Annotated in this window: 58 protein-coding genes and 1 pseudogene (1 of these 59 only partly in view); 45 read left to right on the top strand and 14 right to left on the bottom strand. The window is 60.7% G+C overall.

Annotated elements, in window-relative coordinates:
* A pseudogene (locus M5G17_RS27810) lies at positions 1 to 121 on the bottom strand (IS110 family transposase); the annotation flags it as partial.
* Positions 122 to 379: 258 nt separating this feature from the next.
* Here M5G17_RS27810 and tilS point away from each other — a divergent pair.
* From tilS to ispD, 6 genes are all read left to right on the top strand, one after another.
* Positions 380 to 1,675, top strand: coding sequence for a tRNA lysidine(34) synthetase TilS (tilS, locus tag M5G17_RS13405; RefSeq protein WP_273893391.1), 1,296 nt, complete (start codon positions 380 to 382; stop codon positions 1,673 to 1,675).
* Between the two features lie 271 nt (positions 1,676 to 1,946).
* Positions 1,947 to 3,575, top strand: a complete 1,629-nt coding sequence (locus M5G17_RS13410; RefSeq protein WP_273893392.1) for a CTP synthase — start codon at positions 1,947 to 1,949, stop codon at positions 3,573 to 3,575.
* Positions 3,576 to 3,578: 3 nt separating this feature from the next.
* On the top strand, positions 3,579 to 4,424 hold the full coding sequence (gene kdsA / locus M5G17_RS13415; protein ID WP_273893393.1) for a 3-deoxy-8-phosphooctulonate synthase: 846 nt from the start codon (positions 3,579 to 3,581) through the stop codon (positions 4,422 to 4,424).
* A gap of 153 nt (positions 4,425 to 4,577) precedes the next feature.
* Positions 4,578 to 5,867 (top strand): phosphopyruvate hydratase, encoded by a 1,290-nt coding sequence (eno, locus tag M5G17_RS13420; protein WP_273893394.1) that lies wholly within the window; start codon positions 4,578 to 4,580, stop codon positions 5,865 to 5,867.
* 161 nt (positions 5,868 to 6,028) lie between these two features.
* Positions 6,029 to 6,307, top strand: coding sequence for a cell division protein FtsB (gene ftsB, locus M5G17_RS13425; protein ID WP_038996723.1), 279 nt, complete (start codon positions 6,029 to 6,031; stop codon positions 6,305 to 6,307).
* Positions 6,304 to 7,011 (top strand): 2-C-methyl-D-erythritol 4-phosphate cytidylyltransferase, encoded by a 708-nt coding sequence (gene ispD / locus M5G17_RS13430; protein WP_273893395.1) that lies wholly within the window; start codon positions 6,304 to 6,306, stop codon positions 7,009 to 7,011. Before ftsB ends, ispD begins: the two co-directional genes overlap by 4 nt.
* A 77-nt stretch (positions 7,012 to 7,088) precedes the next feature.
* On the opposite strand, the gene M5G17_RS13435 is transcribed toward ispD, so the two are convergent.
* On the bottom strand, positions 7,089 to 7,985 hold the full coding sequence (locus tag M5G17_RS13435) for a LysR substrate-binding domain-containing protein (protein WP_273893396.1): 897 nt from the start codon (positions 7,983 to 7,985) through the stop codon (positions 7,089 to 7,091).
* Between the two features lie 106 nt (positions 7,986 to 8,091).
* Between M5G17_RS13435 and M5G17_RS13440 the strand changes: the two genes are divergently transcribed.
* The 8 genes from M5G17_RS13440 to rpoS all read left to right on the top strand — a co-directional run bounded on the left by M5G17_RS13440 (position 8,092) and on the right by rpoS (position 15,270).
* Positions 8,092 to 9,204 carry an S-(hydroxymethyl)glutathione dehydrogenase/class III alcohol dehydrogenase gene (locus M5G17_RS13440; RefSeq protein WP_273893397.1) on the top strand — a complete coding sequence of 371 codons (1,113 nt, stop codon included), beginning with the start codon at positions 8,092 to 8,094 and terminating at the stop codon, positions 9,202 to 9,204.
* An 8-nt stretch (positions 9,205 to 9,212) separates the two neighbouring features.
* The gene (gene fghA / locus M5G17_RS13445) at positions 9,213 to 10,067 is read left to right on the top strand and encodes an S-formylglutathione hydrolase (RefSeq protein WP_273893398.1); all 855 of its coding nucleotides are present in this window, start codon (positions 9,213 to 9,215) and stop codon (positions 10,065 to 10,067) included.
* Positions 10,068 to 10,138: 71 nt separating this feature from the next.
* Positions 10,139 to 10,612, top strand: coding sequence for a 2-C-methyl-D-erythritol 2,4-cyclodiphosphate synthase (gene ispF / locus M5G17_RS13450; RefSeq protein ID WP_273893399.1), 474 nt, complete (start codon positions 10,139 to 10,141; stop codon positions 10,610 to 10,612).
* On the top strand, positions 10,609 to 11,667 hold the full coding sequence (truD, locus tag M5G17_RS13455; RefSeq protein WP_273893400.1) for a tRNA pseudouridine(13) synthase TruD: 1,059 nt from the start codon (positions 10,609 to 10,611) through the stop codon (positions 11,665 to 11,667). The genes ispF and truD overlap by 4 nt, the downstream gene beginning before the upstream one ends.
* On the top strand, positions 11,655 to 12,404 hold the full coding sequence (surE, locus tag M5G17_RS13460; RefSeq protein ID WP_273893402.1) for a 5'/3'-nucleotidase SurE: 750 nt from the start codon (positions 11,655 to 11,657) through the stop codon (positions 12,402 to 12,404). The genes truD and surE overlap by 13 nt, the downstream gene beginning before the upstream one ends.
* Entirely contained in the window at positions 12,404 to 13,081 is a 678-nt protein-coding gene (locus M5G17_RS13465) for a protein-L-isoaspartate(D-aspartate) O-methyltransferase (protein ID WP_273893403.1), read from the top strand. Before surE ends, M5G17_RS13465 begins: the two co-directional genes overlap by 1 nt.
* Before the next feature lie 178 nt (positions 13,082 to 13,259).
* A complete protein-coding gene (locus M5G17_RS13470; RefSeq protein WP_273893404.1) occupies positions 13,260 to 14,156 on the top strand; it encodes a peptidoglycan DD-metalloendopeptidase family protein in 897 nt (298 codons plus the stop codon).
* A gap of 106 nt (positions 14,157 to 14,262) precedes the next feature.
* Positions 14,263 to 15,270, top strand: coding sequence for an RNA polymerase sigma factor RpoS (gene rpoS / locus M5G17_RS13475; protein WP_130263482.1), 1,008 nt, complete (start codon positions 14,263 to 14,265; stop codon positions 15,268 to 15,270).
* Between the two features lie 534 nt (positions 15,271 to 15,804).
* On the opposite strand, the gene fdxA is transcribed toward rpoS, so the two are convergent.
* Positions 15,805 to 16,128: a ferredoxin FdxA gene (gene fdxA, locus M5G17_RS13480; RefSeq protein WP_038996711.1), complete on the bottom strand. Its 324-nt coding sequence runs from the start codon at positions 16,126 to 16,128 to the stop codon at positions 15,805 to 15,807.
* A gap of 139 nt (positions 16,129 to 16,267) precedes the next feature.
* The gene (gene mutS, locus M5G17_RS13485; protein ID WP_273893406.1) at positions 16,268 to 18,838 is read right to left on the bottom strand and encodes a DNA mismatch repair protein MutS; all 2,571 of its coding nucleotides are present in this window, start codon (positions 18,836 to 18,838) and stop codon (positions 16,268 to 16,270) included.
* A gap of 160 nt (positions 18,839 to 18,998) precedes the next feature.
* Between mutS and M5G17_RS13490 the strand changes: the two genes are divergently transcribed.
* Both M5G17_RS13490 and M5G17_RS13495 read left to right on the top strand, forming a co-directional pair.
* Positions 18,999 to 19,742, top strand: coding sequence for a LexA family transcriptional regulator (locus M5G17_RS13490; protein ID WP_123565785.1), 744 nt, complete (start codon positions 18,999 to 19,001; stop codon positions 19,740 to 19,742).
* A gap of 472 nt (positions 19,743 to 20,214) precedes the next feature.
* On the top strand, positions 20,215 to 21,234 hold the full coding sequence (locus M5G17_RS13495; protein ID WP_273893409.1) for a colicin-like pore-forming protein: 1,020 nt from the start codon (positions 20,215 to 20,217) through the stop codon (positions 21,232 to 21,234).
* A gap of 7 nt (positions 21,235 to 21,241) precedes the next feature.
* Here M5G17_RS13495 and M5G17_RS13500 read toward each other — a convergent pair whose 3' ends face one another.
* Positions 21,242 to 21,574 carry a colicin E1 family microcin immunity protein gene (locus M5G17_RS13500; RefSeq protein WP_273893410.1) on the bottom strand — a complete coding sequence of 111 codons (333 nt, stop codon included), beginning with the start codon at positions 21,572 to 21,574 and terminating at the stop codon, positions 21,242 to 21,244.
* A gap of 197 nt (positions 21,575 to 21,771) precedes the next feature.
* Here M5G17_RS13500 and M5G17_RS13505 point away from each other — a divergent pair, with 197 nt between their 5' ends.
* From M5G17_RS13505 to recX, 23 genes are all read left to right on the top strand, one after another.
* Positions 21,772 to 22,119, top strand: coding sequence for a phage holin family protein (locus M5G17_RS13505; RefSeq protein WP_273893411.1), 348 nt, complete (start codon positions 21,772 to 21,774; stop codon positions 22,117 to 22,119).
* Between the two features lie 178 nt (positions 22,120 to 22,297).
* Complete coding sequence (locus M5G17_RS13510; protein WP_273893412.1) at positions 22,298 to 22,846, top strand: hypothetical protein; 549 nt, start codon at positions 22,298 to 22,300, stop codon at positions 22,844 to 22,846.
* A 121-nt stretch (positions 22,847 to 22,967) separates the two neighbouring features.
* Positions 22,968 to 23,486 (top strand): hypothetical protein, encoded by a 519-nt coding sequence (locus tag M5G17_RS13515; protein ID WP_273893414.1) that lies wholly within the window; start codon positions 22,968 to 22,970, stop codon positions 23,484 to 23,486.
* Entirely contained in the window at positions 23,483 to 24,043 is a 561-nt protein-coding gene (locus tag M5G17_RS13520) for a phage baseplate assembly protein V (RefSeq protein ID WP_273893415.1), read from the top strand. The genes M5G17_RS13515 and M5G17_RS13520 overlap by 4 nt, the downstream gene beginning before the upstream one ends.
* A 45-nt stretch (positions 24,044 to 24,088) precedes the next feature.
* Positions 24,089 to 24,415, top strand: a complete 327-nt coding sequence (locus M5G17_RS13525) for a GPW/gp25 family protein (protein ID WP_273893416.1) — start codon at positions 24,089 to 24,091, stop codon at positions 24,413 to 24,415.
* The gene (locus M5G17_RS13530; RefSeq protein WP_273893417.1) at positions 24,412 to 25,293 is read left to right on the top strand and encodes a baseplate assembly protein; all 882 of its coding nucleotides are present in this window, start codon (positions 24,412 to 24,414) and stop codon (positions 25,291 to 25,293) included. Before M5G17_RS13525 ends, M5G17_RS13530 begins: the two co-directional genes overlap by 4 nt.
* 1 nt (position 25,294) lies before the next feature.
* A complete protein-coding gene (locus M5G17_RS13535) occupies positions 25,295 to 25,900 on the top strand; it encodes a phage tail protein I (protein WP_273893418.1) in 606 nt (201 codons plus the stop codon).
* Positions 25,897 to 28,185: a phage tail protein gene (locus tag M5G17_RS13540; protein ID WP_273893419.1), complete on the top strand. Its 2,289-nt coding sequence runs from the start codon at positions 25,897 to 25,899 to the stop codon at positions 28,183 to 28,185. The genes M5G17_RS13535 and M5G17_RS13540 overlap by 4 nt, the downstream gene beginning before the upstream one ends.
* Before the next feature lie 11 nt (positions 28,186 to 28,196).
* Positions 28,197 to 28,673, top strand: coding sequence for a tail fiber assembly protein (locus tag M5G17_RS13545; RefSeq protein ID WP_273893421.1), 477 nt, complete (start codon positions 28,197 to 28,199; stop codon positions 28,671 to 28,673).
* 90 nt (positions 28,674 to 28,763) lie between these two features.
* Entirely contained in the window at positions 28,764 to 29,930 is a 1,167-nt protein-coding gene (locus M5G17_RS13550) for a phage tail sheath family protein (RefSeq protein WP_273893422.1), read from the top strand.
* Positions 29,931 to 29,942: 12 nt separating this feature from the next.
* Positions 29,943 to 30,452, top strand: a complete 510-nt coding sequence (locus tag M5G17_RS13555; protein ID WP_038996697.1) for a phage major tail tube protein — start codon at positions 29,943 to 29,945, stop codon at positions 30,450 to 30,452.
* Between the two features lie 9 nt (positions 30,453 to 30,461).
* Positions 30,462 to 30,764, top strand: coding sequence for a phage tail assembly protein (locus M5G17_RS13560; protein ID WP_273893423.1), 303 nt, complete (start codon positions 30,462 to 30,464; stop codon positions 30,762 to 30,764).
* A gap of 140 nt (positions 30,765 to 30,904) precedes the next feature.
* Positions 30,905 to 33,328 carry a hypothetical protein gene (locus M5G17_RS13565; RefSeq protein WP_273893424.1) on the top strand — a complete coding sequence of 808 codons (2,424 nt, stop codon included), beginning with the start codon at positions 30,905 to 30,907 and terminating at the stop codon, positions 33,326 to 33,328.
* A 9-nt stretch (positions 33,329 to 33,337) separates the two neighbouring features.
* On the top strand, positions 33,338 to 34,183 hold the full coding sequence (locus M5G17_RS13570; RefSeq protein WP_273893425.1) for a phage tail protein: 846 nt from the start codon (positions 33,338 to 33,340) through the stop codon (positions 34,181 to 34,183).
* Complete coding sequence (locus M5G17_RS13575) at positions 34,158 to 34,364, top strand: tail protein X (RefSeq protein ID WP_273893426.1); 207 nt, start codon at positions 34,158 to 34,160, stop codon at positions 34,362 to 34,364. The genes M5G17_RS13570 and M5G17_RS13575 overlap by 26 nt, the downstream gene beginning before the upstream one ends.
* Positions 34,365 to 34,432: 68 nt before the next feature.
* The gene (locus M5G17_RS13580) at positions 34,433 to 35,485 is read left to right on the top strand and encodes a phage late control D family protein (RefSeq protein ID WP_273893427.1); all 1,053 of its coding nucleotides are present in this window, start codon (positions 34,433 to 34,435) and stop codon (positions 35,483 to 35,485) included.
* 23 nt (positions 35,486 to 35,508) lie between these two features.
* Positions 35,509 to 36,054, top strand: coding sequence for a glycoside hydrolase family 19 protein (locus tag M5G17_RS13585; RefSeq protein WP_273893428.1), 546 nt, complete (start codon positions 35,509 to 35,511; stop codon positions 36,052 to 36,054).
* Entirely contained in the window at positions 36,051 to 36,551 is a 501-nt protein-coding gene (locus tag M5G17_RS13590) for a lysis system spanin subunit (protein WP_273893429.1), read from the top strand. The genes M5G17_RS13585 and M5G17_RS13590 overlap by 4 nt, the downstream gene beginning before the upstream one ends.
* A 106-nt stretch (positions 36,552 to 36,657) precedes the next feature.
* Entirely contained in the window at positions 36,658 to 37,959 is a 1,302-nt protein-coding gene (locus M5G17_RS13595) for a colicin-like pore-forming protein (protein WP_273893430.1), read from the top strand.
* 4 nt (positions 37,960 to 37,963) lie between these two features.
* Positions 37,964 to 38,596 (top strand): hypothetical protein, encoded by a 633-nt coding sequence (locus M5G17_RS13600; protein WP_273893431.1) that lies wholly within the window; start codon positions 37,964 to 37,966, stop codon positions 38,594 to 38,596.
* 14 nt (positions 38,597 to 38,610) lie between these two features.
* Positions 38,611 to 39,093: a CinA family protein gene (locus M5G17_RS13605; protein WP_273893432.1), complete on the top strand. Its 483-nt coding sequence runs from the start codon at positions 38,611 to 38,613 to the stop codon at positions 39,091 to 39,093.
* A gap of 103 nt (positions 39,094 to 39,196) precedes the next feature.
* Positions 39,197 to 40,264, top strand: coding sequence for a recombinase RecA (recA, locus tag M5G17_RS13610; protein WP_273893433.1), 1,068 nt, complete (start codon positions 39,197 to 39,199; stop codon positions 40,262 to 40,264).
* A gap of 8 nt (positions 40,265 to 40,272) precedes the next feature.
* Positions 40,273 to 40,740: a recombination regulator RecX gene (recX, locus tag M5G17_RS13615; protein WP_130263504.1), complete on the top strand. Its 468-nt coding sequence runs from the start codon at positions 40,273 to 40,275 to the stop codon at positions 40,738 to 40,740.
* A 162-nt stretch (positions 40,741 to 40,902) separates the two neighbouring features.
* Here the strand turns inward: recX and M5G17_RS13620 are convergent, their stop codons facing one another.
* Positions 40,903 to 42,021: an LOG family protein gene (locus M5G17_RS13620; protein ID WP_273893434.1), complete on the bottom strand. Its 1,119-nt coding sequence runs from the start codon at positions 42,019 to 42,021 to the stop codon at positions 40,903 to 40,905.
* Positions 42,022 to 42,415: 394 nt separating this feature from the next.
* Here M5G17_RS13620 and M5G17_RS13625 point away from each other — a divergent pair, with 394 nt between their 5' ends.
* Positions 42,416 to 42,616 carry a hypothetical protein gene (locus M5G17_RS13625; RefSeq protein WP_273893435.1) on the top strand — a complete coding sequence of 67 codons (201 nt, stop codon included), beginning with the start codon at positions 42,416 to 42,418 and terminating at the stop codon, positions 42,614 to 42,616.
* Positions 42,617 to 42,621: 5 nt separating this feature from the next.
* On the opposite strand, the gene M5G17_RS13630 is transcribed toward M5G17_RS13625, so the two are convergent.
* Positions 42,622 to 43,038 carry a quorum-sensing-regulated virulence factor family protein gene (locus tag M5G17_RS13630; RefSeq protein ID WP_273893436.1) on the bottom strand — a complete coding sequence of 139 codons (417 nt, stop codon included), beginning with the start codon at positions 43,036 to 43,038 and terminating at the stop codon, positions 42,622 to 42,624.
* Positions 43,039 to 43,275: 237 nt separating this feature from the next.
* On the opposite strand from M5G17_RS13630, the gene M5G17_RS13635 reads away from it, so the two are divergent.
* From M5G17_RS13635 to M5G17_RS13645, 3 genes are all read left to right on the top strand, one after another.
* Positions 43,276 to 43,986 (top strand): tRNA-uridine aminocarboxypropyltransferase, encoded by a 711-nt coding sequence (locus tag M5G17_RS13635; RefSeq protein ID WP_273893437.1) that lies wholly within the window; start codon positions 43,276 to 43,278, stop codon positions 43,984 to 43,986.
* Positions 43,987 to 44,246: 260 nt separating this feature from the next.
* Positions 44,247 to 44,897 (top strand): response regulator transcription factor ErdR, encoded by a 651-nt coding sequence (gene erdR, locus M5G17_RS13640; protein WP_130263509.1) that lies wholly within the window; start codon positions 44,247 to 44,249, stop codon positions 44,895 to 44,897.
* Between the two features lie 75 nt (positions 44,898 to 44,972).
* Positions 44,973 to 45,338, top strand: a complete 366-nt coding sequence (locus tag M5G17_RS13645; protein ID WP_273893438.1) for a diacylglycerol kinase — start codon at positions 44,973 to 44,975, stop codon at positions 45,336 to 45,338.
* Here the strand turns inward: M5G17_RS13645 and M5G17_RS13650 are convergent.
* Positions 45,335 to 46,261, bottom strand: a complete 927-nt coding sequence (locus M5G17_RS13650) for a LysR family transcriptional regulator (RefSeq protein WP_273893439.1) — start codon at positions 46,259 to 46,261, stop codon at positions 45,335 to 45,337. The two genes, M5G17_RS13645 and M5G17_RS13650, sit on opposite strands and share 4 nt — an antisense overlap.
* Before the next feature lie 119 nt (positions 46,262 to 46,380).
* On the opposite strand from M5G17_RS13650, the gene fpr reads away from it, so the two are divergent.
* The gene (gene fpr / locus M5G17_RS13655) at positions 46,381 to 47,160 is read left to right on the top strand and encodes a ferredoxin-NADP reductase (RefSeq protein WP_007908723.1); all 780 of its coding nucleotides are present in this window, start codon (positions 46,381 to 46,383) and stop codon (positions 47,158 to 47,160) included.
* Between the two features lie 287 nt (positions 47,161 to 47,447).
* On the opposite strand, the gene tsaA is transcribed toward fpr, so the two are convergent.
* From tsaA to rimO, 5 genes are all read right to left on the bottom strand, one after another.
* Positions 47,448 to 48,143, bottom strand: coding sequence for a tRNA (N6-threonylcarbamoyladenosine(37)-N6)-methyltransferase TrmO (gene tsaA / locus M5G17_RS13660; RefSeq protein ID WP_273893440.1), 696 nt, complete (start codon positions 48,141 to 48,143; stop codon positions 47,448 to 47,450).
* 7 nt (positions 48,144 to 48,150) lie between these two features.
* Positions 48,151 to 48,612: a YehS family protein gene (locus M5G17_RS13665; protein WP_273893441.1), complete on the bottom strand. Its 462-nt coding sequence runs from the start codon at positions 48,610 to 48,612 to the stop codon at positions 48,151 to 48,153.
* A gap of 49 nt (positions 48,613 to 48,661) precedes the next feature.
* Positions 48,662 to 49,372 carry an rRNA pseudouridine synthase gene (locus M5G17_RS13670; RefSeq protein ID WP_130263514.1) on the bottom strand — a complete coding sequence of 237 codons (711 nt, stop codon included), beginning with the start codon at positions 49,370 to 49,372 and terminating at the stop codon, positions 48,662 to 48,664.
* Positions 49,373 to 49,502: 130 nt separating this feature from the next.
* Positions 49,503 to 49,973: a GNAT family N-acetyltransferase gene (locus M5G17_RS13675; protein ID WP_273893442.1), complete on the bottom strand. Its 471-nt coding sequence runs from the start codon at positions 49,971 to 49,973 to the stop codon at positions 49,503 to 49,505.
* An 89-nt stretch (positions 49,974 to 50,062) separates the two neighbouring features.
* Positions 50,063 to 51,400 carry a 30S ribosomal protein S12 methylthiotransferase RimO gene (gene rimO, locus M5G17_RS13680; RefSeq protein WP_273893443.1) on the bottom strand — a complete coding sequence of 446 codons (1,338 nt, stop codon included), beginning with the start codon at positions 51,398 to 51,400 and terminating at the stop codon, positions 50,063 to 50,065.
* A gap of 266 nt (positions 51,401 to 51,666) precedes the next feature.
* Here rimO and M5G17_RS13685 point away from each other — a divergent pair, with 266 nt between their 5' ends.
* On the top strand, positions 51,667 to 53,565 hold the full coding sequence (locus M5G17_RS13685; protein ID WP_273893444.1) for a potassium transporter Kup: 1,899 nt from the start codon (positions 51,667 to 51,669) through the stop codon (positions 53,563 to 53,565).
* 72 nt (positions 53,566 to 53,637) lie between these two features.
* Here the strand turns inward: M5G17_RS13685 and M5G17_RS13690 are convergent, their stop codons facing one another.
* Positions 53,638 to 54,267 carry the end of a virulence factor family protein gene (locus tag M5G17_RS13690; RefSeq protein WP_273893445.1) on the bottom strand. 666 nt of this gene lie beyond the right edge of the window, so 630 of the gene's 1,296 nt are visible here — the last part of the coding sequence; its start codon lies beyond the right edge, outside the window — the gene reads right to left on this strand; it ends in the stop codon at positions 53,638 to 53,640.

The raw sequence follows: 54,267 nt of genomic DNA on the forward strand, positions 1-54,267 counted from the left end.
GCTTGATTTCAAGTTTGGAATTTTTCAGTCTGATGAGCTCATCACGGTCATCGTGATGAACAACCAGCTCAGCTTTGGCAACATCCACGCCCACGATCAACTTATCTACCCGCATTGCCATGGACGGCTCCTGAGGTTATGGTTTTTTCGGCTTGAAGGGGTTTCACCAAGAGGCGCTGGCTTGCTTCTATCGTCGCTTGAAAACGATGCATTCTTTATCGGCGCTTTGGTGGAAGGGGTGGGGCGATGTCTCCCACGGTCTGTACTGCTGTGAACAGTCAGAATCGGGCATTTAGTCCCACCACCCCTTCAAGTCTTACCATACAAGCGGGCTTGCCCCGCGATCGAGCGCAAAGCGCTCGCCACCGGGTCGACGCTGATGATTGATCTTCACACCAAGCTTGCCCCCTACCTGAACGCCCCCTCCTGGACCATCGCCCTCTCCGGCGGCCTGGACTCCACCGTCCTCCTGCACTTGCTGGCAACCCTTTCACGTCAGCAAACCTTGCCCCCGATCCGCGCCATCCACATCCACCACGGCTTGCAAGCTGCGGCTGACGCCTGGCCATCGCATTGTCAGCGCCTGTGTGACGATCTGGGCGTCGAACTGCAGATCATCAGGGTCAGGGTCACCCCTGGTGCCAGCATCGAGCAGGGTGCTCGTGACGCGCGCTACGCAGCCTTTGCCGAGGCCATGGCCACTGGTGAAATCCTGCTGACCGGCCAGCACCGCGAAGACCAGGCCGAAACCTTGCTGTTTCGCCTGTTGCGCGGTGCCGGCCTGCGCGGCTTGAGCGCCATGCCTGCGCAGCGGCCGTTGGGCCAGGGCATGCTGGTGCGGCCTTTGCTGGGCGTTTCGCGCAATGAGCTGCAGCGCTACGCTCAAGCACAGCAGTTGTCCTGGATCGAGGATCCGTCCAACGACGACACGCAGTTCTCCCGCAATTACCTGCGCCACCAGGTGTTCCCCGCGTTACTGCAGCGTTGGCCGCAAACGGCGCAAAACCTGGCGCGCAGCGCTGAACACCTGAGCGGGGCTCAGGGCCTGCTTGATGAGCTGGCCCTGGAGGATCTGGCACGGGCCGCAACTGCGGCACCATTCGGCTGGCTTGGCCTGGACTCGCTCGACCTCGAGGTACTGCGCCAGCTATCCCCGGCCCGTCAGCACAACGCCCTGCAGTACTGGCTGGCCCAGCGCACACGCTTGCCCGATAGCCGTCACTGGGCCGGCTGGGACGCCCTGCGCGACGCGGCATCCGACGGACGGCCACTGTGGCGCCTGACCGACGGTGAACTGCATCGGGCCAACGCACGTATCTGGTGGCTGGCCGGTGGCTGGCTCAAGCCTGTGGGCGTTCCTCAAGGGTGGCCTGAACCGGGCAAGCCGCTGTCGTTGGGCGACAATGGCAGTGTCAGCCTCAGCGGCACGTTGCCGCAGGGGCCGTTGCGCATTGCCTACCGCCAGGGCGGCGAAACCCTGGCAATCAACGGCCGTGGCCAGCGCGACCTGAAGCGCCTGCTCAACGAGTCGCAGCTGCCGTTGTTTGCGCGCGGGCGCCTGCCGTTGCTGTACTGCGGCGAACAATTGCTGGCCGTGGCCAATCTGCCGGGGTTGAGCCAAGGCGACTGGCAATTGCACTGGCATGCACCGACGAGCGAGCAAGGTTTGAGATGAAAGGCACTTTCGGGTAGACTACGCTCCCTTCTTGATACAGCTTCTGTGGCTTCCCCGAAATCACAGCAGTTGCCGATTACCAAGCAGTTTTTTGCTGGGCGATTCTAAAAATGTTTAGCGAGCTCCTAACCGGGTATCCAAGCCCCGGTGTGACCAGACGCGGCAGTTTTTTAAGATGCACTGTGATTGACGCAGGTGATCGGGGGCTTCGGCCTTCCTTCGCTTTCCCCGGCGGCACTGACCGCTTTAACGCAGACTTCTAGGGTTTTTCATGACGCGCTACATATTCGTCACGGGCGGTGTTGTTTCTTCATTGGGGAAAGGCATTGCCTCGGCTTCATTGGCGGCCATCCTGGAGGCGCGGGGGCTCAAGGTCACCATGCTCAAGCTGGACCCGTACATCAACGTCGACCCGGGCACCATGAGTCCGTTCCAGCACGGTGAAGTGTTCGTCACCCACGACGGCGCCGAAACCGACCTGGACCTGGGCCACTACGAGCGGTTCATCCGCACGACCATGACCCAGAACAACAACTTCACCACCGGCCGTATCTACGAGCACGTGCTGCGCAAGGAGCGCCGTGGTGATTACCTGGGCGCGACCATCCAGGTCATTCCGCACATCACTGACGAGATCAAGCGCCGCATCATCAAGGGTGCTGGCGATGCCGACGTGGCCCTGGTGGAAATCGGCGGTACCGTGGGTGACATCGAGTCGCAACCGTTCCTCGAAGCTATCCGTCAGCTGCGCGTTGAAGTGGGCTCCAAGCGCGCCATGCTGATGCACCTGACCCTGGTCCCGTACATCGCTACCGCTGGCGAGACCAAGACCAAGCCGACCCAGCACTCGGTCAAGGAGCTGCGCTCCATCGGCCTGCAACCTGACGTGCTGATCTGCCGCTCCGACCATCCAGTAGATGTCTCTTCGCGTCGCAAGATTGCCCTGTTCACCAACGTCGAAGAGCGTGCGGTGATCTCCCTGGAAGACGTCGACACCATCTACAAGATCCCGGCCGTATTGCACGCCCAGGGCCTGGATGACTTCGTCGTCGAGCGTTTCGGCCTGCAATGCAACGGCGCTGACCTGTCCGAGTGGGAAAAGGTCGTCGACGCCAAGCTCAACCCTGAGCACGAAGTCACCATCGCCATGGTCGGCAAGTACATGGAGCTGCTGGACGCCTACAAGTCGCTGATCGAAGCGATGAGCCATGCCGGCATCCAGAACCGCACCAAGGTCAACCTGCGCTACATCGACTCCGAAGACATCGAGAACCAGGGCACCAGCCTGCTCGAAGGCGCCGATGCGATCCTGGTCCCGGGCGGTTTCGGCCTGCGTGGCGTCGAAGGCAAGATCACTGCCGTGCAGTACGCTCGCGAGAACAAGGTCCCGTACCTGGGTATCTGCCTGGGCATGCAGGTGGCGGTCATTGAATTCGCCCGTAACGTCATGGGTTGGAAAGACGCCAACTCCACCGAGTTCGATCGCAACAGCGGCCATCCGGTCGTCGGCCTGATCACCGAGTGGGAAGATGCCACCGGCGCGGTTGAAACCCGTACCGAAGCGTCCGACCTGGGTGGCACCATGCGTCTGGGCGCCCAGGAGTGCCAGCTGGCAAGCGGCTCCAAGGTCCACGATTGCTACGCCAAGGATGTGATCGTCGAGCGTCATCGTCACCGTTACGAAGTGAACAACAACCTGCTGCCTAAGCTGGTCGAAGCCGGCCTGAAGGTTTCCGGTCGTTCCGGCGACGGTGCACTGGTCGAAGTGGTCGAGTCCCAGGATCATCCATGGTTCGTCGCTTGCCAGTTCCACCCCGAGTTCACCTCGACCCCGCGTGACGGCCATCCGCTGTTCAGCGGTTTCGTCAAGGCGGCACTGGCTCAAAAGAACAAGGCCTGATTCATGACCCAGAAGATCATTCGCGTCGGTAACATCGAGATCGCCAACGACAAGCCGTTCGTCCTGTTCGGCGGCATGAACGTGCTGGAATCCCGTGACCTGGCCATGAAGGTCTGCGAAGAGTACGTGCGGGTTACCGAAAAGCTCGGTATCCCCTACGTGTTCAAGGCCAGCTTCGACAAGGCCAACCGTTCGTCGATCAACTCCTACCGTGGCCCAGGCCTGGAAGAGGGGATGAAGATCTTCGAAGAGATCAAGAAGACCTTCAACGTGCCGGTCATCACCGACGTGCATGAGCCCGAGCAAGCTGCCGCGGTGGCCGAGGTCTGCGACATCATCCAGTTGCCGGCCTTCCTCTCGCGCCAGACCGACCTGGTAGTGGCCATGGCCAAGACCGGTGCGGTGATCAACATCAAGAAGGCGCAGTTCCTCGCACCCCAGGAGATGAAACACATCCTGAGCAAGTGCGAAGAGGCCGGTAACGATCAGTTGATCCTCTGCGAGCGTGGTTCGAGCTTCGGTTACAACAACCTAGTCGTGGACATGCTCGGCTTCGGCATCATGAAGCAGTTCGAGTACCCGGTGTTCTTCGACGTGACCCACTCCCTGCAGATGCCGGGTGGTCGCGCCGATTCCGCCGGTGGTCGCCGCGCCCAGGTCACCGACCTGGCCAAGGCGGGCCTGAGCCAGGGCCTGGCTGGCCTGTTCCTCGAGGCGCATCCAGATCCGGACAACGCCAAGTGTGACGGTCCATGCGCCCTGCGCCTGGACAAACTGGAGCCTTTCCTGGCCCAGCTCAAGCAACTTGATGATCTGGTGAAGAGTTTTCCGACGGTAGAAACCGCGTAATCCTCGATTCTCCGGTAAAGTACCCCCCGTTCAACCTCTGACCCTCGGGTCAGGGGTTTGCTTTCGCTGGGCCTGCCTGTTTCAAATTGCCCGGCGAGCGGCAAGATTTTTCTCAGCTGCGTTGTTTTCGTCAATTCTGGAGTGCTTACAACAATGGCAAAAATCGTCGACATCAAAGGTCGTGAAGTTCTCGATTCGCGTGGTAACCCTACCGTAGAAGCGGACGTGCTGCTCGACAACGGCATCATCGGCAGCGCCTGCGCGCCGTCCGGTGCTTCCACTGGCTCGCGCGAAGCGCTGGAGCTGCGTGATGGCGACAAGAGCCGTTACATGGGCAAGGGCGTGCTGAAGGCAGTTGCCAACATCAACGGCCCGATCCGTGACCTGCTGCTGGGCAAGGACCCGGTTGACCAGAAAGCCCTCGATCACGCCATGATTAAGCTGGACGGTACCGAGAACAAGGCTACCCTGGGCGCCAACGCCATCCTCGCCGTATCCCTGGCTGCTGCCAAGGCTGCTGCCCAGGATCAGGACCTGCCGCTGTACGCGCACATTGCCAACCTCAATGGCACCCCAGGTGTTTACTCGATGCCGGTTCCGATGATGAACATCATCAACGGCGGCGAGCACGCCGATAACAACGTCGACATTCAGGAGTTCATGGTCCAGCCGGTTGGCGCCAAGACCTTCTCCGATGGCCTGCGCATGGGCACCGAAATTTTCCATCACCTCAAGGCTGTGCTGAAGGCCCGTGGCCTGAACACTGCTGTGGGTGACGAAGGTGGTTTCGCGCCAAACCTGGCTTCCAACGAAGACGCCCTGGGCGCCATCGCTGAAGCTGTGGCCAATGCTGGCTACAAACTGGGCACTGACGTGACCCTGGCTCTGGACTGCGCCGCGAGCGAGTTCTACGAAGACGGTAAATACAACCTGTCCGGCGAAGGTAAATCCTTCGACGCTGAAGGTTTCGCCGAGTACTTGAAAGGCCTGACCGAGCGTTTCCCGATCATCTCGATCGAAGACGGCCTGGATGAGTCCGACTGGGCGGGCTGGAAGATCCTCACCGACAAAATCGGCGAGAAGGTGCAACTGGTCGGTGACGACCTGTTCGTGACCAACACCAAGATCCTCAAAGAAGGCATCGACAAGAGCATCGGCAACTCGATCCTGATCAAGTTCAACCAGATCGGCTCGCTGACCGAAACCCTGGAAGCCATCCAGATGGCCAAGGCTGCCGGTTACACCGCGGTGATCTCGCACCGTTCGGGCGAAACCGAAGACTCGACCATTGCCGACCTTGCCGTGGGTACCGCTGCCGGCCAGATCAAGACTGGTTCGCTGTGCCGTTCCGACCGCGTCTCCAAGTACAACCAGTTGCTGCGTATCGAAGAACAACTGGGCAGCAAGGCTGTGTACCGTGGTCGTGCCGAGTTTCGCGGCTAAGCAAGAGATGGTAAAAAGACAGCAGCAAAGCGGCGCCGGGCGGTCATACTGATCGTTCAGAAGCCCTTGCTGCAGGTGTCTGAACACAAAGCCTGGCTTCGGCCAGGCTTCGTGCCATCAGCGACCTGCAGATGTGGCGGTCTTTTCCACTGGATACCCTGATGCGCAGTCCTTATTGGTTGTTCCTCGTCTTGCTCCTGCTGCTCGGTGGCCTGCAGTATCGTCTGTGGGTGGGCAACGGCAGCTTGGCCCAGGTCACCGAACTCAAGCAACAGATCGCTGACCAGCACGCTGAAAACGAGCGTCTGCTGGAGCGTAACCGCGTGCTTGACGCCGAAGTGCTGGAGTTGAAGAAAGGTATGGAAACCGTTGAAGAACGGGCTCGCCACGAACTGGGTATGGTCAAGGAGGGTGAAACCCTCTACCAGCTTGCCCAATGAACCAGACCTTGCCGGCCTTCTGGGCCGTGATTCCCGCCGCGGGTGTCGGTGCCCGCATGGCTGCCGACCGTCCCAAACAGTACCTGCAACTGGGTGGGCAGACCATTCTCGAGCATAGCCTCGACTGTTTTCTTGATCACCCCCGCGTCAAAGGGGTGGTGGTCAGCGTTGCCGCTGACGATCCTTACTGGCCCGGTTTGCGCTGCGCCAGCGATACACGCATTCAGCGCGCCGAAGGTGGCCGTGAGCGCGCAGGCTCCGTGCTCAATGCGCTGTTGCTGCTGCACGCCCAGGGCGCGGCAGACAACGACTGGGTGCTGGTGCACGACGCCGCCCGGCCGAACCTGGCACGCAGCGACCTCGATCGCCTGCTGGCCGAGCTTGCCGATGATCCGGTGGGCGGCCTGCTGGCGGTGCCGGCGCGCGATACCCTCAAGCGTGCGGATGCCAATGGCCGGGTAAGCGCCACCATCGACCGTAGCACAGTGTGGCAAGCCTATACCCCGCAGATGTTTCGCCTTGGCGCCCTGCACCGGGCCCTGGCCGACAGCCTGGTGGCTGACGTGGCGATCACCGACGAGTCTTCGGCCATCGAGTGGGCGGGGCAAGCGCCACGGTTGATCGAAGGCCGTAGCGACAACATCAAGGTCACCCGCCCGGAAGATCTGGAGTGGCTGCGCCAGCGCTGGGCCAAGCGCGGCTGAGAATCTATCGCGGGTCAAGCCCGCTCCCACAGGGATGATGGAGATCCTGTAGGAGCGGGCTTGACCCGCGATGCCTTTCAGGCACCTCGATACTCAGGCAGTCCCGCCAACCCCTCTCGCAAATAATCCACCAACTTGCGCACCTTCGGCGACAGATGCCGCTGCTGCGGATACAGCGCCCACACGGCTGTATTCGGGGGCTGATGAGCCTCAAGCAACGATACGAGAGCTCCACTTTTGAGGTGCTCAAGCACGTAGTAATCCGGCAACTGGCACAAGCCCATCCCCTGCAATGCGGCATCCAGCACTGCCTGGCCACTGTTGCAGCGCCAGTTACCCTGCACTCGCTGATTGATCTCGCGACCCTCCTGCTGCAACGCCCAGCTGTCAGAGCTACCGATCAGGCAATTGTGCCGCGCCAGCTCCGAAAGGCTATGGGGCCGTCCGTAGCGTGCCAGATACGCCGGTGACGCACACAGGTACATGCGCCGTGGCGCCAGGCGCGTGGCCACCAGCCGTGAGTCTTGCAGGCGGCCCAGGCGAATCGCCAGGTCCATGCCCTCATGCAGCAGGTCCAGGGTGCGGTTGCTCAGTTCGATATCCACCCGCAATTGTGGATACGCCGCCATGAAGCGCGTCACCAACGGCACGATGAAACGCTCGCCGTAGGCCACCGCGCAGGTCATGCGCAGCAGGCCCTTGGGTTCTCCGGTCAAGTCACCCATGGCGCGCAACGCTTCTTCGCGGCCATCCTGCAGGCGCTGGCAGTGTTGCAGGAAGGTCTGCCCGGCTTCGCTCAGGGTGACCCGCCGGGTGCTGCGGTACAGCAGACGGGTTTGCAGGCGCTCCTCCAGGCGGGCGATCTGCCGGCTGACATGGGACGACGAGACCCCTAACCGTTCGGCAGCAGCGGTGAACTGGCCGGCCTCGGCCACGGCGACGAATTCGTCGATGCCTTCCCAGCGATTGCTCATTGATTATCCCTGTACAGCAATAATGTTTTGTCTTTGTCTGGATTATTCATCAAATATTGATGAATTACACTGTCAGCCTGAACTGACCCCTTGCTGGAGAAGATTGATGATCAAGTCCCGTGCCGCCGTTGCCTTCGAGGCCAAAAAACCGCTGGAGATCGTCGAGGTCGACGTGGCCATGCCCAAGGCTGGCGAGGTGCTGCTACGCGTGGTCGCCAGCGGCGTCTGTCATACCGACGCTTACACCTTGTCCGGTGCCGACCCGGAAGGCATCTTCCCGTCGATCCTCGGCCACGAAGGCGGGGCCGTCGTTGAGGCCATTGGTGAAGGTGTGACCTCGGTTGCCGTGGGTGATCACGTGATCCCGCTGTACACCCCCGAATGCGGCCAGTGCAAATTCTGTCGCTCCGGCAAGACCAACCTGTGCCAGGCCATCCGCGCCACCCAGGGCAAGGGCCTGATGCCCGACGGCACCACGCGCTTTTCCTACAAGGGCCAGCAACTGTTCCACTACATGGGCACTTCGACCTTTTCCGAGTACACCGTGCTGCCGGAAATCTCCGTGGCCAAGATCCAGAAAGAAGCGCCGCTGGAGAAGGTCTGCCTGCTCGGTTGCGGCGTGACCACCGGTATCGGCGCGGTGCTCAACACCGCCAAGGTCAAGCCGGGCGATACCGTGGCCATCTTCGGCCTGGGCGGCATCGGCCTGTCGGCGATTATCGGTGCGGTCAAGGCCAAGGCTTCGCGGATCATTGCCGTGGACATCAACCCGAGCAAGTTCGAAATTGCCAAGCAGCTGGGCGCCACCGATTGCGTCAACCCGAAAGACTATGACCGCCCGATTCAGGAAGTCATCGTCGACCTCACTGACGGTGGCGTCGACTTCTCCTTCGAGTGCGTGGGCAACGTTCAACTGATGCGCGCGGCACTGGAATGCTGCCACAAGGGCTGGGGCGAGTCGGTGATCATCGGCGTTGCCGGTGCCGGCCAGGAAATTGCTACCCGTCCGTTCCAGTTGGTGACCGGGCGGGTCTGGCGTGGTTCGGCCTTCGGCGGCGTACGTGGCCGCAGCGAACTGCCAAGCTACGTGGAAATGTCGGAAAAGGGCGAAATCCCGCTGGATACGTTCATCACCCATACCATGGGCCTGGAAGACATCAACAAGGCGTTCGACCTGATGCACGAAGGCAAGAGCATTCGCAGCGTCATCCACTTCTGAGGTCTGCCATGAGCCTGGAAAACATCTCCTGTCAGAAAAGCTTCGGCGGCTGGCATAAACGCTACCGCCATCGCTCCCAGGTGCTCGGTTGCGACATGGTGTTTGCCGTGTACCTGCCTCCGCAGGCCGAGCAGGGCGGCACGTTGCCAGTGCTGTACTGGCTGAGTGGCTTGACCTGTACCGATGAGAACTTCATGCAAAAGGCCGGTGCCCACAAGCTTGCGGCCGAGCTTGGCATGATCATCGTCGCCCCCGACACCAGCCCGCGTGGCCCACAGGTGCCTGCTGACCCGGAGGGCGCCTGGGACTTCGGCCTGGGTGCCGGGTTCTACCTCAACGCCAGCGAGCAGCCGTGGGCCCAGCACTACCGCATGCACGACTACGTGGTGAAGGAATTGCCGGCCCTGGTCGAGGCGCATTTTCCGGCGTCCGGGCAACGGAGCATCAGCGGCCACTCCATGGGCGGCCATGGTGCGCTGGTCTGCGCCCTGCGCAATCCCGGGCGTTATCGTTCGGTGTCGGCGTTCGCGCCGATCAGCAACCCGATGGATTGTCCGTGGGGGCAGAAGGCATTCAGCCGTTACCTGGGCGAGGACCGGGCACGCTGGCGCGAGTGGGATGCCAGTGTGTTGCTGGCCGAGGCGAGTGAACGCTTGCCGTTGCTGGTTGACCAGGGTGATCGCGATGACTTTCTCGATAACCAGCTCAAGCCACAGGTGCTCGAACAGGCGGCGAAAGCGGCGGACTATCCGTTGACCTTGCGGTTGCAGCCGGGCTACGACCACAGCTACTACTTCATCGCCAGCTTCATCGACGACCACTTGCGTCATCATGCCGCAGCGCTGACAGGTGAGGGTAACTGATCCTACAAATCAAGCCCAAGCGCCGGCAAAGCAGGTAGAATCACGCCCTGACTCAATCAGGGCGTTTTTTTATGCGTATTGGCCACGGCTACGATGTGCACCGCTTCGCGGAAGGCGATTTCATCACCTTGGGTGGGGTGCGCATTGCGCACAAGTTCGGGCTGCTGGCTCATTCTGATGGCGACGTCGTGTTGCACGCCCTGAGCGATGCCCTGCTCGGCGCAGCCGCACTGGGCGATATCGGCAAGCATTTTCCCGACACCGATCCGCAGTTCAAGGGCGTCGACAGCCGCGTGCTTTTGCGCCATATCGTGAAGATCGTTCAGGCCAAGGGCTGGAAAGTCGGCAATGTCGACGCCACCATCGTTGCCCAGGCGCCGAAGATGGCCCCGCACATCGACACCATGCGCCAGTTGATCGCGCAAGACCTGCAGATCGAGCTGGACCAGGTCAACGTCAAGGCCACTACCACCGAAAAACTCGGTTTTACCGGGCGTGAGGAAGGCATTGCCGTTCACGCTGTTGCCCTGTTGCTGCCGGCATGACCGAACTCGAACTGCTGGGCCCTCGGGCAGCGGGCGAAGCGCTGGGCAGCGCAATTCTCAAGGCCACCGCTGAAGACTTCCAGGTCGATGAAGTACTCGATATTCCCCTGAGCGGGACAGGTGAGCACTTGTGGCTGTGGGTCGAAAAGCGTGACCTCAACACCGAAGAGGCAGCCCGCCGCCTGGCCCGTGCCGCCGGGGTACCCCTGCGCAGCATCAGCTACGCCGGTCTCAAGGACCGTCAGGCCCTGACCCGCCAGTGGTTCAGCCTGCACCTGCCGGGCAAGGCTGACCCGGACCTGAGCGCTGCGCAAAACGAAACCCTGAGCATCCTCAAACAAACCCGTCACTCGCGCAAATTGCAGCGTGGTGCGCATTCGGCCAATGGTTTCACCTTGCGCCTGACCGGCCTTACGGCCGAGCACGCGGCACTGGATACGCGGCTTGAGCAGATTCGCAGCCAGGGTGTGCCGAACTATTTTGGTACCCAGCGCTTCGGTCATGGCGGCGGCAATGTTCATGATGCCCGTGACTGGGCCGGCCGCCAGGCGCTGCCGGAGCAGCGCAACGTACGCTCACGGCTGCTTTCCAGTGCCCGCAGCTACCTGTTCAACCAGGTGTTGGCCCAACGTGTGGCCGACGGCAGTTGGCAGCAGGCACAGGTTGGCGATCTGCTGGCGTTCACCGACAGCCGCAGCTTTTTCCCAGCGGGCGAGGCCGAATGTTCCGATCCTCGCCTGGCGATTCTTGACCTGCACCCCACCGGCCCGCTGTGGGGCGAGGGCCAGTCCGGTGCCATAGGCGTAACCGGTGAGCTCGAACAAAACATCGGCGAACAGCACGCGGCGTTGTGCCAATGGCTGGCGCGAGCGGGCATGAGTCACGAACGGCGCATCCTGCGACTGCCCATTGGCGGTCTGACGTGGCATTATCCCGAGCCTGATATCCTGCAACTGGAATTCGTCCTTCCGGCCGGATGCTTCGCCACCGTGGTGGTGCGCGAGCTTGTTGATCTGGTGCCGGCAGGGCAGACGGACAGCCCATGCGTATTCTGATTTCAAACGACGACGGGGTTACCGCACCTGGTCTTGCCGCGCTGCATGCCGCGCTGGCGGATTATGCCGAGTGTGTGGTGATCGCCCCGGACCAGGACAAGAGCGGCGCCAGCAGTTCGTTGACGCTCGATCGGCCGTTGTGCCCGCAAACTCTGGACAACGGCTTCATCAGCCTCAACGGTACGCCGACCGATTGCGTCCACCTGGGCCTCAACGGTCTGTTGGAGACTACCCCGGACATGGTGGTGTCGGGTATCAACCTGGGCGCCAACCTGGGCGATGACGTGCTGTATTCCGGCACGGTGGCGGCGGCGCTGGAAGGGCGTTTTCTGGGCGGCACCTCGTTCGCCTTCTCGTTGCTTTCGCGCCTGCCGGACAACCTGCCGACGGCGGCCTACTTCGCGCGTAAGCTGGTCGAGGCCCACGCCACTCTCGAACTGCCGCCGCGCACCGTGCTCAACGTCAATATCCCCAACCTGCCGCTGGAGCACATTCGTGGCATCCAGTTGACTCGCCTGGGGCATCGCGCACGCGCGGCGGCGCCGACCAAGGTGGTCAACCCGCGGGGCAAGGAAGGTTACTGGATCGCGGTTGCCGGTGATGCCGAAGACGGCGGCCCGGGTACCGACTTTCATGCGGTGATGCAGGGCTATGTCTCGATCACCCCGCTGCAGTTGGACCGGACCTTCAACGATGCCTTCGAGCGCCTTGACGGCTGGCTGGAGGGGTTAATCTGATGCGCGAGCAGGACGATCTGATGCGCCATGGTATCGGCTTTACCTCTGAGCGAACCCGCGAGCGGCTGATCAAGCGCCTGATCGAGGAAGGGGTGTCGAACCCCAAGGTGATCGACGTACTGCGTCGCACGCCACGCCACCTGTTCGTCGACGAGGCCCTGGCGCACCGCGCCTATGAAGACACCGCACTGCCCATCGGCAACAACCAGACCATCTCCCAGCCGTTCATGGTCGCGCACATGAGCGAGCTGCTGCTTGAAGCAGGGCCGCTGGACAAGGTGCTGGAGATCGGCACCGGTTCGGGTTACCAGACCGCGATCCTGGCACAACTGGTCGAGCGGGTGTTTTCCGTGGAACGCATCAAGGTCCTGCAAGATCGTGCCAAGGAGCGCCTGACCGCACTCAACCTGCGCAACGTGGTGTTCCGCTGGGGCGATGGTTGTGAGGGCTGGCCGGCACTGGCGCCCTACAACGGCATCATCGTCACCGCCGTGGCGCCCGAGGTGCCCCAGGCCTTGCTCGACCAGCTCGCCCCGGGCGGGCGCATGGTCATTCCGGTGGGGCCGACCGGCGAGACCCAGCAACTGATGCTGATCGTTCGCGAAGAGCACGGCTTCTCGCGCCGGGTGCTTGGCGCAGTACGCTTCGTGCCATTGCTCACCGGGCCGCTGGCCTGACCCGGATTATTTTCGCCCCGGACGAATTCCTGCGGCATTGCCCTGTCTATCTGGCGGGCTACCATAATCTGTTGCAGATCACGTTTGGCAATGCCTGACGTCCGCGGCGCGGCGAGCTCGGGTATAATTGCAACAATATTGCATTTTTGGCATCGGTCACCATTAGAGGGAGCGGCGGGTGGGGCACACAATCATTCGGCAGCGCAAAGGGCTATCGAACTTCAAGCTTCTGCTGATTGCACTGGCTGTAGGCACGCTGGTGACGGGGTGCTCGAGCACGTCCTCGAACAGTGTCCGGGTGGTCGATCGCAACAACGCAGCCCCTAAGCGCCCCGTGGTCACTACCGGCCAGTACGTGGTGCGCCCGGGCGACACCCTGTTCTCCATCGCCTTTCGTTATGGTTGGGACTACAAGGCCCTGGCTGCCCGTAACGGCATCGCCCCGCCGTACACCATCCGTCCCGGCCAGGCGATTCGTTTTGACGGGCGCTCAAGCGCTCCGGCTGCAACAGGAACTACCACGGTCGTCACCAGTACGCCGTCCTCCTCGAGCAAGACCACGGTTTTCAAGCGGCCGCTGGACAGTTCTGGTAAGCCGGTCGCCCCCCCTGCGACAGTGCCTGAAACCACACCAAACACCCCTCCGGTTGCCCCGGTTGTAGCCACCACGACACCCGTCCAAGTGCCCCCAGCAGGGCGTTCCACGGCCGGCTGGGCCTGGCCGGCCAATGGTGTGCTGATTGGGAAATTTGCTTCAAACGGTAGTTTGAATAAAGGCATTGATATCGCCGGTGATTTGGGACAGCCTGTTTTTGCTGCATCTGATGGTTCAGTTGTCTACGCCGGGAGTGGCTTGCGGGGCTACGGCGAGCTGGTAATCATCAAGCACAACGATACCTACGTCAGTGCCTACGGCCACAACCGCAGGCTTTTGGTTCGGGAGGGACAGCAGGTCAAGGTAGGGCAGACAATTGCCGAAATGGGGTCCACGGGTACTGACCGGGTGAAACTTCATTTTGAAATTCGCCGCCAGGGCAAACCTGTCGATCCGCTGCAATTCCTGCCACGTCGTTGATTGCTAGGCCCGGCCTGTTCCTCGCGTAGAGGGGACAGGCTCCAGCGCTGCCAAGGATTAAGGCGTCGCTCGAGTCTGAGTTCGAACTCAGCAAAGGACTATAACAATGGCTCTCAGTAAAGAAGTGCCGGAGTTTGACATCGACGATGAGGTTCTCCTGATGGAGACCGGCATTGTTTTGGAAACGGATGTGATGTCAGACGAACCTGCTGTATCTACGGTTCGGACCAAGGCTAAACAGGGCTCAACGCTCAAGCAGCACAAGTACATCGACTACACCCGTGCACTTGATGCGACCCAGCTTTACCTTAATGAAATCGGCTTTTCGCCTTTGCTTTCACCGGAAGAGGAAGTTCACTTTGCGCGTCTGTCGCAACGTGGCGACCCCGCCGGGCGCAAGCGCATGATCGAAAGCAACCTGCGCCTGGTGGTTAAAATCGCCCGACGTTATGTCAACCGGGGGCTTTCGCTGCTCGACCTGATCGAGGAGGGCAACCTCGGCCTGATTCGTGCGGTTGAGAAGTTCGACCCCGAACGCGGCTTTCGGTTCTCTACCTACGCCACCTGGTGGATCCGTCAGACCATCGAACGGGCGATCATGAACCAGACCCGGACGATTCGCCTGCCCATTCACGTGGTCAAGGAACTTAACGTCTATCTGCGCGCCGCCCGCGAACTGACCCAGAAGCTCGATCACGAACCGTCCCCGGAAGAGATCGCCAGCCTGCTGGAGAAACCGGTCGGCGAGGTCAAGCGCATGCTTGGGCTCAACGAGCGGGTATCCTCGGTGGACGTGTCCCTGGGGCCGGATTCGGACAAGACTCTGCTCGATACCCTGACCGATGACCGTCCTACTGATCCGTGCGAGCTGCTTCAGGACGATGATCTGTCGCAAAGCATCGACCAGTGGCTCAGCGAGCTGACCGACAAGCAGCGAGAGGTAGTAATTCGCCGCTTTGGCTTGCGCGGCCACGAGAGCAGTACCTTGGAGGATGTTGGCCTGGAAATCGGCCTGACCCGCGAGCGGGTACGGCAGATCCAGGTGGAGGGGCTCAAGCGTCTGCGTGAGATCCTCGAGAAGAACGGCCTGTCCAGCGAGTCGCTGTTTCAGTAGAAGCTGCGGTATTGCTGTGAAGAGCGCCCCGACTTGTCGGGGCGTTTTTGTTTCTGGCTGACGCTGAAGGCCCCGAGAACCTTTTCCCCTTGGTGCTGATGAAACATCCGGGTTTGAGCGCGATCCGACGACAATGTTGGTACTGTTCTAGTTCATGTAAGTCATTGCTTACATGTCGTGTAAGCCTTAGCTGTACACTTTAGTAAATCGTTGTCGTTTTTACTGTGCGCTTTTATATAACTATCTGATTAATATAAATTTATTTGTTTATGACAGTTATGTTGCCGCAGCTTTTTGAGAGCTTTGTGCAGTTGTGAGGAATCTTGGAAACGCTAATATTTGTCCTGTGTCTACGGACTGACACAGGCTTTCAAGGATGGAGGCCAAGGACATCGCAGGATGCGATTCATCAGGATGATGAAAGGGAACAAAGGGACTACGGAAAAAATGTGGGCGGGTTAAACCGCCCCTTTTTTTTGCCTGCTAAAACATGAAAAAAGGCCCTCGAAGGGCCTTTTTTGTTGATCGGGGCGCTTAGCGCTCCAGATCGGCGATCTTGCCGGTCTTGCCATCCCACTCGGCGGCGTCTGGCAGCGAATCTTTCTTTTCGGTGATGTTCGGCCAGATTTCCGCAAGCTCGGCATTGAGCTCGATGAAGTTCTCCATGCCGGCTGGCACTTCGTCTTCCGAGAAAATGGCGACGGCGGGGCATTCAGGCTCGCACAGTGCACAGTCGATGCACTCGTCCGGGTGAATGACCAGGAAGTTCGGGCCTTCGTAGAAGCAGTCCACCGGACAGACTTCTACGCAGTCGGTGTACTTGCACTTGATGCAGTTGTCGGTGACGACGAAGGTCATTTCTAATTCTCTCCTCAGGCGACGGCAGCGTACCCTTCCAGACAGGGCCGCTCGGTTTGGTTGTTCGGCTGCAGGCCAGGCTAGTAACCTGCAGCGCCACCAAACCGCGCGGGATTCTATCAGCTTGTGCGGGCCCGCGTTATAACAGAGTCTTTAGTGTATAGAGCATTTCGATAGCTTGACGCGGCGTCATGTTGTCCAGGTCCAGCTTTCCGAGCTTCTCGATGGCCGGATGCGGCAGGCTGGCAAACAGGTCGCTTTGGTGCGGTACTGCAGGTGCACCTTGGTGCTGCTGCACAGGCATTTCATGGGGTAGGCTGGCGGTTTCCAGGCGGCCCAGGTGTTCACGGGCACGCTGGATGACCGGCGACGGCACGCCAGCCAGTTGCGCTACCGCCAGGCCGTAGCTCTGGCTGGCTGGCCCGGGCAGCACATGGTGCAGGAACACGATCCGCTCATTGTGCTCGGTGGCGTTCAGGTGCACGTTGGCTACCAGCGGCTCGTTATCGGGCAGAACCGTCAGCTCGAAGTAGTGGGTGGCGAACAGGGTATAGGCACGCAATTGCGCCAGGCGCTCGGCGGCAGCCCAGGCCAGCGACAGGCCGTCGAAGGTGCTGGTGCCGCGACCGACTTCGTCCATCAGCACCAGGCTGCGCTCGGTGGCGTTGTGCAGGATGTTGGCGGTTTCGCTCATCTCGACCATGAAGGTCGAGCGGCCACCGGCCAGGTCGTCGCTGGAGCCGATGCGGGTGAAGATGCGATCGACCAGCGACAGCTCGCAGGCGGCAGCCGGGACAAAACTACCGATATGCGCCATCAGCACGATCAATGCGGTCTGGCGCATGTAGGTGGACTTACCGCCCATGTTCGGGCCGGTGATCACCAGCATCCGGGTGTTGTCATCCAGGGCCAGGTCGTTGGCCACGAACGGCGTGGTCAGCACCTGCTCGACCACCGGGTGACGGCCCTGGGTGATGCGCATGCACGGCTCGTCGACAAAGCTTGGGCAGTTCAGGTCCAGGTTCAGCGCGCGTTCGCCAAGGTTGCTCAGCACGTCCAGCTCGGCCAGGGCCGCAGCAGTGTCCTGCAACGGTGCCAGGTGCCCGATCAGGTTTTCCAGCAAGGCATCGTAGAGCATCTTCTCACGGGCAAGTGCGCGGCTTTTGGCCGACAGCGCCTTGTCTTCGAAGGTTTTCAGCTCCGGGGTGATGAAGCGCTCGGCGCCCTTGAGGGTCTGGCGTCGGATATAGTCAGCGGGCGCCTGCTCGGCTTGCTTGCTCGGCAACTCGATGAAGTAGCCGTGCACCCGGTTGTAGCCGACCTTGAGGTTGGCCAGGCCCGTGCGGGCTTTCTCGCGGGCTTCCAGGTCGATCAGGAACTGGCCGGCGTTCTCGCTCATGGACAGCAGTTCGTCGAGCTCGCTGTCGTAGCCGGTCTTGAGCACGCCGCCGTCGCGGATCACCGCAGGTGGGTTGTCGATGATGGCTTTGGCCAGCAGGTCGGCCAGTTCCGGGTAAGTGCCGGCAATGGCCGCCAGGCGCGCCAGGTGCGGCGCCTCAAGCTCGGCCATGGCGTTTTGCAGTTCAGGCAGGGCACCGAGGGCATCGCGCAGGCGCGCCAGATCGCGAGGACGGGCGTTACGAAGGCCGATACGGGCAAGAATCCGCTCGATGTCGCCGATTTCCTTGAGCTGTGGCTGCAGCTTTTCGAAACGATAGCCATCGAGCAGGCAGCGAATCGACCCCTGACGTGCCTGCAGGACTTTCAGGTCGCGCAGCGGGCGGTTCAGCCAGCGGGTCAGCAGACGGCTGCCCATGGCGGTCTGGCAGCGGTCGATGACCGACTGCAGGGTGTTGTCACGGCCACCGGCCAGGTTCACGTCCAGCTCAAGGTTGCGACGGCTGGCGCCATCGAGCACCACGGTGTCGTCCAGGCGCTCATGCTTGAGGCTACGCAGGTGCGGCAGGGCGGTACGTTGGGTTTCCTTGGCATAGCCGAGCAGGCAGCCGGCAGCGCCGATGGCCAGGGTCAGCTTCTCGCAGCCAAAACCCTTGAGGTCTTGGGTGGCGAATTGCTGACAAAGACTTTTACGTGCCGAATCGCGGTCAAAATCCCACGGTGCACGGCGACGTGTACCACGGCGTTTTTCCGCAGGCAGGCCCTGGGGCCAGTCATCCGGGATCAGCAACTCGACCGGATTGATGCGTTCGAGCTCAGCCAGCAGGTTTTCCCAGCCCTTGATCTCCAGCACGCTGAAGTTGCCGCTGGTGATATCCAGCACGGCCAGGCCGAAAAGGCGTTCGTCACCCAGTACCGCAGCGATCAGGTTGTCGCGTCGCTCGTCGAGCAACGCCTCGTCGCTGACCGTCCCGGGGGTGATGATCCGCACCACCTGGCGCTCCACGGGGCCCTTGCTGGTGGCCGGGTCGCCGATCTGTTCGCAGATCACCACCGACTCGCCCAGCTTCACCAGCTTGGCCAGGTAGCCCTCGGCCGCGTGGTAGGGGATACCGCACATGGGGATCGACTGGCCCGCCGACTGCCCGCGGGCGGTCAGGGTGATGTCCAGGAGTTTTGCGGCTTTCTTCGCATCTTCGTAGAAGATCTCGTAGAAGTCGCCCATGCGGTAGAACATCAGCTGGTCCGGGTGCTGGTTTTTCAGCTTCCAGTACTGCTGCATCATCGGGGTGTGTGCGGAAAGATCGCTCATTGCAGAAACAGGGCTCGCAGTGTCGTTGTAGACCAAAGGCAAGCGGGCAATGGTACAGGGATTTTATTCGGGCTGCCGAGGGCAAACGGGCGGGCGCGACCATTTGTCCGTGCATATCCATGCATAACCGGGTTTGCATTCTGTTACAGGCCCCGGCATTATGCATTTTATGCAAAAACGCAACGTAGCATCCGTCCTCAGAGCACTGCTCGATCGCCACGGTCTCTCCCCCACGGAGTTGCACCGGCGTACTGGCGTGCCGCAATCCACCCTGTCGCGCATTCTCAGCGAGAAGATCGTCGACCCGTCGGATAAGCATGTGTCGAAAATCGCCGAGTATTTCGGCGTGAGCACCGACCAACTGCGCGGTCGAGTCGAGCTGGGTGACAGCCGCGAAGCCGCGCCTGCGCGCAGCCACGCCGAGTTGAACGATATCAGTCTGTGGGATGACGACACACCCGTCGAGGACGACGAGGTGTCCATTCCATTTCTTCGCGAGGTCGAGTTGGCAGCAGGATCAGGAAGATTCGTAATCGAAGAAAGCGAGAAGGCCAGCCTGCGTTTCGGCAAGCGTAGCCTGCGCCACAACGGCGTGCAGTTCGACCAGGCCAAGTGCGTGACAGTGCGTGGCAACAGCATGTTGCCGGTGTTGCGTGACGGCGCCACGGTGGGTGTCAACGCCGGCAAGAGCGGTATCGGCGACATTGTCGACGGCGACCTGTACGCCATCAACCACAATGGCCAACTGCGGGTGAAGCAGCTGTATCGCCTGCCCACCGGCATTCGCCTGCGCAGCTTCAACCGCGACGAGCACCCGGATGAAGACTACAGCTTCCAACAGATGCAGGAAGAGCAGATCAGCATCCTCGGGCACGTGTTCTGGTGGGGCATGTACGCCCGCTGAGTAGTCCGACTCCTCAGAAAACCCGCTTCGGCGGGTTTTTTTTCGCCTGCAGAAAAGCGATCCAGCCCAGGCAGGGCAAGGCCTACATGCGCAGGTGCATTTTCTCATGCATAAATATTTCCATAAATGCATTGACTGCATATGCATCAATGCATAATCTCTGTCTCAAGCCGGTCGACACCGGTAGCGACAAAGGCAGCGATGAACAGGCCTGAACTGTTCAGAGGGTTGGCAACTGGCCCGGGTGTGCAGCGTAAAGCACCACAAGCAGTTATCCGGCGGGCAGGTGGCCGCGGTCGGAGGAACAATTTGAAGCGGAGTCGCCCTGCGCACCAGTCGTGGCGGGCGGTTCGACAACGCATTACTGAAAAGCCTGGGGAGGCCGGGCTTTTTGGAATGCCGAGTGATCGGTTTTGCAGTGAACGCTGTTGGCAAGAGGCCGAGCAGCGTCAATTCTGAAAGGGAGTTTTACATGGCACTAGAACTGGCAACGACCATCATCTACGGTGATGGATCTGTTGAATTTATCAGTCTCAATCCTGGCCAGGTCCGGGGCAGTATTCTGGGTAACTACCCAATGGGCAACCCGATGCTGGGTGCTGTCATTGGCATCGAAAATGACTACAAAGCGGCGCACGCCAACCTGGAAATCAACCTGCAGAAAGAATTGGACGTGTTGTCCAGCCAGTTTCCACCGCTGACAGATACTGCAGCGATTGCCGGGCTGCAAAGGCAGGTGGCGGTGATCAATTCGCTGATGGTTCGCAAGAACAGTGAACTGCAGACCGAGTTGAAGGCGGTCAAAAGCAGCCGCAGCATTGGCAAGCTGATGGCTACTTACAACGCAAAACTGCTTAATGAACAGGTCGCTAGCCTGTTGGCGCGGGTAGGCAAACTGGATGCCGAGATCACTCGGCAGCAACAGGCGAATGACGCCAAGGCCGAAGTTGATTACAAGGCCGCGGTAAAATTCACCGCAGACTTTTACAAAGAGCTGACATCGAAAGTAGGTGGGCAGTTGGCAACTGAGGCGCAAGCCTTGGCGGCGGGCGTCCAGGGCAAGCGTATTGGCAATGCCAAGGAGGCCATGGCCGCGTATGAACAATACAAAGATGCGTTGAACAAAAAATTCAGTGCCAAGGATCGAGAGGCCATTGCCAAGGCGTTGGACTCGCTGAACAAAGAGCAACTGGCGAAAAACCTGGAACAGTTCAGCAAGGCGTTCGGCTATGTGGGTAAAGCCATGGATTACGCTGACCTGTTGGTCGAGATCAAAAAAGGCTACGCGACAGGAGAGTGGGGTAGCACCTTTTTGAAGATCGAAACGCTGTTGGCTGGCAATGCCGCAGGTGCACTGCTTGCGTTTGCATTCGGTGTGGCGGCGTCGACGGTCATGGGGGCTATTGCATTCGCCATGATCATGGCAGTGACCAGCGCCTATATTGATGAGGCGCGGGTCAAGAAGTTCAACGATGCGCTGCTTGCGCTCTGAAGTGACGCTACCGTTTCGTCAGTAGATAGACACAGTAGGTGCCACCCAGCGGAATCGCTGTTGCCATGCACAGCAGATAAAAAAGCGCATAGAGGCCGTTTTTACCTGGGGTCTCGACAAAAAGGCCGCGGTTCCAGAATGCTGAAGAAGAGAACTTCAAAGCGCTCTGTTCAATCAACTTTCTCGAAAATGGGAACAACAACAGACTCGCACTGGAAAGCAGCAAGTAAATCAGGTTTTCCCGGGTTGAGAATGAATTGTCGTACCACCAGATTGCTGTGCCTATCGCAAACAGGCTCAGTGCGAGCAAGAGGTTTTTAACATAGTAGTTTTTTTCCATAGCGTCCGCTGTGGTTCGAGATATCTGGGGTCGTCATTGAAGCCTGGCGAATCGCTATTGGCATCGCTGGCCTCTGGGCGTGTCCTTGCAGACGCGTGTCGACGGGTGAACTTTACCTTTTTTTACCTCGCAGAGGTGATCGATACAAAAACGCCGCTGGCACGTTGCCAAGCGGACTTATCCAAGGAGACAGGACAGTGACGAACGAACAACAGACGTTACTGGAAATGCCGATCTGGCTGGTGATCGTCCTGGCGTTGCTGGGCGGCGTATCCGGCGAGATGTGGCGGGCGGACAAGGCAGGAGCCCGTGGTTGGGCGCTGTTTCGGCGCCTGGTGTTGCGTTCGGGGGCCTGTATGGTCTGCGGCGTGTCCACGGTGATGCTGCTGTACGCCAGCGGCATGTCGATCTGGAGCGCCAGCGCTTTTGGTTGCCTGACCGCCATGGCCGGTGCCGATGTCGCCATCGGACTTTATGAACGCTGGGCGGCGAAGCGCTTGGGTGTTGAGCCTGCGAGCGGGGCAAAGGGCGAGAGTGAGAGCTGAGCGTTCAGCATCCGCATACGTCAGCCCGGTGAAGAGGGGTAAACGGATCATCTTCGTCGTCGACCCGAACGGCTGTTTCTGAGGTAATCAGGACGCCTATTACTGAAACTGTTCCATGTTAGGGTGACGGAGGCCCAAGGATGGTGGGCATCTTTTTTGCGGAAAAAGTGAAGGGTGTATGTCTGATTCTTGGCTGTCGTTGTTTCGTGAAAAAACTGTCTACGAGCAAATCAGGGTTCTGCTAGGGATGGCAGGCGTATTTTTGTTGATGGGGCTCGCCTTCCTGCTTTTTGTTCAATCATTTGACGAGCAAGGGGATGAGGCAGCAGCTCTGTTCGAAGGGCAGATTACAAGTGCGCCCTCCACGCTGCGCCAAGACAGTTCAATTGTGTATTTTCAGGTTCGACTGACTGAAGCGAACTTCCGTCCCTCGTCCAGACAGGTTGTTTATGTCGCGAAAGAACTCTACCAGGAAGCCGGCCTGACGCCCGGCGCGAGGGTGGATGTTTATGCGAGTGGTGGGGGGGATGAACTGAAGATACACAAAGTTTTGAACACTGACGGGCGTGTTGTCTTTGATGAGCAGTTTGAACGTCAGATCACTTCAATCAAGAATGACGAGCTGCTTCGCTATTTTTCCTTCTTTATGATTTTGACGCTTGTCTGCTGCAGCAGTGCCGGTGTGCTCTGGTTTCGCCATACCCGTTTGATACAGGCTGGACGATAACTGCCAGGCACTCCATTAGGAGCCTTAACAACAGCGTCAATGAACCCGTCTCAGGACGGGTTTATTTTTGCCTTTTTTCTGCCACAAGAGCCTCTGCGAGCTCCAGGATACAGGACTGATCATGAGTGAACTGAACCGCTTGCACGAGGCGATCAGCGCGACTATCAAGGCCGCCTTGCCTCAGTTTGAAACCGTCGAGGCCTACGTATCGGCGGACCACACTACAGTGCTGCCAGCACTGTTTCACTCCATTACCGGCTTGAAGCCGGGAGACGACCCTGGCGATGGTCGTGTGCGTGTCATCGCGACCTTCGACGCGCGTATTTTCGTTGCCTCCGCTAGCCAGCATGCAGCCTTGGAGGCAGTCACGCTGGCCAGTCAGGTGACTGTGCTGTTGCGTAAACAGTTCTGGGCTCAGGACTTTGTCGACGAAGCGCAGGCGGTTCAGGCACGGCCTGTTCAAGCGCCAGCGGACGCGGTAGTGCCGCACAGTTGGACAGTGCAGTGGGAGCAGGCCCTGTACCTGGGGGAACGGCAGTGGCCATGGCCCGATGAACCGGGTCCGCTGGCCTTCGCCTTCAGCCCTGACACCGGCCCGAGCTTTGAAGCCGATTACCAGACGTCGGAGGACCTGCAATGAGCTACGCCAGTGCCATGCACGATCGCATGCTCGCCGGCCTAGTGATTCCCTGTCGAGTGGTGGCCGTAGACCTTGCCGCCGCCCGGGTGCGGGTGTCCGATGGCGCCGGCTGGACCAGCGCCTGGTTGCGCTGGCACAGCCAGGCCGCTGGTAAGGCCCGCCACTGGCGGGCACCGAGCCTGGGTGAGCAGGGTGTTTTGCTCAGCCCCAGTGGCGAGCCGGCCCAGGGTACGTTCATACCTGGCCTGTACGGCAATGCCGGCGACCCGCCGGACAACCGCGAGCATGTCGAGGTCTGGCGCTTCGACGATGGCGGCTCGCTGGTCTATGACTGGCAGGGCCGCAGTTACAGCATCGAGCTGCCCAGCGGTACCGTCAGCATCAAGGTCGGCGGCAGCTCGGCAGTGGTAACCGATCAAGCCATCACCGCCAACGCTGCGAGCATCACCCTGACCGGCGAGGTGCAGATCAACGGCCCGCTGCGGGTAACCGGCGACATTCTCGGTGGCGCCAAGATCATCGATACCGGTGGCAACACCGCCAACCACAAACACTGAACCCAGCCCGCCCACTGCGGGCTTTTTTACGCCTGGAGAACATCAATGATCGGCATGGATCGCCGGAGCGGCCAGCCGTTATCCGGCCTTGCACATTTACGCCAGTCCATCGAAGACATCCTCACCACGCCACTGGGCAGCCGACGCATGCGTCCGGAATACGGCAGCAAGCTGCGCCGCTTTGTCGACCTGCCGGTCAACGAAGGCTGGAAAAGCGCGGTACAGGCGGAGGTGGCGCGCGCCCTGGGGCGTTGGGAGCCACGTTTGAAGCTGGAGCGGGTCAGGGTAACGGCAGTGGTTGGCGGGCAGATTACCTTGCAACTCACCGGGCAATACCTGAACGCCAGCCAGACCCTGGAGGTGACGGCATGAGTAGTGTGGATCTATCGGCGTTGCCCGCGCCGCAGGTACTGGAAGACCTCGATTTCGAGGCCATCTACCAGGCTGACCTGGCGACCTTCCGGTCGCATATGGGCGACAACTGGGACGCTGCTGTCGAAAGCGACCCGGTGAACAAACTGCTGGAAGTCGGCGCTTACCGCAAGCTGCTCAACCGTGCGCGGGTCAACGATGCCGCCAAGGCACTGTTGCTGGCCTATGCGCAAGGTGCCGACCTGGATCAACTGGCCGCCAATGTGCAACTGCAGCGGCTGGTGGTGCAGGCTCAAGACACCAGCAGCGTACCGCCCACCCCGCAGGTGCTGGAGGAAGACGATGCGCTGCGCGAGCGGGTGCAACTGGTTTATGAAGGGTTGACCACGGCCGGCCCGCGCAACAGCTACATCCTGCATGCCCGTAACGCGTCCGGCCAAGTGGCCGATGCGACGGCCGAAAGCCCGTCGCCGGCCGAGGTGGTGGTGACCGTGCTGACGCTCGAAAGCGTTGGCGACGCCGGACCGCAACTGCTGGAGACCGTGCGACGCAAGCTCAATGACGATGACGTGCGCCCGGTGGGCGATCGTTTGACGGTGCAAGGTGCGCAGATCCTGCGCTACCGCATCGACGCAGTGGTGCACATGAGCGGCAGCGGTCCGGAGATCGAGGCGACGCTTGCCGAGTGCAAACGCCGCCTGCAAGCCTGGATCAATCCGCGCCGGCGCCTGGGTGTTGAAGTGGCCCGCTCGGGCGTGGATGCCCAGTTGCATATCAACGGCGTCAGCCGCGTCGACCTGAACAACTGGACCGACATTCGCCCGACCCAGGCACAAGCGGCCTGGTGTGAAGGGATCAGCGTAACGCGGGGGAGCTGACATGGACAGTCTGCTCCCGCTCAACAGCACTGATCTGGAACTGGCCATCGAGGCGGCCGGATGTGAAACCACCGAAGTACCGCTACGGACGCTGTACAACCCCGACACGTGCCCTGCGCACCTGTTGCATCAACTGGCCTGGGCCTGGTCAGTGGACCGCTGGGATGAAACCTGGCCAGAGGCAATCAAGCGTTCGGTCATTCGCTCGGCATTCTACGTACATGCGCACAAAGGGACCATTGGTGCGCTGCGCCGGGTGGTGGAACCGCTGGGTTACCTGATCGAAGTAAAAGAGTGGTGGCAAACGGCGCCGCAAGGCGTGCCGGGCACTTTTGCGCTGCAGGTCGGGGTACTGGAGAACGGAATCTCCGAAGAAATGTACCTGGAGCTGACCCGGCTTATCGATGACGCCAAGCCGGTTAGCCGCCATCTGATCGGGCTTGCGATCACGCTCGCCACCACCGGACATTTGCGCTTGGCGATGAGCGTGTCCGAAGGCGATGAAATTGACGTGTTCCCTCCAGCGTCCCTCGACATTGAAGTCAAGGGCGGCTTCGGCCCTGTAGGTCGAACACACCACATCGAAACTCTGGACGTTTATTTATGACTGATCAAAACAGCCAGTTCTTTGCCATCCTCACGGCGGTAGGTGAGGCCAAACAGGCCAACGCCGATGCCTTGGGTGTGCCTTGGACCTTTATGCAAATGGGCGTAGGTGATGCCAACGGCACTGAGCCTACGCCGTCTAGAACCCAGACCCGACTGATCAACGAGCGTCGCCGCGCGCCGCTCAACCAGCTCAAGGTTGACCCTGCCAACGCAAGCATCGTGATTGCCGAACAGGTTATCCCTCCGGATGTCGGCGGCTGGTGGATTCGGGAAATTGGCCTTTACGATGCCGAGGGTGACCTGGTAGCCGTTGCCAACTGTGCACCGAGTTTCAAACCACTGCTCAACCAGGGCACCGGCAAGACCCAGGTCGTGCGGATGAACTTCATTGTCACCAGCGCGGCTAACGTGACCTTGAAGATTGACCCGGCGGTGGTGTTGGCAACGCGCGAGTTTGTAGAGCTGCGGCTGTCCGAGGAAATCGGCAAGCTTGATAGTAAAAACAGTGTGCGCGCTGCAACCACAGGCCCGATCGATCTGGGTGGTTTGCCGGTACTGGATGGTATTGCAATCCGTGCAGGGGACCGGGTGCTGGTCAAGGATCAGGTGCAGGCCAGGGAGAATGGCATCTACATCGCCAATGTGGGGTTATGGCAGCGGGCTGCGGATGCGGACAGCATTGCCGACGTTACGCCAGGCCTGACCGTTACCGTTGAACAAGGCACAAAGCTTGCGGATACGCAGTGGAAACTGGTCAGTGATGGTCCACTGGTGTTGGGTGTGGACCCGCTGGTGTTCGAGAACGTTGCCGCTGGCTACAACGGAATCGCGCCTCGCAACGTCAGTGGCCCGATCAGTGCTGCTGAAGCCGGAAAGCTGATCTATTTCTACGGAACTACCGTCGGACAGACTCTAACGTTGCCAAGTGCAACTGATCTGCCGACGGGCGGGAAGCTCAACCTGCAGAGCATGGCCGGCGTGCCTGTGGAGATCAGCGCGTATGGCACGCAGAAAATCTGGGTAGGGGGCAGCACACTCTCGAGTGTGACGATGTATCCCTGCACTGAGCTGGAACTGGTTCGTGTCAGTGGTACGGAGTGGTTCGCCCAGGGGACCGGTACATTGCACCGCTTGAACAGCATGCCGACCCTACCCGCTGGCGCCCAGGATGGGCGTTTGGCGAGCGCCGGATTTGTCCAGCAGGAACTGGCCAATGAACGCGGTACTGCGGCTCCATTGATGGATGGTGTAGCTACGGTTGGAGTGTCAGCGAAAAAAGCCCGAGAGGATCATCGGCACCCTGTTGATTCCAGCAGAGCTCCTGTGGACTCGCCTAACTTTACCGGAATGCCCAAGGCCCCTACGGCGGGAGTCACTGCCACCGGAAACCAGATAGCTACGCTGGATTTTGTCCGACGGCAGTTGACAGATCTGGTCGGGTCTTCGCCCGCTGCGCTCGATACGCTCAACGAGTTGGCTGCTGCACTGGGTAATGATCCGAATTTTGCTGCGACAATGACCAATCATTTGTCGCTCAAGGCACCGCTCGAGTCGCCAGCCCTGACAGGTGTTCCAACGTGCAAGACAGCACCGGTTTTTTCCACTGATACGCATATTGCGAACACCGACTGGGTAACGCGTCGTGGTGTCCAGTACAGCAACTTCTTTTCGTTTACAGGCGTTGTCAGTGGAACCATTGCCCATGTAGGTGGCGTTGCGCACTTCTGGCATGCGGCGTCTGCTCCAACCGCCAACGCGTATAGCCTGCCCAACTCGATAACCAACAAGATCCCTCGGGGTGCGACGATCAGGGTGCAGAATTGGGGCGTCTACAACATGACGCTCGACCGGCAGGGCGTCGATCTGATGCAGGAAAACATCGACGGTGCGTGGACTGCTACCACCCGCATCATTCCACCCGACTCTTATGTGGATTGCTTGTATGTGGACGATAATTGCTGGCTTCTCACTGGCACGGGAGTTATGGGCAAAACCCGCCCCTTCCAGGCGTCGTTGGCTACGAACGGTTTCCAGAAGCTCCCGTCGGGGCTCATCATGCAATGGAATCGAGTCACTGTGGTACAGCAGCAAACGGTGACGTTTGCGCTGCCCATTGTTTTTCCAAATGCATTTCTCGCTTGTACAGCCATCAAAGGTTACGCGATTGGCGCTGCTGAGTATTCGTTGGGTGCTGATGGAACGGTAAGCAGTATCAGTATTACAAACACCGGCCCAAACGTTGGTATGAACCAAGGCAGTATGTATATCGCAATTGGCTATTGAAAGGAGTCCCCATGAATACTGAAGGGCTTGCAAGTGCACCCTCCGCATCAATCGAGAACATGTACTACTCACCGTCGGTCAACGGCTTTTATGTACAGTCGATTCATGGTGCTTCTGTGCCTGATGACGTGCGGCCAATTGACTATGAGACGTATCTGTCATTGTTTGAAGGACAGAGTCGATCAGGCAAGCGAATCATGCCCGACGATCAAGGTAATCCGGTTTTGATGGCTCAGGAACCACCTACTCTGGAGCAACGCAAAGCGTCTGCCTTGAGTTGGCGCGCCAATCAGTTGGCTGAGACGGATGGCCTGGTCGCCCGTCATCGAGACGAGCTTGAGACAGGTGGCACAACGTTGGATACCGTGCAGTATCAGACGCTTCAGATCTACCGCAAAGCCCTGCGCGACTGGCCACAGTCCGAGCGTTTTCCCGACAGTGAGTTTCGGCCCACTCCACCCACCTGGCTCAGCACCCAAACCCAATAAAGCCCCGCACCGCCGGGGCTTTTTCTTACCCGCAACAAACCCTCTGAAGGCCCCGCACCGCGGGGCTTTTGCATTTCTGGAGACTTACTCATGAGTGGATTTTTCCACGGCGTTACCGTCACCAACGTCGACACTGGTGCACGCACCATTGCGTTGCCTTCTTCCTCGATCATCGGCCTGGTCGATACCTTCACTCCCGGGCCTACCGCCAGTGCCAAGGCCAACGACCTGGTGCTGATCACCAGCGAGCGTGAAGCGGTTGCCGCGTTCGGCGCCGATGCGGCGATCACCCGGGCCTGCCAGGCCATCTACAGCCGTGCCAAAGCGGTCATCGTTGCCTGCGGCGTAGCCAAGCTCGACGAAGAGGCGGCGCAGACTTCGGCAATCATCGGCGGTGTGCTGGCCGATGGCAAACGCACCGGCCTGCAGGCGCTGCTCGACGGCAAGAGCCGTTTCAACGCCCAGCCGCGCCTGCTGGTCACGCCCAAGCACAGTTCCACCCTGGCCGTTGGTACCGCCCTGGTGGCCCTGGCTGACAAGCTGCGTGGCCTGGCCATCATCGATGGCCCGAATACCACCGACGAGGCGGCCATCGCCTACGCCGACAACTTTGGCGCCAAGCGTGCCTACCTGATCGACCCGGGCGTGCAGTACTGGGACACCGGCAAAAGCGCAACCCTCGATGCCCCGGCATCGGCCTGGGTGGCTGGCCTGTTCGCCTGGACCGACAGCGAGTACGGCTTCTGGGCCTCGCCATCGAACAAGGAATTCGTTGGCATCACCGGCACCAGCCGCTCGATCGAGTACCTGGATGGCGATGCCACTTGCCGGGCCAACCTGCTCAACAACGCCAACATCACCACCGTGATTCGCGATGACGGCTATCGCCTGTGGGGCAACCGCACCCTGAGCAGCGACCCCAAGTGGGCTTTCGTCACCCGCGTGCGGACCATGGACATCGTCATGGACGCCATCCTCTACGGCCACAAGTGGGCCGTGGACCGTTCGATCACCGCGACCTACGTCAAGGATGTCACCGAAGGCCTGCAGGCGTTCATGCGTGATCTCAAGGCCCAGGGCGCAATCATCAATTTCGAAGTGTTCGCCGACCCCGAGCTGAACACCGCCAGCCAGCTGGAGCAGGGCAAGGTCTACTGGAACATCCGTTTCACCGACGTGCCGCCCGCCGAGAACCCGAATTTCCGTGTCGAAGTCACCAACCAGTGGTTGACCGAAGTCCTCGACCAAGCCGTTTAAGGAGCAACAACCATGGCAATGATTCCCGAAACCCTGGCCAACCTGAACCTGTTCGTCGATGGCGTCAGCTTTCAAGGTGACGTCCCCAGCCTGACCCTGCCCAAACTCACCCTGAAGATGGAGGAACACCGTGCCGGCGGCATGGACATGGCGATCGAAATCGATCAGGGCATGGAGAAGCAGGAAGCCGGCTTCGTCACCACCGGCGTGCGCCGCGAGTCGCTGAAGTTCTTCGGCCTGGCTGACGGCTCGGCATTCAACGGCACCTTCCGCGGTGCCTTCAAAGGCCTCAAAGGCAAAATCACCCCGGTCATCGTCACCCTGCGCGGGGCGCTCAAAGAGGTCGACATGGGCGACTGGAAACCGGGCGACAAGGCCGAGATCAAGCACAACGTCGCCGTGACCTACTACAAGCTCGAAGTCGACGGCCGCCTGGTCTACGAAATCGACCCGCTGGGCATGAAGCGCGTCATCAACGGCGTCGACCAGCTCGCCGCTCAACGTTCGGCCCTGGGCCTTTAAGGAGCTCCCATGCAGCAAGCAAACAAGACACCGAGCTGGCTGGCGGTGAGCGCCGAGCGCGTCGTCGTGACCTTGAGCAAACCCTGCCAGGCCAATGGCGTTCAAGTCGACAGTCTGGCGCTGCGCGCGCCGACCGTGCGCGATATCCGTACTGCGCAGTCACAAGCCAGTGGCGATGACGAGCAGCGGGAGCTGAACCTCTTCGCCTCCCTGGCCGAAGTCGGGATCAAGGATCTCGAGGAACTGCCGCTCAAGGATTACGGCCGCTTGCAGGCGGGCTATTTTCGTCTGGTGCAAGACGACGAGCTTTGATCCCAGGCTGCAGAAGGCGGCGGCAAAGCGGCTCGCCAAAGAGCTGAACTTTACCGCCGCCCAGATCATGACCATGTCGTACAGCGACATGGTCTGGTGGCTCACGGATTGAGCGTATAGCCATGCAAAAGGGGGATCAGATGGCGAGCAAACTGGCGCAAGCGCAGGTGATTGGTGCCATCGTCAAGCCGACGCTAGGAGTGGTTTTCAAGGCGGTCCTGGAGCGAATCAACATTTTCAAACAGGCCGATCAGAACACTCTTGGCAAGACCCAGAGGCCGCGCGAGGAACAGCACGGGACAGGTTCAGATGAATTGGCTTCGACTGATGATTCGGCAGCGGGGCAGGACGCTAAGGTGCCAACGCAGTCGAACAGCAGCAACCCGTTGGTGGTAAAAATTGCGGGCCTTGATGTGCTGTCACTGGGCTTGATGAAGTTGGTCTTAGGGTTGAAGTCAGGCGCAGGCCAGGCTGAAGCTCGCCCGGGTGGGTCCAGCAAGGCACAGCCAGGTCTTGGCCTGGCCCCATCGGGCAGCAATACAACACAAGCAGCAGTGCCGGAAGTTGATTGGCTTTCCCTGGGCGCGATGACAATGGCCCTTGGCAAACAAGTGGGCAAGGTTCGCCCAGGTAAAGCGAGCAAGGCTCACGCAAAGGCGCGTTCAGGCGGGCCTGAGCAACGTTCCGCAGCCAAGAAAGAAACCCAACCCACCGGGTCTGGAAGTGCGCACCAGCCGCCTGCAGAGCAACCTCCTCGCACTGAAACATCGCACGACCCGTCAGCGAAACCGGACGATGCTGCTGAGCGGTGGGGTAAGCGTCTTGATTATCTGGAGGCGGGATACGATATTTTCAGTATCTATACCAGTGACCAGTCACCTGAAGAAAAGGCCAAGAGTTATGGTGAAACCCTGGGCAAGCTCGCAGGGGCACGGTTCGGGGGCTGGGTTGGAGGCAGACTCGGTGGGCCGACCGGGGCTGTATTCGGCGAACGGGGCGGCGAACTGATTGGCGAATGGGGCGGCGGTTTGGCGGGCGAAGGCTTGGGTACGTATCTGGGAAAACGCCGGATGAGTGACCCGGAAGCATCAGCTCCAGCTTCAAGGCTTGCAACAGGCCAGGCCGAAGCTCGTCCGGGTGCGTCCAACAAGGCACTGCCAGGTCCTGGTCTGGCCCCATCGGGCAGCAATACAACACAAGCAGCAGTGCCGGAAGTTGATTGGCTTTCCCTGGGCGCGATGACAATGGCCCTTGGCAAACAAGTGGGCAAGGTTCGCCCAGGTAAAGCGAGCAAGGCTCACGCAAAGGCGCGTTCAGGCGAGCCTGAGCAACGTTCCGCAGCCAAGAAAGAAACCCAACCCACCGGGTCTGGAAGTGCGCACCAGCTGCCTGCAGAGCAACCTCCTCGCACTGAAGCATCGCACGACCCGTCAGCGAAACCGGACGATGCTGCTGAGCGGTGGGGTAAGCGTCTTGATTATCTGGAGGCGGGATACGATATTTTCAGTACCTATACCAGTGACCAGTCACCTGAAGAAAAGGCCAAGAGTTATGGTGAAACCCTGGGCAAGCTCGCAGGGGCACGGTTCGGGGGCTGGGTTGGAGGCAGACTCGGTGGGCCGACCGGGGCTGTATTCGGCGAACGGGGCGGCGAACTGATTGGCGAATGGGGCGGCGGTTTGGCGGGCGAAGGCTTGGGTACGTATCTGGGAAAACGCCGGATGAGTGACCCTGAGGCACCAGCGCCAGCTTCAAGGCCTGCTCAGGCGCTGCCACCGATATCCTTGTTGCGCAAGGACAGTGGCAATGTCACGGCGGATGGACCGATGCCGGTGCTGACGAGGCTGTCATCTGTGCCGTCGCCAATACCAGGGGCCGGCCCTTTGCCAAGTGCATCCTCGGGGCAGCCTGCGCATGACGGTTTGAGTGGCTGGATGGCGAAGCGCTGGTTTGCTCCCCCAGCAGACACGTGCAAACCATGCCCCAGCGAGCTGGGCAAAACCACACCCGCCGTAGGCCAAGCACCGACTAGAGCTGATGAGGACGACAAACTCATGAAGTTTGTCAGCGCATCAGTGACCGGGGCATTGCTTGGGTCGGCGCCAGGCGTGCCTGTTCTGCTGCCAAGCCGGGAGTTTGGCGCATGGGTGGGGGGGCATCTCGCAGGTACGCTTGACAGCAAACAGGCCGGATCGCTCGCCACCCCCGCCCAGGACAGGGGACAGGCCCCGTCAGCCGCCCGGCAACCCTTGAGCTTGCAGCGTTCCAAGGATGACGCTGGCATTGCCGTCGGGCGAATCGGCAACACTGTTCGTGGGATGGAGCCTGCGGCAGACCAGCCAGGCGTGCTTTCCATGGCACCCGGGATGGAACAGCCTGGCGCCAGCCAACAGCCGCAGCTAGTTCAGCAAATCACCTTTTCACCCACCATCACGGTTCAGGGCGGGATGAGCGATCCCTTGCAGCTTGCCCAGCAAGTCGGTGCCATTGTCCGGCGGGAGTTCGAGGATCTGCTCCGTCAATCCACCAGCCGTCAGCTGTACGACGTTCCTCATGTTGCTTAAGGAGGTGCCATGACCTACATGGATCAGTTGCAATCAGGGCTTGGCGCCCTGGTGGCGGCGGGTGAGGCAGGGCGGCGCAGCGCTGATGAAATGCTGGCGCCGGTCAAGGATGCCGCCGCCGAGTTCATCGGTGCCGCCGCCGAACTAGAGGCGTTGCCCTTTGTCGGGCCTGCCATTGGTGCCAAGCTGCAGCGTAGCTTGCGGGCGATCAACAAGGCTCAGTCCAGCGTCGACCAGGCGCTGGCTAAGTACGATCGGGCCGTGGCGGTGGTGGCGCAGGTACGTGACGGCGTCGCCACGGTGAAGGCCCAGGTCGGCCGGGTCAGCGCCGCGATCAATCGGTTGGCGGGCAAGATCAGTCCGTCCCTGGCCAATATCCTGCCGACCAGCAGCTTTGCCCCTGAAGTAACGCCGGCGGCAGAAGCGGTCAAGCCGTTCCCGCATTTGCTGATTCTGCAGCCGCTCAAAGCCCAGTCACCGGCCTATTACTTCAACCTCGATACCGCAGCATTCGATGAACTGCGTCGGCAGACCAGTTTTCGCTGGGCGGGCCAGGAGCGTCTGACCCGCAGCACTGCGCAACAGGCAGTGGGTCTGGGTGATGAGAAGATCAGCATCAAGGGCGCGATTTTCCCTGGCTTCAAGGGCGGGCTTGGCCAGTTGCAGGCGTTGCGCAGCATCGGCCGGCAACTGCAACCCTTGACCCTGACCAGTGGTTACGGCGAGGTGTTGGGCACCTGGTGCCTGACCGGCGTCGATGAAGACCAGAGCAATCTGCTGGCCGGGGGCATCCCGCGAAAACAAGGTTTCTCACTGGAGTTTGTGAGCTATGGCGACGACCTGCAGAACCGCTGAGGGCGACGTGCTCGACACCTTGTGTCAGCACTACTACGGCCACCTGAACGGCACCGTCGAGGCCGTGTTGGCAGCCAATCAAGGCCTGGCCGAGCAACCGCAACCGTTTTGCTCCGGGGTATTGATCCTGCTGCCGGAGCTGCCGACAACGAGCGATGCCACGGTGCAACTGTGGGATTGATGCCTGTCGTTAACTGTGATGACCAGGCCCCGCCGTGTGCGGGGCCTTTCTTTTCTGGAGCCTGAACCATGCAGCCAGTGTTTCGCCTCGTTGCCGATGGCAAGGACATTACCGAACTGATCAACGATCGCTTGCTGTCATTGCGTACCTCGGACAAGCCTGGAATGGACTCCGACGAGTTCGAGTTGCGCATTGACGATCGCGACGGCGCCGTGACCCTGCCTGCCAGAGGGGCTCTGATCGAAGTGCACCTGGGCTACGCCGGCCAGGTCTTGACGCGCCTGGGGCGCTATACCGTGGATGAGATCGAATTGTCCGGTCCGCCCGACAGTATCGTCATCCGTGGCAAAGCCAGCGACATGCGTGGTACTGGCAAGAGTATCCGCAGCGGTAGCTGGGAGGACGTGCCACTGCAGCAGATCGTGAGGGACATTGCCGCGCGCAACGGCTGGCAGCCGGTCTGTCCGGTGAGCACACGGGTGCTACGGGTCGATCAGTTCAACGAGTCGGACTTCAACTTCATTACCCGCCTGGCCAGGCAGTACGACTGTACGGCCAAGGTCGGTGACGGCAAGTTGCTGGTGCTGTCGCGTCAGGCCGGGCGCAGCGCCAGTGGGCAGGCCCTGGGGGTCGTTACCCTAAACCGCAGCGATGTGAGCCGCTGGCAGATTCGCTTGGCCGACAAAGGCACGCACAAGGCTGTGCAAACCCGGCATCAGGATCCCAAAAGCGGCGGGCTGAAGATTATCGACCTGGCCAATGACGACTCGCCGGCCGGGTTGCAGCCGGTGCACAGCGACCGTCATCTCTACCCCAACAAAGCTGCTGCCGAGCAGGCTGCCAAGGCGCGCCTGGCGGCGTTCAACCGCAGCACTGCCAGCGTGCGGCTGGAAATGGCCGGACGCACCGATCTGTTTGCCGAGCGCCTGATTCTTGCCCAGGGCTTCAAGGACGGCCTGGACGGTGAGTACCTGATCGAGTCGGTCGAGCACAGTTTCAGCGCCAGTGGCTGGGGAACGACGGTCGACTGCAACGGTGGCAGCCAAGGCAAAGCCAGAGCCAAAGGCAAGAAAGCCAAAAGCAGGCCGGGCCTGAAGACGATTCAGCTGCACCCCATTTGAACCCCAAGGATGAGGAACCTTACATGACGCTGGAGCAACTTGCTGCCGTGTTCCCCAACGCCCGCCTGAATGCGGGCGTTTTTCTACCGGCCTTGAACCTGGCCATGGCCCGCTGGGACATCGATACCCCACGGCGCATGGCAGCCTTTCTCGCCCAGATCGGCCACGAATCTGGTCAGTTGCGCTATGTCAAGGAGCTGGGCAATGACCGCTACCTGGCGCGCTACGACACCGGCAGCCTGGCCTTGCGTTTGGGCAACACCCCCGAAGCGGACGGTGATGGCCAGTTGTATTGCGGCCGCGGCCTGATCCAGGTGACCGGGCGCAACAACTACCGGGCTTGCAGCATGGCCCTGTTCGGTGACGAGCGTTTGCTCAAGCTGCCACAACTGCTCGAACAACCGCAATGGGCGGCCGAGTCGGCGGCCTGGTTCTGGCACTCGCGCGGCCTCAACCAACTGGCCGACCTGGACGAGTTCAACCGCATCACCCGGCATATCAATGGGGGGCTCAACGGCCTTGAAGACCGCCTGAAACTCTGGGCGCGGGCCCGCGAGGTGCTGTGTTGAGCCGCCTGCAACGGGGCGCCGTTGCACTGCTGATGTTGCTGGCCTGTGCGCTGACCTGGCAGGTCCAGGGCTGGCGCATGGGGAAAAAGCTGGCAGAGCAAGCGCAACAGCACGAGCAGGAGTGGTTGGCACAGGCCGAAGCCGCTGCCGCGCAACTGGTCGCCGAACGCCTGCAACGCCAAGGACTGGCGCAGCAACTGGCGGTCAGTGAGCAACGACATTATCAGGAGCTACTCGATGCCCAACAGACTCAGGCACGCCTGCGTGATCGCCTGGCTACTGCTGACGTGCGGCTGTCAGTCCTGGTCGAGCGCGACGCCGCCGGTTGTTCCGGCCTGCCCGCCGCCCCCGGCACCAGCGGCCTGGATCATGGCCCCGTACGCGCCCGACTTGACCCGGCGCATGCTCGACGAATTGTCGCCATCACCGACGACGGTGACCGTGGACTGATCGCCTTGCGTGCTTGCCAGGCCTACGTGCGCGGGCTGATGCCCTGAGCGTCGGGGCCGCGCAAAAGATTTCCTGTTTCAACCAACCACATGAGGACGGCCAGCACGGCTGTGTCCTCGCTATCAATTGATTCAACAAAAAAGGACTTTAAACATGGCTGAAAAAAATATCATCGTCGACCGTGGCATTCCCCCGAGCGGCAATAGCGGCGGCGCCGCAGGTGGCAATGTCTTCGGCGGCTTCTGGGGCGGCGGCGACATGAGTAGCGTGGTCGGTTCGGTGACGGTGTCGATCGATGGCGTCAGCAGGCCCAGCGGCCCAAGTTTTAACGCGGCGGCGGTGTTCAACTCCACGATCGTCGAATCGGTGCTGTCAGGGGATGGCTGGCCGAGTATCGAGGCGTACTACGACCTGGGCATGAGTGTCTGGGGCATTCTGCCCTACCAGATCCTCGAGGTACGTGACGAGGTCCGCGACAACTTCTTGCGCAAGGAACGCGCCCTACCGGCCACCCTTGACGCCGAACAGCGCGCCGCCGAAGCCGCTGCCGGCAGCAATGCGGCCCTGAGTCCGGGGCAGCGCCTGGAACGCTCCATCGGCATCGTCAAAGCCATGATGGCCAAGCGCGACGAGTTGATCAAATTCAATCGTCTGCGCCTGTCCACGTCGCCGGGCAGTGAGGTGCTCGAACGCAATATCGACAAAATGGTCGCCGAATTGAAAAAACTCGATGACGAGCAGATTCCGCCCGCCATCGACCAGGTCCTGGATATGCTGAGCGCAGGCTTGAGCCTGCACGGCGACCTGAGTGCAAACGCGATGCTCCAGGAGAAACTCGACAAGCTGCAGGCCCAAGCCCGGGAAGTGGCGGAGCAGGAGGCATACAAAAGCGCAGTGAGTTTTGCCAGCGATGTCGGCAAAGAGGTCGCCAGCCGCTTCGGTACGCAGATGGCCAAGGCTGCCGACGAACTGAAGAAGGATATCGCCGGCAAGACGGTCAAGAGCTACGACCAGGCCATGCAGGCGTTTGAAAAGCTTGCGCGCAACCCGGGCTTCAAGATGAACCAGAAGGACACTGCCGCCATCGTTCAGGCCCTCAATGCCCTGGATGTGGCAACCTATGCCGACAACGCCATGCGCTTGGGCAAAGCGTTTGGTGTAACGGGCAAGGCTGTGCAGGCAACGACCCTGGCGCAGAAGGCGGCCAGTGGTTTCAGCACCGGTGAATGGAAGCCGTTCTTTCTGGAGCTGGAAAGCATTGCCGTGGGCGCTCTGGTAGGCGCTGCCGCCGGCGCCGTACTGGGTGCAGGCCTGGCGCTGGTGCTGGCACCTGGTTTGGCCGCAGGTGCAGGTATCATTGCCACCGGGGTGATTCTGGCTGCCGTGTCGTCCTACATCGACGCCCAGGCAATGGAGTCGTTCAACCAGATGGTGCTCAATGCAGTAGCATCCTGAAAAGATGGGCTGGGGGGAGCCGCCGTGCTGCTGCCCCTGGCCCGGCTCAATGGACGCAGTGAATATGAATGTGATGAAAGCCGACCCGCAGCAGGGTGCCCACCTGCATATCCCGTACCTGTTGATTGGCGTGAGCCTGGCGCCGATCATCCTGCTTGCCTGGCTGGTACCGGCCGCGGCAGATCAGGGCTTTTACGCCGAACTTGAGCGGTTTCTCGATGATTGCCTGTTCGGCCGGGTGGGCGTCTGGTCATCGATGTTCCCCCTGACAGCCAAGGCGATCGGCAATTACGTTGCCGTGGCCGCGCCGCTTTTTTCCTTGTGGATTACTGTCTGCATCATGCGGCGATCGTTGCTGCGGCCGGGGCCACCGGCGCAGGTGGCACTGGGCAGATATGCATTGATTGCCGCAGGCTGTGTGCTGCTGGATGCTTTTCTGATCTACCAGAATTTTTTTACCTTCACCGACTTTGCCGCTCACTCGAGAAAGTTCCGCTTTTTTGGCCTGAGCGTGGTGTTCTTTCCGTTTATCGCGATGGTGTCCCTGTTGGCGCTCTACGTGATGACATTCTTCAGCTACAACCTGCTGTTGCGCTTCCCTCGCGAGGTGCTGGCGCAGCGCAGGCAGCGGCATTGACCAAGGAGCTTGGCATGGACCCGATCACTGCACTTTCCGCCCGACTGGGGGAGCATCTGCGCCGTTTCAATGCCCAGGTGACCACTGCCGAGTCCTGCACCGGCGGCGGCATTGCCGAGGCCATCACGCGGGTCCCGGGCAGCTCGGCCTGGTTCGAGGCCGGTTACGTGACCTATTCCAACCGCCAGAAGACCCGTCAGTTGGCGGTGCCCGAAGCGTTGTTCGCGCAGGTCGGGGCCGTCAGCCAGGACGTGGTCGAGGCCATGGTGCGGGGCGCCCAGGCCGCCAGCGGCGCGCGTTTTGCCGTAGCGGTCAGCGGCGTGGCCGGGCCCGATGGCGGTTCGCCGGCAAAACCGGTGGGCACCGTTTGGCTGGCCTGGGCCGATGGCAGCCACGTCAGCAGCGAGCGCCGGCACTTCGACGGTGACCGTGACGCGGTGCGCCGACAAACGGTAATCGCCGCGCTAGAGGGCTTGTTACAGCTTGGAGCAGAGTAAATCGCACATCGGGGGTAGGCGCGAAGAAAACCCTGTGGAATAATACTGGCTACTTATACAGGTGTTCTGGCCGTCAGGCCCTATCGATTACGTGAGGACTTCAATGGACGACAACAAGAAGCGCGCCTTGGCTGCGGCCCTGGGGCAAATCGAGCGTCAATTCGGTAAAGGCGCGGTCATGCGCATGGGCGACCACGAGCGCCAGACAATTCCGGCCATTTCCACCGGCTCCCTGGGCCTGGACATCGCCCTGGGCATTGGCGGTCTGCCAAAAGGCCGTATCGTCGAAATCTACGGCCCGGAGTCGTCCGGTAAAACCACCCTGACCCTGTCGGTGATCGCCCAGGCACAAAAAGCAGGCGCTACCTGTGCCTTCGTCGACGCCGAGCACGCTCTGGACCCGGAATACGCCGGCAAGCTGGGCGTCAATGTCGACGACCTGCTGGTCTCGCAGCCGGACACCGGCGAGCAGGCCCTGGAAATCACCGACATGCTGGTGCGTTCCAACGCGGTTGACGTGATCATTATCGACTCCGTGGCGGCCCTGGTACCCAAGGCCGAGATCGAAGGCGAAATGGGCGACATGCACGTGGGCCTGCAGGCTCGCCTGATGTCCCAGGCGCTGCGTAAAATCACCGGTAACATCAAGAACGCCAACTGCCTGGTGATCTTCATCAACCAGATCCGCATGAAGATCGGCGTGATGTTCGGCAGCCCGGAAACCACCACCGGTGGTAACGCGCTGAAGTTCTACGCGTCGGTCCGTCTCGACATCCGCCGTACCGGCGCGGTGAAGGACGGCGACGAAGTGGTCGGCAGCGAAACCCGGGTCAAGATCGTCAAGAACAAGGTGGCTCCGCCATTCCGTCAGGCTGAATTCCAGATCCTCTACGGCAAGGGCATCTACCGCAACGGCGAGATCATCGACCTGGGCGTACTGCACGGTTTCCTGGAAAAATCCGGTGCCTGGTACAGCTACCAGGGCAGCAAGATCGGCCAAGGCAAGGCCAATTCGGCCAAGTTCCTCCAGGAAAACCCGGAAATCGCCGCGACCCTCGAGAAGCAGATCCGCGACAAGCTGCTTAATGCCGGTGCTGTTGAAGCCGCTGGCAAAGCCGCAGTAGCCGATGCCGAGCCGGAAGACCTGGCTGACGCTAACGCTGACTATTGATTGACCCCATGTCCGCCGTACTCGATACCCCCGTCGCCGTCAGGCGGACAGCCATGGACCTGCTCGCACGTCGCGAGCACGGTCGAGTCGAGCTGACGCGCAAGTTGCGTCAGCGTGGCGCTTCCCCCGAATTGATTGATCAGGAGCTCGACCGTCTGACGGAAGAGGGCCTGCTCAGTGAAGCCCGTTATCTGGAAAGCTTTATCAGCTACCGTTCTCGCTCAGGCTATGGCCCCGCGCGTATTCGCGAAGAGCTGGGCCAGCGCGGTCTGCACCGTGGTGATATCGACCAGGCCCTGCGTGAATGTGGGGTGGACTGGTCAGCCCGGTTGCTGGAGGTCTGGCAGCGCAAGTTTGCTGGCCAACTGCCCATCGATCCGCGCAGCCGCGCACAGCAAACCCGTTTTCTGGTTTACCGTGGCTTTTCCATGGAGTCGGTCGGCCGCCTGTTGAGCGGCCGAGGGCTGGACGACTGAGCGACGCTAGGGCTGCACGAAATATCGCCGAGCGGCGCTTAGGCAAGGCGAAAACAGGCGAGGAACGGCGGGGGTCGCGCACGACTTTACTGGCTGTCAATGAGCATTCCGAGCCTGTTTTCAACGCAGCATAAGTGTCGCGCAGGCATATTTCGTGCAGCCCTAGGTGACTTTTAGTGCCTCGCGTGCCCTTTGGGTAGTGTGCATCGGTTGAGGCTTGGCCCAGTTCTCCGAGAGGTTTATGAAGTCCACCAGCTCGCGCAGGCGTCCCTGGTCACGCCCGTTGAAGGCGAAGGTCAGGCGCGTCAGGTGGCTGAAGCGGGCCTCGTCATGCTGCTCGCCACCATAGGCGTGCTGGTAGAAGTTGCCACTCAGGCGCAAATCAGCAAAGCCTTCCTGCACGTCAAACAGCGCGGCTTCGCTCAGAGGGTGCTGCATGCGGATCACAAACTGGTTTTTCAGCCAGCGGCTGGAGTGGTAGTTGCTGTAGAACTGGTTGATTTCCTCCACCGCCTCGTCGGCGCTGTACACCAGGCGCAGCAGTTTCATGTCGCTGGGCAGGATATAGCGGTTCTCTTCCAGTTGGCGGGTGATGAAGTTCAGGGCTTCCTGCCAGAAGCTGCCACCGGGTGAGTCCAGCAAAACGATCGGCACCAGCGGGCTTTTACCGGTCTGGATCAGCGTGAGCACTTCCAGCGCTTCATCCAGCGTACCGAACCCACCCGGGCACAGTACCAGGGCATCGGCTTCTTTGACGAAAAACAGCTTGCGAATGAAGAAGAAGTGGAACGGCAGCAACTTGTCGGTGCCATCCACCGTGGCATTGGCGTGTTGCTCGAAGGGCAGGGTGATGTTGAAACCCAAACTGTGCTCCACGCCTGCGCCTTCATGGGCGGCGGCCATGATGCCGCCACCGGCGCCGGTAATGACCATCAGGTTCGAGCGTGCCAGGGTCGCCCCCAGTTCCCGGGCCAAGGCGTACATCGGGTGTTCGACCGGGGTGCGGGCCGAGCCAAACACCGTGACCTTGCGGCGGCCCTTGTATTGTTCGAGGGTGCGAAAGGCATGATCGAGCTCACGCAGGGCCTGCAGGGTGATCTTGGCGTTCCAGCGGTTGCGGTCATCATGTGCCATGCGCAGGACGGTCAGCATCATGTCGCGGTACAGCGGCAGGTTGGGGCTGTTTGGCGCAACCAGGCTCAGTTGCTCATCGATCTTGCTCAGGTCGATGTCGTTGTTCTTGAAGTGACTCGATAGCAGTTCGTTCGGTTTGTAAGGCATTCAAACGTCTCCTTCTGCAGCAAAACCTCTGACCGGGTGGCAATGCGCTACCCGGCCGCGACACTGCATGTGTCGCTGGCTGCCGTGGCTCGAGTGTGGCCCCCGAGCATTGCAGTAGACCTGCAAGGTCTTATCGCAGTGGTAATGGGTCCATACAACTTATTGTTGTTCAACGCTGCACGTGCATCGCAGCACGTCGATGGGCAACCCCCTTTGCTTGCCCGAAAAGTATGGGATGGTTGCTATCAATCTAGACCCTGGCGCGGGTTTATGCAGAAGGGTTCCACTGCGTTCGCTGCCGACGGCAGGACCACTCGTCAGCTGGGATCCAATCATTGCGCAGGTCTGGTTAACTGAAGTTCAGCGAGTTCGCGCGGTGCAGGGAGGCTGCAGCATGCAACGGCTTAACCTGGAGCTTGACGAGCAGTTGTTCCGGTTGCTCGAGAATGCGGCGCAGGCCAATAACCTGAGCCTTGAACAGGAGTGCCTGCGACGGCTGGGGGGAGGGGAGCGGCACTCGCGGTACATCCAGGCCCTGGTGGCAGAACTGCGCGCCGATGAAAAACAGCGGCGCGACAGGGAACGGGTAGCCTAGAGCCGTTACTTCTTGAGCTTCAGGCCACAGCTGGCGGCATTGAATGCCTGTTCGCTGACTGGGCGGTTGGTCTTGTACTCGGTGAAGCGATAGGTCAGCACCGCGCCTTTTTCCAGCAGTTGGCGGTAACCGGTGTTCTTGCACACGCTATCACCCAGTTGGCTGCGCACGCGGTTCGGGTCGGCCTGCATTTTTTGCGCATGGCTAGGGAGCACGCTCAGGTGATTGATCAGTTGCTTGCCTTCAACGGTGTAGCCCTGATCGAGGATGTCCTCGTTGATCGCCCGCGGCGTGCCGACGCTGCTTTGTGTGGCAACTTGTTGCAGCATTTTGCTTAGCTCGAATTCCTGCTTGGAGGCGGCGTTGGCTGCCAGAGGCAAGGCGAGCAACAGGCTCAGGGACGGGGCGATGAAGCGCAGCATGAATCTCTCCTGGTTCGGTAACTGGCAGTTGGACCGACAACGGCGCGCGGTGTTCCGTCACGGGCGCAACGGCAATGCCAGCGGGTAGCGACAGGCTGAGGATTATAGGGGAGTCGGCGCGCTTGCTGCACGGCAAATCCCCTCAACCCGTCGGCAGGCTCTGATAAACTGCGCGGGTTTTCCGTCTTGCCGAGTCCGTGCAGTGTCATCCCTTTCTTGCCCACGTTGTGCCCAGCCATGAGCCATGCCGTATCGCGCCTGCGCGCCGAGCGCCTGGCGCACAGTGTCAAACCCTTCGTTGCCCGCGGTGCCCGGGCGCCCCGCTGCCCTAAGTGTCGGGTGATTTTCAGTTACTGCCTGTGCGCCTGGCGCCCGCTGGTGCCGACCGATTCGGGCATGTGCCTGTTGATGCATGACACCGAGCCCTTGAAACCGACCAACACCGGCTGGCTGATCGCTGACCTGATTGCCGATACCTCGGCGTTTGGCTGGCAGCGTACGGCGGTCGATGAAGCGTTGCTGGCACTGCTCGACGATCCGCAGTGGCAGCCCTATATCGTGTTTCCTGGCGAGTTCGTCGAGCCTGAGCGGGTGGTCAGCGAGGTCGTGCGTACGCCGGGCAAGCGTCCTTTGTTCATTCTGCTGGATGCCACCTGGACCGAAGCACGCAAGATGTTTCGCAAGAGCCCGTACCTCAATCGCTTTCCGGTATTGAGCCTGCAACCTGAGCAGATCTCGCGCTATCGCTTGCGTCGCTCCAAGCGTGACGATCACTTCTGCACCGCCGAAGTGGCGGCCATGTGCCTGGAACTGGCCGGCGACAATCGCGCGGCCCAAGCGCTGGATGCGTACCTGGATGTATTCACCACCCACTACCTGAGCGCCAAGCATCAACTGCCGCTGGATGAGCACGATAGCGTGCACCAGCGTTTGCATACCTTCCTATAGTACAAGGGGCAGGCGCGTCACTTTGCTTCATAATGGCCAGATTGGTGGCCAGGGTGGGCGAGCATGGGGGGTGTTGAACTTGACCACCCGGTCCTGGCTCGGCATCCTTGGCGCCGATTCGGGCACAACGAAGGCTTGAAACGCTGTTTTTCCTGGCCTCGACGTGCCTTTGGGTTTGCGGCGTTGCCGTAAGCCTCGTGTTGCCCGCCAGGCGCTTATCCTTCCTTCCTGCGCCTGCACAGAACAGGATCATTAGATCGATGGCCACATACGAAATCCTGATAGCCGATGACCACCCGCTGTTTCGCAGTGCGCTGCGCCAGGCTGTTACCTTGGGCCTGGGCCCTGATGTGCGCCTGGTAGAAGTAGCGAGCATCGCCGAGCTGGAAACCCGCCTGAGCGAGAAGGCCGACTGGGACCTGGTTCTACTGGACCTGAACATGCCGGGCGCCTACGGCTTTTCCGGGCTGGTGCTGTTGCGCGGGCAGTACCCGCAGATTCCGGTGGTAATGGTGTCGGCGCAGGAAGAAGCAGCGGTAGTGGTCAAGTCGCGGGAGTTCGGCGCCAGCGGTTTCATTCCCAAATCAAGCTCGCTGGAAGTGATTCAGGACGCTGTGCAGAAGATTCTGGACGGTGAGGTCTGGTGGCCGCCGCAAGCGTTCGAGAAGGTCGATGTGTCCGCTGAGGCCAAGGCCGCCAGCGAGGGCCTGGCCAGCCTTACCCCACAGCAGTTCCGGGTGCTGACCATGGTCTGCGAAGGTTTGCTGAACAAGCAGATCGCCTATGAGTTGAGCGTCTCGGAAGCGACCATCAAGGCCCACGTGACGGCGATTTTCCGCAAGCTTGGCGTGCGTACCCGTACACAGGCCGCCTTGTTGCTGCAACAACTGGAATCGGTTTCAGCCAGCTAAGGCCATTGGCCTTCACGCTTTTTTGACCCGATCTACACTAGCCTGCAGCACGTTCAGTGGATGAAGTGAGTTTTTATGTCGTCGCCTTTCAAGGGCCAGACCGGTCTCAAACGTATTTTCAATGCCGCCGGCTATTCGTTCGACGGCCTGCGCGCCGCGTTCACCGGTGAGGCGGCGTTCCGTCAACTGGTGCTGCTCAACGTCATATTGATCCCGGTGGCATTCTGGCTGGATGTCAGTCGCGCCGAGCGGGCGATCCTGATCGCCGTGTGCTTGCTGGGGCTGATCGTCGAGCTGCTGAATTCGGCGGTGGAGGCGGCGATCGATCGTATCTCCCTCGATCGCCACCCGTTGTCGAAGAACGCCAAGGACATGGGCAGCGCCGCCCAGTTCGTGGCCTTGAGCATGGTCGGCCTGACCTGGGCGGTAATTCTGCTCTAAGCGATGGTTGGCAGGACGATTTCGTCACTGCGGCTGACGCCAGCAGTAAAGCTGCGGCACAGCTCGAGAAACTCGCGCATGGCGGTCGTCTGGTATTTCTGCTTGTGCCAGATAAAGTAGAACTGCCGGGCCAGGTCCAGCTCGGAGGTTTCCACCGGCACCAGGCTGCCGCGACGAAAGGCATCGCGCAGGGCCAGGCGCGAGATACAGCCGATTCCCAAGCCCGACTCGACCGCCCGCTTGATCGCTTCGGTGTGTTCCAGCTCCAGGCGGATATTGAGGGTCGAGCGGTGATGACGCATGGCCTGGTCAAAGGTCAGGCGGGTGCCCGAGCCTTGTTCACGCAGGATCCAGGCCTCATGAGTGAGGTCTTCCATGCTCGCCTGGCCGCGTTTTGCCAACGGGTGCTGGGGCGCACAGAACACCACCAGCTCATCTTCGACCCAAGGCTGCACTTCCAGATTCGGGTGGTTGCAGTCACCTTCGATTAGACCCAGATCAATTTCGTAATGGGCAACCTGTTGCACGATATGCGCAGTGTTCTGTACATGCAGCTTGACCTGGCTTTCCGGGTGGACCTGCATGAAACTGCCGATTAGCAGCGTGGCCAGGTAGTTGCCAATGGTCAGGGTGGCGCCCACCGCCAGCGAGCCAAAGCCGGACTTGCCGTTGAGCAGGTCCTCGATTTCCTTGGCCTGGTCGAGCAGGGCGACCGCCTGGGGCAGCAGTTGATGGCCCAGGGCGTTGAGGCTCAGGCGTTTGCCGGCGCGGTCAAACAGCTGGCAACTGGACTGGCGCTCAAGTTCGGTGATCGAGGTACTGGCGGCCGATTGCGATAGCGCCAGTATTCCAGCGGCCCGCGAGACGCTTTGGTACTGGGCCACGGCAACGAACACCTGGAGCTGGCGAAGGGTAAATCGCATATCTATATAACCGATAAGACATATCTTGATAATTCAGTTAACAGATATTGTCGCTGGCACTAAACTATTGCGCAATCGCGCTCTCGCTTAGCGCCGCGTTTTTCTTCAGGAGCCCGTACATGAGCAACATGAACCACGAACGTGTCCTCAGTGTTCACCACTGGAACGACACCCTGTTCAGCTTCAAGTGCACCCGCGATCCGGGCTTGCGCTTCGAGAACGGTCAGTTCGTGATGATCGGCCTGCAACAGCCAAACGGCCGCCCGCTCATGCGCGCCTACTCGATTGCCAGCCCGAACTGGGAAGAGCATCTGGAGTTCTTCAGCATCAAGGTGCAGGACGGCCCACTGACCTCGCAGTTGCAGCACCTGAAGGAAGGCGATGAAATCATCATCAGCAAGAAGCCTACCGGCACCCTGGTGCTCGACGACCTGAACCCGGGCAAGCACCTGTACCTGCTCAGCACCGGCACTGGCCTGGCGCCGTTCATGAGCGTCATCCAGGACCCGGAAACCTACGAGCGCTTCGAAAAAGTGATCCTGGTTCACGGCGTACGCTACGTCAACGAAGTCGCTTACCGCGAGTTCATCACCGAGCACCTGCCGCAGAACGAGTTCTTCGGCGAAGCGCTGCGTGACAAGCTGATCTACTACCCGACCGTGACCCGCGAGCCGTTCGAGAACCAGGGCCGCCTGACCGACCTGATGCGCAGCGGCAAGCTGTTCAGCGACATCGGCCTGCCACCGATCAACCCGCAGGACGACCGTGCAATGATCTGCGGTAGCCCAAGCATGCTCGACGAGACCAGCGAAGTGCTCGACAGCTTCGGCCTGAAGATCTCGGCCCGTATGCGCGAGCCGGGTGACTACCTGATCGAGCGTGCATTCGTCGAGAAGTAAGCAGTACCGACACAAGAAAGCAGGCCTCGGCCTGCTTTTTTTGTACCTGTAGGAGCGGGCTTGCCCCGCGATTGGAGATACCTGAAGCGTTGACGATACTGGCCTCATCGCGGCATAGGTATCTACACATCTCTAATCCTGATCGATGAAGATGGCTCCTGGTTAGGCACGCATATCAAGAGCCAATAGGCTGACTTGCTAGAGATGTGTAGATACCGATGCTCATCGCGGGGCAAGCCCGCTCCCACTCGCTCGTCATTCAGCGCTTGTGAAAAGCAGGACAGTGCCTACAGATCTTTCACCACTTCCAGCACCCGGATCTGATCCGCTTGCGGGTAGTGCCAGCGCACCTGTACATCCCAGAACTTCACCCCATACACGCGCTCGGGTGGCGGTATCTGGTAGGCCGGGCGCGGGTCCTGGGCCAGACATTGCTCGATTAGCTCAAGCAACGGCTCACAAAGGCGCAGGCCATGCTCGCGGGCCTGGATCAAGGCAGCATCGCTCCAGTTCACCGCGATCGGTGCAGGCGGCGCGTCTGCCATCTGGTTGACCGCTGTGCTCAAGGCATCGGCATAGGGCACGTAGGGTTTGATGTCGAGCACCGGTGTGCCATCGAGCAGGTCGATGCCCGACAACCACAAGCGGCCAGCCTCGACCTTTTCCAGCCGGACTACCGACTGACCGATGCCGTTGGGCCGGTGGGTTGCGCGAGTGGCGAACACGCCCATGGACTTGTTGCCGCCCAGCCGTGGTGGGCGCACCTTCAGCCGTGGCTTGTCTTCCAGGGCCTGGTGAAACAGGAACAGCAGCCAGACGTGGCTGACCTGTTCCAGGCCGGCCACTGCCTCGCCAGTGTCGTAGGGTGGCAGTAGCTCCAGCACCCCACGGGCGGCCGGCGCCAATTGCGGCTGGCGCGGAATGGCAAACTTTTCCTTGAAGCAGGAGCGGACGTAGCCGACCGGTGCGACGCTGTAGTTCATCGCCGGCTCAGCCACGAACCCGCAGGGTCAGGCCCTTGAGGAAGTTACGTAGCAACTGGTCGCCGCAGGGGCGATAGTTGTTGTGCCCGACCTTGCGGAACAAGGCGCTGAGTTCCGGTTTTGACACCGGGAAGTCGGCGGCCTTGAGGATTGCGTGCAGGTCGTCTTCCTTCAGCTCGAAGGCTACGCGCAGCTTTTTCATGACGATGTTGTTGGTCACTGGCAGCTCGATCGGCAGCGGCGGACGGCTGTCGTCCTTGCCGCGCTTGAAGATCACCAGGCCATCGAGAAAGTGGGCGATGACCTCGTCGGGGCAACGCACGAACCCTTCCTCTTCTTCCTTCTTGAGGTAGGAGGCGATATCGGCGGTTGACACGTCGAAACCGCTCAGCTTGATGATGTCGGTGAGCTTGGCGTCGTTGACGTCCAGCAGGTAGCGCAGGCTGCGCAGGGCATCGTTGTGAATCATGGGGACAATCCTGTTCAGGGGCGCCGCCTGAGTGACGGCGCCATGTTGCTTAGAATTTTTCGCTGGCTGCCAGGTAGCGCCACTGGCCCAGTGGCAGCTTGCTCATGGCGACGCCGCCGAGGCGGATCCGGCGCATGCTCACCGGGGTGACCCCGACACTGCTGCAGAGCAGGTTGATGAGCCCGGCTGGCGGGTTTTTCAGAACCATGCGCAAGCGTGTTTCGTTCTGCCAGCTGGCCTTGATCTTCGGCAGTTCGTTGCCTTTCCAGTTGAAGCCGCGATTGAGCCGCTCCAGGCCATGGGCAATCATATCGCCACTGACTTCGACGATGTATTCCTGCTCCAGTTTGGCCAGGTCGGCGCTGAGCTTGCGGGTAATCCGCCAGTCCTGGGTAAACACCTGCAGGCCGCTGGCGCCTTCCTGAAGCGGCGCAGCACAGCTCAGGCGGGCGAAGTGCGCCCTGAGCGGGCGGCGGCTGTAGCTGTGCTCGGGCGACAGGCTGTCGGCACCGATGCTGGCGCAGGCGCTGTCGAGGTCGAGGTCGGCCGGCTGGTTGAGCAGCAGGGTGACCGGCTCCAGCGCTTCGGCCTTGGCGCCGGGGCGCAATTCGACCTTGTGTTCGGTGACCTTGAACTGCGGTTCGTCGATCACGGTGCCGTTAACGGTAACCCAGCCGCCCTCGATGTACAGTTCGGCCTCCCGCCGGGAGCAACCGACCAGTTCGATGAGGCGTTTGGAAAGGCGAATGGGTTCAGACATGACGACAGCCGTAGGCACAGGGAAAGGTGCCTATTGTAACTGCCTGGACGGGCTTGGGGCCGGGAACATTCTTTGATCCGGCCATTAATCTTCAGTTTGGCGGTATTTCGGAGGTGGATTACATAGTCCTTCAGCCGGTGCGGACAGACTGCGTACGAATTAGCCTCATGTGGAGTAGGGGGTAGGGTTGCCCCATGCCGTCTGTTTCCGAGCGACCGACCACTTCAAAGCCCTGGCGCAGGTAGAAGCCCAGGGCCTGGGCGTTCTGCTCGTTGACGTCCAGTTGCTCGGCGTGCAGCTCATCGATGGCCACCCGCAGCAGCCGCGAGCCCAGGCCCTGGCCACGTGCCTGGGGGTCGATGAAGAGCATTTCCACCCGCCCGCAGGCGACCCCGGCAAAGCCGCGGATTCGTTGTCTGGGATCCTTGCAGCAGATCAGCATCACCGCGTCCAGGTACTGGCTCAGCAGCAGCTCGCGCAGCAGACAGATATAACTGTCGGGAAGAAAGTCGTGGGTGGCGCGCACCGATGCCTCCCACACGCGTACAAGCTCCGGGTAGTCGCTGAAGCTGGGCGTCTGCACGGTGATGTGCCTGCGCATTGCGGTGGTCTCCTCGGGGCAATTGAGGAAACGATAGTTGTAAAAAAAGGCCCCGCCATCGCTGGCAGGGCTTTTTTAACAGCGCCGAATCAGATCGGTTCGGCCCACATGTCGTACTCGTCGGCGTCGGTCACCCGGCAACGCACTGTGTCACCCGGCTTGAAGCCGTGGCTGCCGTCGATGAACACATTGCCGTCGATTTCCGGGGCATCGAAGAAGCTGCGACCGACCGAGCCTTCGTCTTCGACTTCATCGATCAGTACGTCGATTTCCTTGCCGATGCGCAGTTGCAGGCGCGCGGTGCTGATCGCCTGCTGGTGGGCCATGAAGCGGTCCCAGCGCTCCTGCTTGATGTCATCCGGTACGTCGTCCAGGCCCAGGTCGTTGGCCGGGGCGCCTTCGACCGGGGAATACTGGAAGCAGCCAACGCGATCGAGCTGGGCTTCGGTCAGCCAGTCCAGCAGGTACTGGAAGTCTTCCTCGGTTTCACCCGGGAAGCCGACGATGAAGGTTGAACGGATCACCAGCTCAGGGCACTGTTCGCGCCAATTCTTGATGCGTGCCAGGGTGCGGTCTTCGAACGCCGGGCGTTTCATCGACTTGAGCACTTTGGGGCTGGCGTGCTGGAACGGGATGTCCAGGTACGGCAGGATCTTGCCGGCTGCCATCAGCGGGATCACGTCGTCTACGTTCGGGTACGGGTAGACGTAGTGCAGGCGCACCCAGGCGCCCAGGCTGCTCAGCGCTTCACACAGCTCGAGCATGCGCGTCTTGACCGGGCGACCGTTCCAGAAGTCGGTCTTGTACTTGACGTCAACACCATAGGCGCTGGTGTCCTGGGAGATCACCAGGATCTCCTTGACCCCGGCCTTGACCAGGCGCTCGGCCTCGCTCAGCACTTCGCCGACCGGGCGGCTGACCAGTTTGCCGCGCATCGACGGGATGATGCAGAAGCTGCAGCTATGGTTGCAGCCTTCGGAAATCTTCAGGTAGGCGTAGTGGCGCGGGGTCAGCTTGACGCCCTGGGGCGGCACCAGGTCGATCAACGGGTTGTGGTCCTGGCGCGGCGGCACGACTTCGTGCACGGCGTTGACCACCTGCTCGTACTGTTGCGGGCCGGTCACCGACAACACGCTCGGGTGGACGTCGCGGATGCTGCCTTCCTCGACACCCATGCAGCCGGTGACGATGACCTTGCCGTTTTCCTTGATGGCTTCGCCAATCACTTCCAAGGATTCGGCCTTGGCGCTGTCGATGAAGCCGCAGGTGTTGACCACCACCACGTCGGCGTCCTCGTAGGTGGGCACGACTTCATAACCTTCCATGCGCAGCTGGGTCAGGATGCGCTCGGAATCGACCAGGGCCTTGGGGCAACCCAGGGATACGAAGCCGACCTTGGGCGCGGTGGGCATAGGGGTGGTGGACATGACTAACCTCGGTATTGAAGGGTTTGCCGGCCATGGCAGCGGGCAAACCTGACGGGCGCTTTGGGCGCCTCTGATCAAAAAGTGCGCAATTCTAGCGAGCGCAAAGTCACTTGACCAGCAGAAATACGACGAACGCTCAGCTATGCTTCGCGGCGATATGCCTGTGTTTGCATCGGGCTAAGGCCGCTGCGGCGCTGCAGGTGCGTAAAGCATAGCGTCCGGGGTGAATTTTACCGGCTCACAAGGCCTGGTTGCGGGAGTGGTGGATGGTTCAGGCAAGCAGTCAGACTGATACCGGGCATTCGTCGGCCAAGCCGCTGAGCTTGCTGGTGGCGGCGGTGGGGGTGGTCTATGGCGATATCGGCACCAGCCCCTTGTACACCCTCAAAGAAGTGTTTTCCGGTGGTTATGGCGTGCCGGTCAACCACGATGGCGTGCTCGGTATCCTGGCGCTGATCCTCTGGTCGCTGATCTGGGTGGTATCGATCAAGTACGTGGTGTTCATCCTGCGCGCCGACAACCAGGGCGAAGGCGGCATTATGGCCCTTACCGCCCTGGCCCGACGTGCCTCGGCGCCGTACCCGAAACTCAAGGCACTGATGGTTGGCTGTGGTCTGATCGGCGCGGCGCTGTTCTATGGCGATAGCATGATCACCCCGGCAATCTCGGTGTTGTCGGCGGTAGAGGGTTTGGAACTGGCGTTTGACGGCATCGATCACTGGGTGATTCCAGTGGCGTTGATCGTGCTGGTCGCGCTGTTCCTGATCCAGAAGCATGGCACTGCGCGCATCGGCATTCTCTTCGGGCCGGTAATGGTCACCTGGTTCGTGGTACTTGGCGCCCTGGGTGTACATGGCATCCTTCAGAGCCCGGAAGTGCTCAAGGCCTTCAATCCGGTCTGGGCGGTGCGTTTCTTTATCGTCCACCCGGGCATGGGCGTGGCGATTCTCGGCGCCGTAGTGCTGGCCCTGACCGGCGCCGAAGCGCTGTATGCCGACATGGGCCACTTTGGCCGCAAGCCCATTGCCCGCGCCTGGTTCGCCCTGGTGCTGCCGGCGCTGGTACTCAACTACTTCGGGCAGGGCGCATTGTTGCTGCAGAACCCTGAGGCGGCACGCAATCCGTTCTATTTGCTGGCGCCAGGTTGGGCGCTGATACCGTTGGTCGGTTTGTCTACCCTGGCCACCGTAATTGCCTCTCAGGCGGTGATTTCCGGGGCTTTCTCCCTGACCCGGCAGGCCATTCAACTGGGCTATGTGCCACGCATGCAGATCCAGCACACCTCCAGTGACGAGCAGGGGCAGATCTATATTGGCGCGGTGAACTGGTCGCTGATGGTCGGGGTGATCCTGCTGGTGATCGGCTTCGAGTCTTCTGGTGCGCTGGCCTCGGCCTATGGCGTGGCGGTGACCGGGACCATGCTGATGACCACCTTGCTGGTGTCCACGGTGATGCTGCTGTTGTGGAAATGGCCGCCGTTGCTGGCGGTACCGGTGCTGTTGGGCTTTTTGCTGGTCGATGGCCTGTTTTTCGCCGCCAACGTGCCCAAGGTGGTGCAGGGCGGGGCCTTTCCGGTGCTGGCGGGGATCGTCCTGTTTGTCCTGATGACCACCTGGAAGCGCGGCAAGCAAATCCTCGTCGAGCGCCTGGACGAAGGCAGCCTGCCGTTGCCCTTGTTCATCGGCAGCATTCGCGTGCAGCCGCCGCACCGGGTCGAGGGTACGGCAGTGTTTCTCAGCGCGCGGCCTGATGCGGTGCCTCATGCGTTGTTGCATAACATGCTGCACAACCAGGTCCTGCATAAGCAGGTGGTGCTGTTGACCGTGGTCAGCGAGGACACGCCGCGGGTAGCGGCCCAGCAGCGCTTTGAAGTGGAAGCCTATGGCGAGGGTTTTTATCGGGTGTTGCTGCACTTTGGCTTCATGGACGAACCGGATGTGCCGGCGGCGTTGAAGCTGTGCCATCTGGAAGGGCTGGACTTCAGCCCGATGCGCACCACCTATTTCCTCAGCCGCGAGACGGTGATCGCCTCGCGACTGGTGGGCATGTCGCGCTGGCGGGGCTTGCTGTTTGCCTTTTTGCTGAAGAACGCTAACGGTAATTTGCGCTTCTTCAATTTGCCGTTGAACCGGGTGATCGAGCTGGGGACTCAAGTCGAAATCTGAGGCGCCATCGCGGGACAAGCCCGCTCCTGCAGTAGCACTTTGTAGGAGCGGGCTTGTCCCGCGATGGGGCGTTCAGTTCTGTTCCGCGACGCTGGTCTTGCCCTGGCGGTTCTCGATATCGCCGATCAAGCGCTTGGCCAGCGCCGGGTAGTTCTCGTCAAAGTGGTGCCCACCGGGCAGCTTCAGGCGCTCGCCAACGGCGCTGTGGTCGGTGCAGCCACTCTCGTCTGCCTCTTCCTCGCCGTACACGCAAACCACCTTGGAGGCCGGCAGCCTGGCCATTTCCGGGCCAGTGGGCGCTTCCTTGCCGGCGTTGCCCAGCCAGCCCTCGACCTCGATCTCGAAGCTGCCGCTGCGGGCAAAGGCCAGCAGGATCACCGCATCGATACGTTGCTGGTCTTCGGCTGGCAGGCGGTTATAGATCGCTGGCAGCACATCGGCACCAAACGAGTAACCGGTCAGCACAAAGCGTTTGGTGCCCCATTTCTGCCGGTAATGCTGCATCAGCTCGGATAGGTCGATGGCGCTCTGTTCCGGGGTCTTGTGCTGCCAGTAGTAACGCAGGGTGTCGATGCCGACCACCGGGTAGCCGAGCTTGGCCATCTCCCCGGCCACGTCGCGGTCCAGGTCACGCCAGCCACCGTCACCGGACAGGAACAGGGTCACGGTGTCGGTGGTTTGTCCGGCGGGCACTTCGACCAC

Source organism: Pseudomonas rubra, assembly GCF_028656935.1.
GTDB classification, from domain to species: Bacteria; Pseudomonadota; Gammaproteobacteria; order Pseudomonadales; family Pseudomonadaceae; genus Aquipseudomonas; species Aquipseudomonas rubra.

What these genes read in the sequence shown, in the direction of transcription:
- M5G17_RS13550 (WP_273893422.1), top strand. Translation starts at nt 28,764, where the DNA reads ATGAGTGGATTTTTCCACGGCGTTACCGTCACCAACGTCGACACTGGT.
- eno (WP_273893394.1), top strand. Translation starts at nt 4,578, where the DNA reads ATGGCAAAAATCGTCGACATCAAAGGTCGTGAAGTTCTCGATTCGCGT.
- mutS (WP_273893406.1), bottom strand. Translation starts at nt 18,838, where the DNA reads ATGAGCGATCTTTCCGCACACACCCCGATGATGCAGCAGTACTGGAAG.
- recA (WP_273893433.1), top strand. Translation starts at nt 39,197, where the DNA reads ATGGACGACAACAAGAAGCGCGCCTTGGCTGCGGCCCTGGGGCAAATC.
- M5G17_RS13440 (WP_273893397.1), top strand. Translation starts at nt 8,092, where the DNA reads ATGATCAAGTCCCGTGCCGCCGTTGCCTTCGAGGCCAAAAAACCGCTG.
- M5G17_RS13675 (WP_273893442.1), bottom strand. Translation starts at nt 49,973, where the DNA reads ATGCGCAGGCACATCACCGTGCAGACGCCCAGCTTCAGCGACTACCCG.
- truD (WP_273893400.1), top strand. Translation starts at nt 10,609, where the DNA reads ATGACCGAACTCGAACTGCTGGGCCCTCGGGCAGCGGGCGAAGCGCTG.
- fpr (WP_007908723.1), top strand. Translation starts at nt 46,381, where the DNA reads ATGAGCAACATGAACCACGAACGTGTCCTCAGTGTTCACCACTGGAAC.
- M5G17_RS13560 (WP_273893423.1), top strand. Translation starts at nt 30,462, where the DNA reads ATGCAGCAAGCAAACAAGACACCGAGCTGGCTGGCGGTGAGCGCCGAG.
- surE (WP_273893402.1), top strand. Translation starts at nt 11,655, where the DNA reads ATGCGTATTCTGATTTCAAACGACGACGGGGTTACCGCACCTGGTCTT.
- M5G17_RS13410 (WP_273893392.1), top strand. Translation starts at nt 1,947, where the DNA reads ATGACGCGCTACATATTCGTCACGGGCGGTGTTGTTTCTTCATTGGGG.
- M5G17_RS13465 (WP_273893403.1), top strand. Translation starts at nt 12,404, where the DNA reads ATGCGCGAGCAGGACGATCTGATGCGCCATGGTATCGGCTTTACCTCT.
- kdsA (WP_273893393.1), top strand. Translation starts at nt 3,579, where the DNA reads ATGACCCAGAAGATCATTCGCGTCGGTAACATCGAGATCGCCAACGAC.
- M5G17_RS13585 (WP_273893428.1), top strand. Translation starts at nt 35,509, where the DNA reads ATGACGCTGGAGCAACTTGCTGCCGTGTTCCCCAACGCCCGCCTGAAT.
- fdxA (WP_038996711.1), bottom strand. Translation starts at nt 16,128, where the DNA reads ATGACCTTCGTCGTCACCGACAACTGCATCAAGTGCAAGTACACCGAC.
- rpoS (WP_130263482.1), top strand. Translation starts at nt 14,263, where the DNA reads ATGGCTCTCAGTAAAGAAGTGCCGGAGTTTGACATCGACGATGAGGTT.
- M5G17_RS13620 (WP_273893434.1), bottom strand. Translation starts at nt 42,021, where the DNA reads ATGCCTTACAAACCGAACGAACTGCTATCGAGTCACTTCAAGAACAAC.
- M5G17_RS13580 (WP_273893427.1), top strand. Translation starts at nt 34,433, where the DNA reads ATGCAGCCAGTGTTTCGCCTCGTTGCCGATGGCAAGGACATTACCGAA.
- M5G17_RS13515 (WP_273893414.1), top strand. Translation starts at nt 22,968, where the DNA reads ATGAGTGAACTGAACCGCTTGCACGAGGCGATCAGCGCGACTATCAAG.
- M5G17_RS13500 (WP_273893410.1), bottom strand. Translation starts at nt 21,574, where the DNA reads ATGGAAAAAAACTACTATGTTAAAAACCTCTTGCTCGCACTGAGCCTG.
- M5G17_RS13605 (WP_273893432.1), top strand. Translation starts at nt 38,611, where the DNA reads ATGGACCCGATCACTGCACTTTCCGCCCGACTGGGGGAGCATCTGCGC.
- M5G17_RS13625 (WP_273893435.1), top strand. Translation starts at nt 42,416, where the DNA reads ATGCAACGGCTTAACCTGGAGCTTGACGAGCAGTTGTTCCGGTTGCTC.
- ispF (WP_273893399.1), top strand. Translation starts at nt 10,139, where the DNA reads ATGCGTATTGGCCACGGCTACGATGTGCACCGCTTCGCGGAAGGCGAT.
- M5G17_RS13540 (WP_273893419.1), top strand. Translation starts at nt 25,897, where the DNA reads ATGACTGATCAAAACAGCCAGTTCTTTGCCATCCTCACGGCGGTAGGT.
- M5G17_RS13630 (WP_273893436.1), bottom strand. Translation starts at nt 43,038, where the DNA reads ATGCTGCGCTTCATCGCCCCGTCCCTGAGCCTGTTGCTCGCCTTGCCT.
- M5G17_RS13685 (WP_273893444.1), top strand. Translation starts at nt 51,667, where the DNA reads ATGGTTCAGGCAAGCAGTCAGACTGATACCGGGCATTCGTCGGCCAAG.
- ispD (WP_273893395.1), top strand. Translation starts at nt 6,304, where the DNA reads ATGAACCAGACCTTGCCGGCCTTCTGGGCCGTGATTCCCGCCGCGGGT.
- tilS (WP_273893391.1), top strand. Translation starts at nt 380, where the DNA reads ATGATTGATCTTCACACCAAGCTTGCCCCCTACCTGAACGCCCCCTCC.
- M5G17_RS13535 (WP_273893418.1), top strand. Translation starts at nt 25,295, where the DNA reads ATGGACAGTCTGCTCCCGCTCAACAGCACTGATCTGGAACTGGCCATC.
- tsaA (WP_273893440.1), bottom strand. Translation starts at nt 48,143, where the DNA reads ATGAACTACAGCGTCGCACCGGTCGGCTACGTCCGCTCCTGCTTCAAG.
- M5G17_RS13665 (WP_273893441.1), bottom strand. Translation starts at nt 48,612, where the DNA reads ATGATTCACAACGATGCCCTGCGCAGCCTGCGCTACCTGCTGGACGTC.
- M5G17_RS13545 (WP_273893421.1), top strand. Translation starts at nt 28,197, where the DNA reads ATGAATACTGAAGGGCTTGCAAGTGCACCCTCCGCATCAATCGAGAAC.
- rimO (WP_273893443.1), bottom strand. Translation starts at nt 51,400, where the DNA reads ATGTCCACCACCCCTATGCCCACCGCGCCCAAGGTCGGCTTCGTATCC.
- M5G17_RS13635 (WP_273893437.1), top strand. Translation starts at nt 43,276, where the DNA reads ATGAGCCATGCCGTATCGCGCCTGCGCGCCGAGCGCCTGGCGCACAGT.
- M5G17_RS13570 (WP_273893425.1), top strand. Translation starts at nt 33,338, where the DNA reads ATGACCTACATGGATCAGTTGCAATCAGGGCTTGGCGCCCTGGTGGCG.
- M5G17_RS13490 (WP_123565785.1), top strand. Translation starts at nt 18,999, where the DNA reads ATGCATTTTATGCAAAAACGCAACGTAGCATCCGTCCTCAGAGCACTG.
- erdR (WP_130263509.1), top strand. Translation starts at nt 44,247, where the DNA reads ATGGCCACATACGAAATCCTGATAGCCGATGACCACCCGCTGTTTCGC.
- M5G17_RS13435 (WP_273893396.1), bottom strand. Translation starts at nt 7,985, where the DNA reads ATGAGCAATCGCTGGGAAGGCATCGACGAATTCGTCGCCGTGGCCGAG.
- fghA (WP_273893398.1), top strand. Translation starts at nt 9,213, where the DNA reads ATGAGCCTGGAAAACATCTCCTGTCAGAAAAGCTTCGGCGGCTGGCAT.
- M5G17_RS13595 (WP_273893430.1), top strand. Translation starts at nt 36,658, where the DNA reads ATGGCTGAAAAAAATATCATCGTCGACCGTGGCATTCCCCCGAGCGGC.
- M5G17_RS13575 (WP_273893426.1), top strand. Translation starts at nt 34,158, where the DNA reads ATGGCGACGACCTGCAGAACCGCTGAGGGCGACGTGCTCGACACCTTG.
- M5G17_RS13495 (WP_273893409.1), top strand. Translation starts at nt 20,215, where the DNA reads ATGGCACTAGAACTGGCAACGACCATCATCTACGGTGATGGATCTGTT.
- M5G17_RS13520 (WP_273893415.1), top strand. Translation starts at nt 23,483, where the DNA reads ATGAGCTACGCCAGTGCCATGCACGATCGCATGCTCGCCGGCCTAGTG.
- M5G17_RS13555 (WP_038996697.1), top strand. Translation starts at nt 29,943, where the DNA reads ATGGCAATGATTCCCGAAACCCTGGCCAACCTGAACCTGTTCGTCGAT.
- M5G17_RS13510 (WP_273893412.1), top strand. Translation starts at nt 22,298, where the DNA reads ATGTCTGATTCTTGGCTGTCGTTGTTTCGTGAAAAAACTGTCTACGAG.
- M5G17_RS13650 (WP_273893439.1), bottom strand. Translation starts at nt 46,261, where the DNA reads ATGCGATTTACCCTTCGCCAGCTCCAGGTGTTCGTTGCCGTGGCCCAG.
- ftsB (WP_038996723.1), top strand. Translation starts at nt 6,029, where the DNA reads ATGCGCAGTCCTTATTGGTTGTTCCTCGTCTTGCTCCTGCTGCTCGGT.
- recX (WP_130263504.1), top strand. Translation starts at nt 40,273, where the DNA reads ATGTCCGCCGTACTCGATACCCCCGTCGCCGTCAGGCGGACAGCCATG.
- M5G17_RS13565 (WP_273893424.1), top strand. Translation starts at nt 30,905, where the DNA reads ATGGCGAGCAAACTGGCGCAAGCGCAGGTGATTGGTGCCATCGTCAAG.
- M5G17_RS13670 (WP_130263514.1), bottom strand. Translation starts at nt 49,372, where the DNA reads ATGTCTGAACCCATTCGCCTTTCCAAACGCCTCATCGAACTGGTCGGT.
- M5G17_RS13645 (WP_273893438.1), top strand. Translation starts at nt 44,973, where the DNA reads ATGTCGTCGCCTTTCAAGGGCCAGACCGGTCTCAAACGTATTTTCAAT.
- M5G17_RS13525 (WP_273893416.1), top strand. Translation starts at nt 24,089, where the DNA reads ATGATCGGCATGGATCGCCGGAGCGGCCAGCCGTTATCCGGCCTTGCA.
- M5G17_RS13600 (WP_273893431.1), top strand. Translation starts at nt 37,964, where the DNA reads ATGGGCTGGGGGGAGCCGCCGTGCTGCTGCCCCTGGCCCGGCTCAATG.
- M5G17_RS13530 (WP_273893417.1), top strand. Translation starts at nt 24,412, where the DNA reads ATGAGTAGTGTGGATCTATCGGCGTTGCCCGCGCCGCAGGTACTGGAA.